43 protein-coding genes are annotated in these 49,302 nt (G+C 55.7%); 29 read left to right on the top strand and 14 right to left on the bottom strand.

Going from position 1 to position 49,302, the window contains the following annotated elements; translation table 11 throughout:
- The coding region (locus tag B2T33_RS18520) for a glutamate synthase-related protein (protein ID WP_286792845.1) at positions 1 to 1,833 on the top strand (1,833 nt) is incomplete at its 5' end.
- 177 nt (positions 1,834 to 2,010) lie between these two features.
- Here the strand turns inward: B2T33_RS18520 and B2T33_RS18525 are convergent.
- The 4 genes from B2T33_RS18525 to B2T33_RS18540 all read right to left on the bottom strand — a co-directional run bounded on the left by B2T33_RS18525 (position 2,011) and on the right by B2T33_RS18540 (position 7,160).
- On the bottom strand, positions 2,011 to 2,238 hold the full coding sequence (locus tag B2T33_RS18525; protein WP_008888353.1) for a hypothetical protein: 228 nt from the start codon (positions 2,236 to 2,238) through the stop codon (positions 2,011 to 2,013).
- Between the two features lie 157 nt (positions 2,239 to 2,395).
- Positions 2,396 to 2,620: a hypothetical protein gene (locus B2T33_RS18530; protein WP_062956730.1), complete on the bottom strand. Its 225-nt coding sequence runs from the start codon at positions 2,618 to 2,620 to the stop codon at positions 2,396 to 2,398.
- Between the two features lie 271 nt (positions 2,621 to 2,891).
- A complete protein-coding gene (locus B2T33_RS18535; protein WP_286792846.1) occupies positions 2,892 to 5,252 on the bottom strand; it encodes an ATP-binding protein in 2,361 nt (786 codons plus the stop codon).
- 45 nt (positions 5,253 to 5,297) lie between these two features.
- Complete coding sequence (locus B2T33_RS18540) at positions 5,298 to 7,160, bottom strand: ABC transporter substrate-binding protein (protein ID WP_286792940.1); 1,863 nt, start codon at positions 7,158 to 7,160, stop codon at positions 5,298 to 5,300.
- A 603-nt stretch (positions 7,161 to 7,763) separates the two neighbouring features.
- Here B2T33_RS18540 and B2T33_RS18545 point away from each other — a divergent pair.
- The 4 genes from B2T33_RS18545 (at position 7,764) to B2T33_RS18560 (ending at position 10,597) form a co-directional block, all read left to right on the top strand.
- Positions 7,764 to 7,955 (top strand): hypothetical protein, encoded by a 192-nt coding sequence (locus B2T33_RS18545; RefSeq protein ID WP_286792847.1) that lies wholly within the window; start codon positions 7,764 to 7,766, stop codon positions 7,953 to 7,955.
- 145 nt (positions 7,956 to 8,100) lie between these two features.
- Positions 8,101 to 9,315, top strand: a complete 1,215-nt coding sequence (locus B2T33_RS18550; protein ID WP_286792848.1) for a hypothetical protein — start codon at positions 8,101 to 8,103, stop codon at positions 9,313 to 9,315.
- 100 nt (positions 9,316 to 9,415) lie between these two features.
- Positions 9,416 to 9,775 carry a TraR/DksA family transcriptional regulator gene (locus B2T33_RS18555; RefSeq protein ID WP_064779891.1) on the top strand — a complete coding sequence of 120 codons (360 nt, stop codon included), beginning with the start codon at positions 9,416 to 9,418 and terminating at the stop codon, positions 9,773 to 9,775.
- A gap of 84 nt (positions 9,776 to 9,859) precedes the next feature.
- Complete coding sequence (locus B2T33_RS18560; RefSeq protein WP_286792849.1) at positions 9,860 to 10,597, top strand: hypothetical protein; 738 nt, start codon at positions 9,860 to 9,862, stop codon at positions 10,595 to 10,597.
- Positions 10,598 to 10,610: 13 nt separating this feature from the next.
- Here the strand turns inward: B2T33_RS18560 and B2T33_RS18565 are convergent, their stop codons facing one another.
- The 3 genes from B2T33_RS18565 to B2T33_RS18575 all read right to left on the bottom strand — a co-directional run bounded on the left by B2T33_RS18565 (position 10,611) and on the right by B2T33_RS18575 (position 13,644).
- Positions 10,611 to 11,342 (bottom strand): Crp/Fnr family transcriptional regulator, encoded by a 732-nt coding sequence (locus B2T33_RS18565; protein WP_286792850.1) that lies wholly within the window; start codon positions 11,340 to 11,342, stop codon positions 10,611 to 10,613.
- A gap of 168 nt (positions 11,343 to 11,510) precedes the next feature.
- Positions 11,511 to 12,191, bottom strand: a complete 681-nt coding sequence (locus B2T33_RS18570; RefSeq protein WP_286792851.1) for a response regulator transcription factor — start codon at positions 12,189 to 12,191, stop codon at positions 11,511 to 11,513.
- Positions 12,192 to 12,240: 49 nt separating this feature from the next.
- Positions 12,241 to 13,644: a cache domain-containing protein gene (locus B2T33_RS18575; RefSeq protein WP_008888343.1), complete on the bottom strand. Its 1,404-nt coding sequence runs from the start codon at positions 13,642 to 13,644 to the stop codon at positions 12,241 to 12,243.
- A gap of 433 nt (positions 13,645 to 14,077) precedes the next feature.
- Between B2T33_RS18575 and pyc the strand changes: the two genes are divergently transcribed.
- From pyc to glcF, 4 genes are all read left to right on the top strand, one after another.
- Positions 14,078 to 17,548: a pyruvate carboxylase gene (pyc, locus tag B2T33_RS18580; protein ID WP_286792852.1), complete on the top strand. Its 3,471-nt coding sequence runs from the start codon at positions 14,078 to 14,080 to the stop codon at positions 17,546 to 17,548.
- 16 nt (positions 17,549 to 17,564) lie between these two features.
- Positions 17,565 to 19,049, top strand: a complete 1,485-nt coding sequence (locus B2T33_RS18585; RefSeq protein WP_286792941.1) for an FAD-linked oxidase C-terminal domain-containing protein — start codon at positions 17,565 to 17,567, stop codon at positions 19,047 to 19,049.
- Positions 19,050 to 19,167: 118 nt separating this feature from the next.
- Complete coding sequence (glcE, locus tag B2T33_RS18590) at positions 19,168 to 20,445, top strand: glycolate oxidase subunit GlcE (protein ID WP_286792853.1); 1,278 nt, start codon at positions 19,168 to 19,170, stop codon at positions 20,443 to 20,445.
- A complete protein-coding gene (gene glcF / locus B2T33_RS18595; RefSeq protein WP_286792854.1) occupies positions 20,445 to 21,770 on the top strand; it encodes a glycolate oxidase subunit GlcF in 1,326 nt (441 codons plus the stop codon). Before glcE ends, glcF begins: the two co-directional genes overlap by 1 nt.
- Positions 21,771 to 21,863: 93 nt before the next feature.
- On the opposite strand, the gene B2T33_RS18600 is transcribed toward glcF, so the two are convergent.
- On the bottom strand, positions 21,864 to 22,163 hold the full coding sequence (locus B2T33_RS18600) for a hypothetical protein (RefSeq protein WP_008888338.1): 300 nt from the start codon (positions 22,161 to 22,163) through the stop codon (positions 21,864 to 21,866).
- Positions 22,164 to 22,834: 671 nt separating this feature from the next.
- On the opposite strand from B2T33_RS18600, the gene B2T33_RS18605 reads away from it, so the two are divergent.
- The 6 genes from B2T33_RS18605 (at position 22,835) to phoB (ending at position 28,992) form a co-directional block, all read left to right on the top strand.
- Positions 22,835 to 23,869: a PstS family phosphate ABC transporter substrate-binding protein gene (locus tag B2T33_RS18605; RefSeq protein WP_197146067.1), complete on the top strand. Its 1,035-nt coding sequence runs from the start codon at positions 22,835 to 22,837 to the stop codon at positions 23,867 to 23,869.
- Positions 23,870 to 24,004: 135 nt separating this feature from the next.
- A complete protein-coding gene (gene pstC, locus B2T33_RS18610) occupies positions 24,005 to 25,384 on the top strand; it encodes a phosphate ABC transporter permease subunit PstC (RefSeq protein ID WP_286792855.1) in 1,380 nt (459 codons plus the stop codon).
- Positions 25,377 to 26,726: a phosphate ABC transporter permease PstA gene (pstA, locus tag B2T33_RS18615; RefSeq protein WP_286792856.1), complete on the top strand. Its 1,350-nt coding sequence runs from the start codon at positions 25,377 to 25,379 to the stop codon at positions 26,724 to 26,726. Before pstC ends, pstA begins: the two co-directional genes overlap by 8 nt.
- A 1-nt stretch (position 26,727) precedes the next feature.
- Positions 26,728 to 27,531: a phosphate ABC transporter ATP-binding protein PstB gene (gene pstB / locus B2T33_RS18620; protein WP_286792857.1), complete on the top strand. Its 804-nt coding sequence runs from the start codon at positions 26,728 to 26,730 to the stop codon at positions 27,529 to 27,531.
- A 22-nt stretch (positions 27,532 to 27,553) separates the two neighbouring features.
- Positions 27,554 to 28,276: a phosphate signaling complex protein PhoU gene (gene phoU / locus B2T33_RS18625; protein WP_008888333.1), complete on the top strand. Its 723-nt coding sequence runs from the start codon at positions 27,554 to 27,556 to the stop codon at positions 28,274 to 28,276.
- 17 nt (positions 28,277 to 28,293) lie between these two features.
- The gene (gene phoB, locus B2T33_RS18630) at positions 28,294 to 28,992 is read left to right on the top strand and encodes a phosphate regulon transcriptional regulator PhoB (RefSeq protein WP_008888332.1); all 699 of its coding nucleotides are present in this window, start codon (positions 28,294 to 28,296) and stop codon (positions 28,990 to 28,992) included.
- 80 nt (positions 28,993 to 29,072) lie between these two features.
- On the opposite strand, the gene B2T33_RS18635 is transcribed toward phoB, so the two are convergent.
- Positions 29,073 to 30,821 (bottom strand): cation:proton antiporter, encoded by a 1,749-nt coding sequence (locus B2T33_RS18635; protein WP_286792858.1) that lies wholly within the window; start codon positions 30,819 to 30,821, stop codon positions 29,073 to 29,075.
- 266 nt (positions 30,822 to 31,087) lie between these two features.
- On the opposite strand from B2T33_RS18635, the gene B2T33_RS18640 reads away from it, so the two are divergent.
- The 7 genes from B2T33_RS18640 to moaE all read left to right on the top strand — a co-directional run bounded on the left by B2T33_RS18640 (position 31,088) and on the right by moaE (position 38,471).
- Positions 31,088 to 32,050 carry a calcium/sodium antiporter gene (locus tag B2T33_RS18640; protein ID WP_286792859.1) on the top strand — a complete coding sequence of 321 codons (963 nt, stop codon included), beginning with the start codon at positions 31,088 to 31,090 and terminating at the stop codon, positions 32,048 to 32,050.
- 66 nt (positions 32,051 to 32,116) lie between these two features.
- A complete protein-coding gene (locus B2T33_RS18645) occupies positions 32,117 to 32,887 on the top strand; it encodes an SDR family oxidoreductase (RefSeq protein ID WP_286792860.1) in 771 nt (256 codons plus the stop codon).
- 100 nt (positions 32,888 to 32,987) lie between these two features.
- The gene (gene folB / locus B2T33_RS18650) at positions 32,988 to 33,428 is read left to right on the top strand and encodes a dihydroneopterin aldolase (RefSeq protein ID WP_008888328.1); all 441 of its coding nucleotides are present in this window, start codon (positions 32,988 to 32,990) and stop codon (positions 33,426 to 33,428) included.
- 477 nt (positions 33,429 to 33,905) lie between these two features.
- Positions 33,906 to 35,843: an excinuclease ABC subunit UvrC gene (gene uvrC / locus B2T33_RS18655; RefSeq protein ID WP_143588672.1), complete on the top strand. Its 1,938-nt coding sequence runs from the start codon at positions 33,906 to 33,908 to the stop codon at positions 35,841 to 35,843.
- Positions 35,844 to 36,003: 160 nt separating this feature from the next.
- Entirely contained in the window at positions 36,004 to 37,272 is a 1,269-nt protein-coding gene (locus tag B2T33_RS18660; protein WP_286792861.1) for a uracil-xanthine permease family protein, read from the top strand.
- A 174-nt stretch (positions 37,273 to 37,446) separates the two neighbouring features.
- A complete protein-coding gene (pgsA, locus tag B2T33_RS18665) occupies positions 37,447 to 37,998 on the top strand; it encodes a CDP-diacylglycerol--glycerol-3-phosphate 3-phosphatidyltransferase (RefSeq protein WP_040822814.1) in 552 nt (183 codons plus the stop codon).
- Between the two features lie 17 nt (positions 37,999 to 38,015).
- Entirely contained in the window at positions 38,016 to 38,471 is a 456-nt protein-coding gene (gene moaE / locus B2T33_RS18670) for a molybdopterin synthase catalytic subunit MoaE (protein ID WP_286792862.1), read from the top strand.
- A 30-nt stretch (positions 38,472 to 38,501) separates the two neighbouring features.
- Here moaE and B2T33_RS18675 read toward each other — a convergent pair whose 3' ends face one another.
- From B2T33_RS18675 to metX, 4 genes are all read right to left on the bottom strand, one after another.
- Positions 38,502 to 38,789, bottom strand: coding sequence for a hypothetical protein (locus tag B2T33_RS18675; protein ID WP_063088529.1), 288 nt, complete (start codon positions 38,787 to 38,789; stop codon positions 38,502 to 38,504).
- A 19-nt stretch (positions 38,790 to 38,808) separates the two neighbouring features.
- Positions 38,809 to 39,654: a hypothetical protein gene (locus B2T33_RS18680; RefSeq protein ID WP_286792863.1), complete on the bottom strand. Its 846-nt coding sequence runs from the start codon at positions 39,652 to 39,654 to the stop codon at positions 38,809 to 38,811.
- A gap of 113 nt (positions 39,655 to 39,767) precedes the next feature.
- Entirely contained in the window at positions 39,768 to 40,418 is a 651-nt protein-coding gene (metW, locus tag B2T33_RS18685; RefSeq protein ID WP_064779873.1) for a methionine biosynthesis protein MetW, read from the bottom strand.
- 2 nt (positions 40,419 to 40,420) lie between these two features.
- Complete coding sequence (metX, locus tag B2T33_RS18690; RefSeq protein WP_040822680.1) at positions 40,421 to 41,581, bottom strand: homoserine O-acetyltransferase MetX; 1,161 nt, start codon at positions 41,579 to 41,581, stop codon at positions 40,421 to 40,423.
- A gap of 471 nt (positions 41,582 to 42,052) precedes the next feature.
- On the opposite strand from metX, the gene B2T33_RS18695 reads away from it, so the two are divergent.
- The 6 genes from B2T33_RS18695 (at position 42,053) to B2T33_RS18720 (ending at position 47,586) form a co-directional block, all read left to right on the top strand.
- On the top strand, positions 42,053 to 42,925 hold the full coding sequence (locus B2T33_RS18695) for a chorismate mutase (RefSeq protein WP_231959620.1): 873 nt from the start codon (positions 42,053 to 42,055) through the stop codon (positions 42,923 to 42,925).
- Between the two features lie 52 nt (positions 42,926 to 42,977).
- A complete protein-coding gene (gene hisC / locus B2T33_RS18700) occupies positions 42,978 to 44,075 on the top strand; it encodes a histidinol-phosphate transaminase (protein ID WP_008889145.1) in 1,098 nt (365 codons plus the stop codon).
- A 1-nt stretch (position 44,076) separates the two neighbouring features.
- A complete protein-coding gene (locus B2T33_RS18705; protein ID WP_008889146.1) occupies positions 44,077 to 45,042 on the top strand; it encodes a prephenate/arogenate dehydrogenase family protein in 966 nt (321 codons plus the stop codon).
- Between the two features lie 89 nt (positions 45,043 to 45,131).
- Entirely contained in the window at positions 45,132 to 46,013 is an 882-nt protein-coding gene (locus B2T33_RS18710; protein WP_008889147.1) for a DMT family transporter, read from the top strand.
- A 47-nt stretch (positions 46,014 to 46,060) separates the two neighbouring features.
- Positions 46,061 to 46,621: a gamma-glutamylcyclotransferase gene (locus tag B2T33_RS18715; protein WP_120224185.1), complete on the top strand. Its 561-nt coding sequence runs from the start codon at positions 46,061 to 46,063 to the stop codon at positions 46,619 to 46,621.
- Complete coding sequence (locus B2T33_RS18720; RefSeq protein ID WP_197146058.1) at positions 46,621 to 47,586, top strand: DMT family transporter; 966 nt, start codon at positions 46,621 to 46,623, stop codon at positions 47,584 to 47,586. The genes B2T33_RS18715 and B2T33_RS18720 overlap by 1 nt, the downstream gene beginning before the upstream one ends.
- An 18-nt stretch (positions 47,587 to 47,604) precedes the next feature.
- On the opposite strand, the gene B2T33_RS18725 is transcribed toward B2T33_RS18720, so the two are convergent.
- Positions 47,605 to 48,474 (bottom strand): SDR family oxidoreductase, encoded by an 870-nt coding sequence (locus B2T33_RS18725; RefSeq protein WP_197146057.1) that lies wholly within the window; start codon positions 48,472 to 48,474, stop codon positions 47,605 to 47,607.
- A gap of 116 nt (positions 48,475 to 48,590) precedes the next feature.
- Here B2T33_RS18725 and B2T33_RS18730 point away from each other — a divergent pair.
- The coding region (locus B2T33_RS18730) for a LysR family transcriptional regulator (RefSeq protein ID WP_286792864.1) at positions 48,591 to 49,302 on the top strand (712 nt) is incomplete at its 3' end.

A 49,302-nucleotide genomic window follows, 5' to 3' on the forward strand; every position in this document is an offset into this window, starting at 1 on the left:
CTTGCGATTGCCATGAACCGCATCGGTGCGAAATCGAACTCCGGTGAAGGTGGTGAATCGCGTGAACGTTTCCGTCCGCGTGCGAACGGTGACAATGCGCGTTCCTCGATCAAGCAGGTCGCATCGGGTCGTTTCGGTGTCACGGCCGAATACCTCAACAACTGCGAAGAAATCCAGATCAAGGTCGCCCAGGGTGCAAAACCGGGTGAAGGTGGTCAGCTGCCGGGCTTCAAGGTCACGGTCGAAATCGCCCAGCTGCGTCATGCAACGCCGGGTGTGACCCTGATTTCGCCGCCGCCGCACCATGACATCTACTCGATCGAAGATCTGGCACAGCTGATCTATGACCTCAAACAGATCAACCCGCGCTGCCGCGTCTGCGTCAAGCTGGTGTCGCGTTCGGGTGTCGGGACGATTGCCGCTGGTGTTGCCAAGGCAAAAGCCGACGTGATCCTGATTTCCGGTTATGACGGTGGTACGGGTGCAAGCCCGCAGACCTCGATCAAATATGCCGGCGTTCCATGGGAAATGGGCCTGTCGGAAGTTAACCAGGTGCTCACGCTCAACAACCTGCGTGACAAGGTCAAGCTGCGCGTTGACGGCGGCTTCAAAACCGGCCGCGACGTGGTGATCGGTGCCATGCTCGGTGCCGAGGAATTCGGTATCGGGACGGCGTCCCTGATCGCACTTGGCTGCATCATGGTCCGTCAGTGCCATTCGAACACCTGCCCGGTGGGTGTCTGTACCCAGGATCCGGCACTGCGTGCCAAGTTCGTCGGTACCGCAGACAAGCTGGTTAACCTGTTCACCTTCATGGCCGAGGAAGTCAAAGACGTTCTGGCCGAACTTGGCTATACCCGCCTCGAAGAGGTCATTGGCCGATCAGACCTGCTTCAGCAGGTTCACCGTGGTGCCAAGGACCTTGTTGACCTTGACCTTAACCCGCTTCTGGCACAGGCAGATGCTGGCGATCATGCACGCTTCTGCACCATCGAAGGCCGTAACGAAGTACCGGATACCCTTGATGCCCAGATGATCAAGGATGCCCGTCCGCTTCTGGAAGACGGCGAAAAGATGCAGCTTCAGTACAACATCCAGAACACCCAGCGTGCGATTGGGACCCGGATGTCGTCACTGATCACGCAGAAATACGGCATGACCGGCCTGAAACCGGGCCATCTCCATGTCCGTCTGCGGGGCTCGGCTGGTCAGTCGCTTGGTGCCTTTGCCGTGCAGGGGCTCAAGATCGAAGTCCAGGGCGACGCCAACGACTATGTCGGCAAGGGCCTTTCGGGCGGAACGATTGTTCTGCGTCCGCGCCCAAGCAGCTCGCTTAAGACCAACGAAAACACCATCATCGGCAACACCATTTTGTATGGTGCGACCGCCGGCAAGCTGTTTGCCGCTGGTCAGGCCGGTGAACGTTTCTGTGTGCGTAACTCCGGTGCGACCGTTGTGGTCGAAGGCTGTGGCTCGAACGGTTGTGAATACATGACCGGCGGCACGGCTGTCATCCTTGGCTCCGTTGGTGAAAACTTCGGTGCCGGCATGACCGGTGGCATGGCGTTCATCTATGACCGCGACAACACCTTTGCCGATGTCGTCAATGATGGCTCCATCCTGTATCAGCGCATTGAAACCCAGCATTGGGACGAACATTGCCGTTCTCTGATCGAAGAGCATGTGGCCGAAACCGAAAGTGGTTTTGCGCGCACCATCCTCGATAACTGGGACCGTGAACGCGGCAACTTCTGGCAGATTGTGCCAAAGGAAATCGTCGACAAGCTGGAACACCCCATTCGCTCCGAGAGCGAAAACCAGGCAACTGCGTGATCCCTCACGCTTTTGCGCAAGCTCCCTTGTCCAACACACCTGGACAAACGAACTCGCCCCGTACTTCGGTACGGGGCTTTTTTCTTTGTGGGCTAGCTTGCTGGGAGACGCAAAGTCACGCCAACACCTGCGCTCCCGCTGGGAACGTCACGACGCAACGATCTGCGATATTGCTGGTTAAAGCACGATGTTCAGGTAAGTCCCGCGCCGCGCATTATGGTCAATCTGATCGGTTGCGATCAGGTTGCGAAGGCGGGCAAGCTGGGATGCGATGAAACTGTCCGAGGACGGCTGATCGGAATTGGCGCCAACGCGACCCCGCGAAACCATACCACCTTGCGGACGCGCGCGCGCATCCTGAAGGCCTGTCTGGGAGGAGCCTGTGCCAATTCTGTTGGTGGTCATCTGATCGTCCACGATTGATGTTGGAATTACCCTAGCACGTGGTCAGACGTTTGTCATGATCGCGTGACGGGCCGTGTCAAAGCGCAATCCGTGGTCCAGACAGAAAGAAGGGTGGCCATACAAGACCACCCCGGAGGAAGCTAACGAGAGGGAAAAATCACGTTAGGATATTAACCTTGGTGCCACGATTGCCGCTGGTTTCAAGCGGCTGGTGTTCGGTGACGATCGAGCCGATCACCTTGGCAAGACCGGTTGCCTTATTGATCGCGCCTTCTGCGGCTGCGAAAGGCAAAGACGGGTCTGCACCACCTTTGGGCGTAATTGCATCATTCACGGCCTGTGCCGCTGAACCAAGTCCTGAACCTTGAACTGAGCCGATCATCCTGACCTCTTTATCTGTCCGGGTGGGCGATGCCCATCACTCTTTACCGGGTTCTTCAAATCTGTCTGAAGTTCACGGTATGGGCTTATTAGGTTGATATAAGTGATGGTTGTCACACTATCCAGTGCTGTCGCAATCCAGACCCCGCCAATTGCTTGGTTTGCAAGCATTTTAACTAATATAGGCGGGTAAGATTTTTTTAACCATTCGGCGAAAATTCCGTGATTTCGCGATGGTCAGGGTTGGGGACTCGACCTGTTGAGCAGCGATGTCAGTTCGACTGCGCCCGTTCGGATGCGAGTTTGAGCGCATCATGCACCGCTTTTTGCAGCTTGCCGGGGCGGAACGGCTTTTTGACAAACACGTAATTGCCCAAAAGATTATCCAGTTCCTTGCGCGATCGCGCCGGATAACCGGACATGAACACCACGCCATAGCGCGGGTTTTGGCGCAATGCCTCGATGATCAGTTGCGGGCCACTGCGACCGGGCAAGACGACGTCGGTCAGAATCACATCAAATGCCGCATCACCCGTGCTGGTTTGCAGGATCACCAGCGCTTCTTCGGTGCTTTTTGCGATCTCGGTGCGATAACCGGCATCATCCAGGATGATTTGGGCGGTGGTGCGCAGGGCCTGTTCATCATCGACAATCAGAACACGCTCGCCATTGCCGGGGAAGACGCCGATCTCGTCAACTTCGTCCTCGGGCTCTGCGCCGGGTTCCGAACGCGGCAGATAGATCGAGAACGTCGTGCCTTCGCCCTCGACACTTTCAATATTGATAAAGCCGTGGGCCTCTTCGACCCAGCTATGAACAATCGAAAGCCCAAGTCCGGTCCCCTTGCCCGGTTCCTTGGTCGAGAAGAAGGGCTCGAAAATATGGTCGATCACGTCCTCGGGAATCCCGGTGCCGGTATCCTGCACGGTGATGACAACAAACTGGCCTTCGAGTTCTGGCGGATAGATATCCTCGTCCTCATCGGCGTCGCGCTGTGCCAGCGGCGGAATATCGGCACTGCTGCATGAAATCTGAAGCGTACCGCCATCGGGCATCGCATCGCGCGCATTGATCGCAAGGTTAAGGATACAGGCCGACAATTGCGTCGGATCAACCCTGGTATGGAGGTCGGCCTCGTCGGCCCAGATTTGCAGATCAATCCGGTGCTCAAGCAAGGTCACCAGCAGTTTTTCCATCTCCGCAAAGATGCTTTCTACCCGGACATTCTTCGGCTGATCGATCCTGCGGCGCGAGAACATCAAAAGCTGATCGGCAACACCGGTCGCCCGCTCGCCAAGCGAGATGACGTGATCGATATATTCCTTGACCCGTTCAGGGTCATCAATCTTGGCACGCGCCACTTCGGCGAAACTCAGGATACCGGCAAGGCAATTGTTGAACTCATGGGCAACACCACCGGCCATCTGGCCAACCGCCTCAAGCTTTTGCGATGTGGCAAGCTGGCGCTGCAAGGCTTGTTGTTCCTCGGCGGCGCGATGCTGTTCGGTAATGTTGCTGCCCGTTCCGCGATAACCGTTGAAACTGCCATCCAGCGCAAAGACCGGAACGCCGTTGATCCGCCCGAACTGCTTTTCACCATCCCGTGATGTCCAGGAAAATTCGACGTTATAGAACGCGGTATGTTCATCAAGATGGCGTTGCAGATATTGCCACCCCTCCGGGTGTTCCGGATGCAGCCCAAGTTTGTCAAACGACTGCCCCTGCGGGGAGCCGTTGATTTCCTCGATCAGCTGATAAAACTTGTACGACGCAAAGGCGATTTTGAAATCGCTGCCCATCTCCCAGTACCAGTCGGCGGAAGACAGGGTAAAGTCGCGGAAACGCTCCTCGCTGTCGCGCAAGGCGTTCTGGGCGGCCTGATGTTGCTGTGTGCGGCGTTCCAGACTTTCGGCCATGGCATTGAGCCCACGCTCGAGAATGCCGATTTCGTCACGCCCCATCGGTGTCAGCCGTGAACTCAGCTTGCCGACCTGGATCTTGTTAACAAACTGTGCTGCCGTGATCAGGCGCTTAAGCACCGTGTGCTGGGTAAACAGGAAAATCAGTGCGGAGGTCAGCAACACACAAAGGATGGAGCCGATCACAAGCACCGATTGCATCTGGCGCTGGCTTTCTTCAAGGCCCTTGGTCGACACCTTGAGATAGACATACATGAAGGGCTGATTGGCATTCAGCGCAAAGATCGGCGTGATGCTGACCATGCTGGACCCGGTATCGTCATCGACCGTGAACAGGGTCGGCTCTCTCATGTCGGCGCGAAGCTGCTCGGTCGGGAAGTCGGGTAACGAGCTGATCGATGCACCGATCATCAACGGGTCGGTGGAATGATAAATGGTGCCGTCAAAACCGACAGCCAGCGCTTGCTGCAAATGCCGTCCAAGCAGAAGTTCCATCTGCTCGGCGTCGCTCAGAATAGAGACCTTGAGTTGTTCCTGCTGAATAAGCCGTCCGGGTGTGCTGATTTGTTCCGCAATCCTGCGGTCAATTTCGGCCCCGAAATAGTTCACATAATAACCGCCAAACAGACCAAAAAGGATGGTTTCCACGACAATGATCGCAAATGCGATCTTGAAAACCAGACTGCCGATCAGTCGGTCAAACAGCGTCCTCAAGTTAATTCTGCCCCCATTCAGAATGATGCGTGTTTGTCGTGGATTTTACTCGGGCTGAATAAAATACTGACTTGGATTGGTCGGTGCAGGTGTCGCATAACTCCAGGCGGCAGGCATGACCTTGGGAACGTTGTGGAAGTCCCGTGCCACCACGCCTTTTCTGTTTGGCGGTAATGCAATTCCCATAAGGTAAAACTGATTTGCACTGATGTCGAGAATATCGCGCATCAGTTGATTTTGTTTTTCCGCATTTGCTGTCGCTTTCAGCTGGTCATAAAGCGCAAGCTGATCGCGAACATCTTTGGGCGGGGTGATGGCATCGGGGCTTTCCGGGTTCAGGTACCAGTTGGCCCATCCGGTTGCATACCAGGACGATTCAGAAGACATCGGCAGGTAATTGATCGGGGTGAGCATCGCATCAAGACCGCCATCACCACCCCACGCACTGGCATTGTGTTCATTGCGTTCGCGCAAAGCGACAAATTCGTCACGCGCAAGGTTCCGGGCCCTGACATCAATGCCAAGTTCACGCCAATACCACATGACCGCATCGAGCATCTGAAAGCGTTCCGCACCCTCGGTATCAATCGTGAATGAAAGCGGCTTGCCATCCGGACGCAACAGGATGCCGTCATCATTGATGGTGGTCAGTCCCGCTTTCGCAATATAGCTCCGCGCCAGTTCGGCATTATATGCCATGAACTGTCGCGCCAGCACCGTGTGATATTGCGGGCTTTCCGGTCTTGGTGCCGCCTGATGGGGCAAGGCACCGGGAACAAAGCGATCAATGATGGTCTCGCGATCAATCGCATATGACAGGGCAACGCGAAAATCCTTGTTCTGGAAAATGTCGCGCAGCACCGGGTCCTTGTCATTGAGGTTAAGCGACAAGGTCAGGATATTCATATCGCTCTCAATCAGCGTGAAGGCCTGAAGGTCCTTGTTTTGGGCCAGAACTTCGTTGGCGCGCGTGCCGATATGGCGTTCTTGCATATTGACCTTGCCGGCAATTGCCGCATCCCCAGCCGCACTTTTTGACGGCACCAGTGTCATGGAAACCGTGTCGATATAGGGAAGTTGACGGCCGGTCGGATCAATTTTCCAGTAATAGGGATTGCGCTTGGCGATCAGTGGATCGTCCTTGCCATATACCCCGGTAAGCACCCAGGCATTCAGGGTCGGCACATCGGGATTGTTCCAGCGCGTCGGGTCATCAATCGTACCGGGCTGCCCAAATACGTCGATAAAACGCTCTTTCCAGCCGGCATAACCCATCTTCTGGGCGTCGGCATTGGCATTGGCATTATATTTCGGCAAAAGCGGCTTCAGAAAATGCGCCGGATAGCTTACCGGCTCAACACCTTCGGGGCGGGCAAGGGCGGTCGGGAAAAGGCCGTATGGCTTGCTGAAACGAAACGCAACGGTATAGGGATCGATCTCGTCGACTTGCACGGTATTGCCACCTGATGTCAACCATTCCGGCACGGCATCGGCAAAGGCCGGATTGTTCAGGATATCTTCGTACCAGAAAACGATGTCATCGGCGGTAAACGGGGTACCATCCGACCACCGCATGCCTTGTCGCAGACGGAAAAAGAACTCGGTTGCATCGCTGCTGGGCTGGAATGACAGGGCGACATTGGGGATGGTCGAAGACCATTGCGGGGTCCAGCGCAGAAGGGGCTCATATCCAATCGTCCTGATCAGCAGGGCATGGTCACGGCTGTTCCGCTGCGCCATTTTCCAGGTGCCGCCATAGGTGCCGACCCGTTCATTGGGGGTGACAATCATCGGTGCGGTCGGCAAGCGATCCTTGACCGGCGGCAGATTTCCGTCCTCAACCAGTTTGGCAAGCTCGGGGGCTTCACCAAATTCAACGGCATGCGTTTTGGCAACGCCAGTCAGCATTGTGGTCAACGCAACAATCAGGATAAGAGTATGGTGCCTCACAAAAACCTGGCCCCCCTTTTGGATTTGTGTGCTCTGGTCTAAAGTATTGCCACAACTACCCTAAAGTGGTGGTATGTTGATCCTCCCAAACTAGATAGAGTGATTGAGTTGTGGAAGTACAAAATTTGCAACCGCGTGTTTTTTTGTATCGATTCATTACGCGGTGAAATTGCTATATGTGAAATGCGTTTCGATTTTCAAACGCATTTTCATCGGTGATCAAATGATCAAACCGTCCGCTCGATTGGGAAAAATTCAGCGTCACCCACATCGCTTTCTTGTCATTTTAATTCGACCCTAGCATCCGAAACGCCCGGAAATCAAAGTTTCTTTTAAACTAATATAACGATCTGAAGTGGCTGAGACCGCCTTGCAAGATGTGATTGGATTTGCACTCTGTCGGGGCAGCCCAATATGATGACTGTGTCACAATGCGAACCGAAAGTTGTGCCAATGACGCAATCAGATAACAGCGATAAAGCAGGGAATGGACCGTCATTTTTACCCGGTCCAAAGCCCGCGGCACCGATCCCCCGTTACGAATCGGGTTCGGATTCGCGTTTGCGTGAAAGATTGCGCGCAACAACGGCGGGCGTCTCGTCTGTTTCCGGATCCGACGATGCGGACCGGTTCAATCTGGCCGGTATTGAGGGCATGATTGATCGCAAAAAGGCCAATGTCGCCGCCAGGATCGTCGATACCGACCCCGAACAGGCATTGCGCGTGATCCGCAACTGGCTGCTGGGCAACTAGTTTCCAGCACACATCCAGCCGGCCCAACATCCCATGCCATCCCTTCGGCTGTTTGACGCCGTTTGTCGATAATGCTTTGGATCTGCACGGGTATTTGTCATGGTTTTACATGATAAATATCTTTTGAAATATCGGGGGCAGGGGTTTGACGGATTTTAGTAAACTGATCACGGCGCAGTTCTGCGTTTTTGATCCCGACTATGTCGCGCAGCAAAAAACATATGCCGCAAAGCTGGCCCCGCTTCAGGATAAACTGATCGCCGCCCAGCAAACCGGCAACAGCATGGCGGCCTCCGATCAACAGATGATCGAATGCAAATGGCTGCTGCAATATACCGCCGACTGGAAAACGCTGGATCAGAAGCTGGGTGGCTTTGCCAGTTCGCTGAACAATCCCGATCAGGCCTGGGCCGAAAAACAGGTCGCAAGCGACGGCTCCTGGGGCCCCTGTTACGATCAATGGTTCCTCAAAGTCGATGCGATGATTGATGCGGTCAATACGCTGGCCGATGAAGGCAAGGCGCCTGAATACCCGTTTGCCTTTCTGGAACCGATTTCAACACCCGCCAAAATGACGGCTTGGCTTGATGGTCAAAAGACATCGCGGATTTTTGCCGATGGTCTGGATCGCCGCGATGCCCTTGGGGCGGTTACGGCAGCACTTTCACAGATGTGCTTTAAAAGCGAAATCCGCGATTATTTCAAAACCAACGTAAAGGGTTTTGATCTGACCGATGATTACATCTCGGCCTATAAGTCATGGCTTGATGACTGGCAGGATGGTGAAAGCGGTTATTGGGGCGGTTGGTTTGACACCACCGATCAGGGCGTTCTCAAAAGCTGCGATCTCAGCCTGACGTTCCACAATATCTCCTACCAGCATGGCAAGGTCGATCTGTGGACGCAGATTTTCAACACCACCCTTGCGATCCGCGACGATGCCTATCCGTTCGGCTGGAAGCACAATGGTGATTTCAACAATCACAATAATTATGACGTCACCAAGGTTTTCGATCTTGGCTGGGCCAAGGTTGATGGTGCGACACAAGATGCAGCATCCAAAGATATTGCCTTGGTGCTTGATTGGTGCCTGACCAAATCGATGACGCCCGATGGCGGCTTTATTGATGACCCGACCTTCTATAATTCGGTCGGGGCCGCCTATTACTACGGCGTCTCGTTCCTGGATCAGGCGGGATATTTCGCCACAACCGCGCCCTTCTGGACCGACAAGCCGTTCCCGAATGGGCCCGCCCTTTGCTGCAAGATCCAGAAAAAGATCAAATCCGAAGGCCTCGATGATGATGAAGCCAAGGCTGCGCTTGAAAAACTCGTCGATGCCTGCGGCAATTGTACGTGATCGGCAAAATCTTTGAATAATTTGATCTATGCATTGGCGAAAGAGGGATCACTGCACCCATATTAATAGCTAAGAACAACAACGTATAATGAGGTTTCGGATGACGGATCGAACAGACATTGATCTTGCGAAGTTGCGCACCCGGCTGGAGGAAAGACGCGCCGAGATTCTGGCACATTCAACCCACTCGGAAGATTATCGCAAGCCGGTCGAACTGGATCAGCAGGCGGTGGGTCGCTTATCAAGGATGGATGCCCTGCAAAATCAGGAAATGCATCTTGAACAGGAACGCCGCCGCGTGGTCGAGCTGGAGCAGATCGAAAAAACCCTCAAGCGCATGGATGACGACCAATACGGTCATTGCCACAATTGCGGCGAACCGATTGCTGCCAAGCGTCTCGAATTCGATCCGACCACACCGCTTTGCGTCGATTGCGCTGATCATGTGAGCCATGTCTGATCGTTGCGCGTAAAGGGAATATCGCAAACGCTGCGTGCGGGTGTTTCTGTGCGCAGCGTTTTCTTTAAAGCCAGGAGAAACGGTTTGCCGGCTTTCGGGCAACGCAATGATCAGATCGGAAAAGGCCGCGTCTTGTGCGCGCTTTTGATCATTCTGGCTGCGCTGCTGTTTCTTCCCAATTTGGCCCGTGCTCAAGGCACCTGTGCACCGATCAGCGCCCCCGAAGCCTTCCTTGAATTCAATCACATGGACCCGATGCTTGATCGGCACCGCTCGGTGCGCTGGCTTAACAGCCGTGCTGGCGGCAGTCCGCGTTTTCTGGTAACCGGCCTTACCGAATATGAAGTTCAGGCGTCGATCGATATGCGTTTTGAACCGCGCCAAGTTGGCTTTGGCCGTTATTGCCTTGATCCGGTGCGGGTCAATCCCAAGGTCGATGTGGTCAAACATCTGGTCTATATCGCGTCCGAGCTTGAACGCGGCACTTGTGAATATGATGTGGTTTATGCCCACGAAGGCGAACATGTGAAGATCAATCAGGGCATGGAGGCCGACATTCGTGCCGCCCTAGATGATCTGGTCAATGATGTCGTCAGACAGGTTGGTGCCATGTTCCCGATGCCCGCGGACAACGCACAACGCGCCATGCGGCGGCTGATTTCGGAATATGGCCGGGATTTCAAAAGACGGCTGAACGATATTCGCAGGCGGAGTGCGGAAAAACACAAACGGATCGATACGCCGCAGGAATATGAAAAGCTGTCACTGGCCTGTGGCCCGAACTCGGCCTTTCAGACCGTCTTGCAGGATGCCGCAAGATAGGATTTGTAGGGGATCAGTCGGCGTAATTGCCCTCATCCGCGGCGTCCATTCCCGCAACTTCGCGTAAGCCCACAAGATCAAGCTTGAAGACGTTGCGTGACTTGAATTCCAGCAGGTCATGACGTCTGAAATCGGCGATGATCCGGCTGGCCGTTTCGGTGGTAATGCCAAGCATCGCACCAATATCTTCGCGCCCCGGAACGGTACAGGTTTCGGTGACATCATCATGCAAAAACAGGCAAAGCCGGGCGACCCGTTCGCGTGCCGTACCAGTCGACATCTGGGTCAGCCAGTTATCGGATTCCATCACCGCCTGATGCCAGCGATTAAGCACCTGCTTGTGCAAGCGCGGGCTTTCATTATCAAGCCTTTCAATCACCGCAATCGGAATGCGGCACAGCTTGCTGTCCTGAAGGGCCTCGGCATGATGGGTGAAACACTCGCTGACCAGCGACTCAAGCCCGATGGTGCCGCCGGGTTTGACAAGGCGCACCACCCGCTGATTGCCATCTGGCAGGTAATGGACAAGTTTGATCAGGCCAGAGCGGAGGGTATAGATCGATTGCGCCTGATCACCGGCATTATAAAGCGTATTGCGTTTGGGCAGGGTGATGTCTTCAACCGGCATATGGACAAGTTTGAAATCCTCGTCCGTCAGGTTGTTGAACAGGGCAAATTTCCGCACACCGCATTCGCGGCACCGCGCAAGTTCGGGTCGGAATGTGTAGCTTGCTGTATGGTTCACGCTCTCTACCCATGACGTCGGGCTGATCTGGGTGGTCGATCAAACCCGGATACGGCCGGAATTGAAAAGTTTAATCAATCCAATCCTGAACCTAATGTACCGTACCAGAATGTGAAATCAAAGCAAAGTCATGCTGGTCGGCGCACAACTGTGATCCAGATCGTGATTTCAGCTATTGGAATCAAGGGTGACCAGACCCTTTTCAATGGCATAGCGCACCAGACCGGCCGAACTGTCGATACCAAGTTTGCGCTTGATGTTGCGGCGGTGGGTTTCAACGGTGCGGACACTGATATCCAGTTCACGGGCAACATGCTTGTTGCTCGCCCCCTTGGCCAACAGGCGCAAGACCGTGCGTTCGCGCGATGTCAACGGCACGCCGTCATTGTTGCTGTCTTCGCCGTCACTGATGCGATCGAATGTGGAACTATACGCCTCACCGCCATTGGCGATGGTTTCAATCGCACGCACCATGTCATTGGATGATACGTCTTTCAGGATAAAGCCCTTTGCACCCGCCTGCTGGGCGGTGCGCAGATATTCCGGGTTTTCATGCATCGACAGGATGACAACCTTGGTATCGGGCAGGGTTTCCCGGAACTTTTCGGCCGCTTCCAATCCGTTCATCACCGGCATCGAAATGTCCATCAGGACAATATCAGGATGCAGGTCACCGGCCATGGTCAATGCCTCGGCCCCGTTGCCGGCCTCGCCGACGATATTGATATGCTCAAAGCACTCCAGTCGCGACCGGATGCCATCCATGACAAGCGCGTGATCGTCGCAAAGCAAAATCCGCAATGGCCGATGGGTGGAATAAACTTCGTTGGCAATGGTGGCATTGGTCATGGATCAAACGAGTTCCTGTCGCGTGACTGTCGGGTTGTGCGTCATCAGATTAACCGCTGATAGCGTCATGGGGTAGGGCATTCTGGCTGTTGGCGGGAATAAATGCAGTGATTTTTGTCCCGTCGTCCGGTTCGGAGCGCACCGAAAGCCCCCCACCATGGAATTCCATGCGTTCGCGCATGTTGCGCAGACCAATGCCCGCCCGCGGATCGCGGTTGCGGATATATCGGTTGGTTTCAAACCCGACCCCGTTATCGGCAATGCGCATGATGATGCTGCTGCCTTCGCGTTTGATCGATATTTTCACTACCGTCGCATCGGCATGGCGTTCGATATTGGTCAGCGTCTCCTGCAACACACGATACAGCGTTGTTTTCTTGTCGATATCAAGCTGCCCGTCGACATTGTCGCATTTCACCTCGATCAGGATGCCGGACCGGTCCTGAAGTTCAGCACACATGCTTTCAATCGCGGGTTTCAGGCCAAGGTCATCAAGCACGGCTGGGCGCAAATCACGCGAAATCCGCCGCACTTCATGGATGGCATCCTGCAATCGATTGGCGGCCTTTTCCATGGGTTCGATCGCGTTGTCGCGTTTCTGGGTGATGCGTGCAATCGCGGTTTCGACCGCATATTTGACCGAAACCAATATCTGACTGATTCCGTCATGCAGTTCGCGCGACACGCGCAGGCGTTCCTGCTCCTGCACATCAACCACCCTATGTGTCAGTTCCTTAAGCTTTGAGTCGGCAAGTTTGCGTTCGGACAATGTGACCACCGTTCCCGATATGCCCACCAGCAACACCGCAAGGATCGTCACCCCGATGATCGACATGGTGGTTTCGCGGATATGGGTGGATACCTCGGCCTCGATCTCGGTGACCTGCTCGGCGATATCGTCGATATAAATGCCCGTGCCGATCATCCAGTCCCATTTATCCAGCATCAGGGAATAGGTGATCTTTTCGGTCGGCTCCCCGGTCGATGGCTTTTCCCAGACGTGGCGCATGAAATCGCCACCCTTTTCCGCATTGAAAATAAGACCCTGAATGACTGTGTTGCCATTGATATCGCGCAGGTTCCAATAGGTCCGGCCAAGGCGCCAGGGTTGCGGCGGATCGACAAGGGCGGTGCCATCGCGGTCATAGATAAAGAAGTATCCATCCTCGCCATAAGACAGATCTTCGATGATCGCTTTCACACGTTCTTTTGACACCGCATCCAGCGGACTTGCCACCGAATAGATGTGATCGATCGATTTCATCGCCAGTTCAAGGTAGCTTTTCAGCTCGTCCTTTCTGGCCTGAAGGATGTTGCGTTCAAAGGTCCTGATCTCCGCCTCGGCCAGTCGTTCGGCCTGGGCAAACACCAGCCAGGAGATCGCAGACGCCGCCAGAACCAGCGGCAGGATCGAGAGCAGCAAAAACTTTAGTCGAAGATTGAGCTTCGGCATGGGCGTAACCGTTTCGGGAATTTCCGTTTTTCAGATCGCGGACAATAGCATATCCGCGCCAAAAGTCGCTGAAAGATCGCGGTTTTCCCATCGCCCTGATTGAGAAAGCTTGGGCGACCTGTTCCGCATGGTGAAAAGAAACTGGTCGGGATTTCCAATAATTGGTAATACCAATTTACGAGATCATGCTTTGACAGGGAGAGGGCAATGCGGATATACCAGAACCGTCGCCTGCCCACCGGGCGCCAAAAGCTCTGGATGCATTGCACAAGATCTCAGCGTGCTGGCATCCCGTATCGCCACAATGGATATGGCGTTGCAGGCATCCCGCACCGCAACGCATTCCGGGACCATATCGTGGCGTTTCACTTGGTTTTGGCAGGCGCGCACAGGCACGTTCCTGCCAGGAAATTGTGGTAGGAGCCCGGTGTCCATGACGCGTTCAGCACCAAAGCGTATCCGTAAACTTCTGGTCGCCAACCGTGGCGAGATTGCGATTCGTGTTCTGCGAGCCGCCAACGAACTTGGCATTCGCACAGTTGCGATCTTCTCTGACGAGGACCGCTTCGCCCTTCACCGTTTCAAGGCGGATGAAAGCTACACGGTGGGGAAGGGCAACAAGCCCATTCGCGCCTATCTTGATATCGAAGACATCCTGCGTGTTGCACGCGATGCCGATGTCGATGCGATCCATCCCGGTTATGGCTTCCTGTCGGAAAATCCCGAATTCGCCGATGCCTGTGCCGAGGCCGGCATTCAGTTTATCGGCCCGGATTCAGAAGTCATGCGCACCCTTGGCAACAAGGTTTCTGCGCGTAATCTGGCCGAAAGTGCCGGTGTGCCGGTTATGCCCGCCTCAAGCGCGCTTCCCGAAGACATGGCCGAGGTCACCCGCATCGCCGAGAAAATCGGCTATCCCCTGATGCTCAAAGCCAGCTGGGGCGGCGGTGGCCGAGGCATGCGTGTCATTGAAAATGGCAAGGATTTGTCTGGTCAGGTGCTGGCAGCACGGCGCGAAGCCGAGGCCGCCTTTGGCAATGGCGAGGTTTACTTTGAAAAACTGATCCGCCGTGCGCGCCATGTCGAGGTCCAGCTGCTTGGCGATAATCACGGCACGCTTGTGCATCTTTATGAACGTGACTGTTCGGTTCAGCGCCGCAACCAGAAGGTGGTTGAACGCGCCCCGGCCCCGTATCTCGATGATGACCAGCGTGCCGAGATTTGTGACGCGGCGATCCGCCTTGGCAAGGCGGCTAATTACGTCAATGCCGGCACGGTCGAGTTCCTCATGGATGTCGACACATCCAAGTTCTACTTCATCGAGGTCAACCCGCGCATTCAGGTCGAACACACCGTCACCGAATGTGTCACCGGCTTTGATCTGGTCAAGGCACAGATCCTGATCGCCCAGGGTGGGCGCATCGGTTTCCCGTCCGAAACCGGCATCCCCTGGCAGGACAAGATCAAGCTGCGCGACCATGCGCTTCAGTGCCGCATCACCACCGAAAACCCGGAAAACAACTTTGTTCCCGATTACGGGATCATCAAGGTGTATCGCGGGGCCAACGGGTTTGGCATTCGTCTTGATGGCGGCACGGCCTATTCCGGTGCAGTGATCACGCCGTTTTATGACAGCATGCTGGAAAAGGTCACCGCATGGGGCAGCACCCCGCGCGAAGCCGTGGACCGCATGGACCGCGCACTTCGCGAATTCCGTATTCGCGGTGTTGCGACCAACCTGGCCTTCCTTGAAAACCTGATCAATCACCCGAAATTCCGCGCCGGCGAGTATACAACCCGCTTCATTGATGAAACGCCCGACCTGTTCAAGTTCGTACGCCGGCGCGACCGTGCCACCCGCCTGCTGCGCTTCATCGGCGAGGTTGCGGTTAATGGCAACCCCGAAGTCGAAGGCCGCGTGGTACCGACCAATCTGCATGACCCGGTGATGCCAAAATCAATCGATCTTGGCGAAATCCGCCCGGGGACCAAGCAAAAGCTTGATCAGTTGGGGCCCGAAGGTTTCTCGCGCTGGATGAAGGATCAGGAACGCGTCCTGATGACCGACACCACCATGCGTGATGCCCACCAATCGCTTCTGGCCACCCGCATGCGCACCTATGACATGCTCGAAATCGCACCTTATTACGCGCATGGTTTGCCGGAACTGTTTTCAATCGAATGCTGGGGCGGGGCGACGTTTGACGTTGCCATGCGCTTCCTGAAAGAAGACCCGTGGGATCGTCTGGTCAAGCTGCGCGAACGTGTGCCAAATATCTTAACCCAGATGCTTTTGCGGGCATCCAACGCGGTTGGCTATACCAACTATCCCGATAACGCGGTCGATTACTTCGTCAAGCAGGCGGCTGAACACGGCATGGATGTCTTCCGGGTGTTTGACAGCCTCAACTGGGTTGAAAACATGAAGGTCGCGATGGAATCGGTTCTTAAGACCGATAAACTCTGCGAAGCGACCATCTGTTACACCGGCGATATCTATGACAAGGACCGCCCGAAATATAACCTTGATTACTATGTGAATATGGCCCGCGAACTTGAATCTGCCGGTGCCCATATTCTCGGTCTCAAGGATATGGCGGGTGTGCTGCGTCCGGCCGCTGCGCGTGAGCTGATCACAGCACTCAAGGACACGGTCAATATCCCGATCCACTTCCATACACACGACACCAGCGGCATCTCGGCCGCCACCGTGATTGCCGCGATTGATGCCGGTGTTGATGCGGTCGATGCGGCAATGGATTCGATGTCGGGCCTGACGTCCCAGCCTAACCTGGGATCGATTGCGAACAACTATATCGGCCAGCCGCGCGATCCGGGGCTTAAGACCGAGGCGCTCAAGGAAATCTCGACCTATTGGGAACAGATCCGTCGTTATTACGCTGGTTTCGAAAGCGATATCCGAAGCGGCACCTCGGACGTCTATGTCCATGAAATGCCGGGCGGCCAGTACACCAACCTGCGCCAACAGGCCCGTGCACTCGGGATCGAGGATCGCTGGCCCGAAGTGTCCAAGGCCTATGCTGCGGTCAACAAGATGTTTGGCGATGTCGTCAAGGTGACGCCAAGCTCCAAGGTTGTCGGCGATATGGCGCTCATGATGGTGACGTCCGGTTTGTCTGAGGAAGACGTTCTTGATCCTAAAAAGGACATTACCTTCCCCGACAGCGTCATTTCCTTCTTCCGCGGTGAAATCGGTCAGCCGGTCGGTGGCTTCCCGCCCGCCCTGCAGCGCAAGGTGCTTAAGGGGGCCGAGGCCCTGACAGATCGTCCGGGCAAATCATTGCCGCCGATTGATTTCGAAGCGACCCGCAAGGAAATCGAAAAGAAAACTCATCGCAGCAATATCTCTGACGCCGAGGTTGCATCTTATGTGATGTATCCCAAGGTGTTCCTTGATTACGCCGAACACCGCAGCCACAACGCCGATGTTTCGGTTCTGCCAACCCCGGTCTTCTTCTATGGGATGAACCAGAACGATGAAATCTCGGTCGATCTTGAAAAGGGCAAAACCCTTGTCATCCGCTATCTGACCACGTCCGAGGCCGGTGACGAGGAGGGCAACCGCACCGTGTTCTTTGAACTCAACGGTCAGCCCCGCACCGTCAAGGTCGCCGACAAGACGCTGGCTGGCACGGGCAAGACAAAACCAAAGGCCGAAGATGGCAACAAGCTGCATGTCGCAGCCCCGATGCCGGGTCTGGTGGTCGAAGTCCACGTGTCCGAAGGCCAGAAGATCAAGTCGGGTGATGTGATGTGCTCGCTCGAAGCCATGAAAATGGAAACCGCGGTTCACGCCGAAAAGGATGGAACCGTGGCCAAAATCCACGCCCCGGCCGGGACACAGGTCGAAGCCAAGGACCTGCTGGTCGAATTAACGGAGTAACCCACCGATGCTTAGGATGCCTGAGCCTGATCAACACACACTTGCACGTCGCAAGGACATTATCGCCGCCATGCGCGATATCATCCCGTCACCGGGCGGGGTTATTGTCGATGATGATCAGCTCAGGCCCTATGAATGCGATGGGTTGATGGCCTATCGGCAATTGCCGATGATCGTGGTCCTGCCGGAAAATACCGCCCAGGTCGCAGCCATACTGAAATATTGTCATACCAATAAAATCCGTGTCGTTCCGCGCGGTGCCGGTACCGGTTTGTCCGGTGGCGCACTTCCGATGGCCGATGCGATCACCATTAGTATGATGAAATTCAATCGCGTGCTCGACATCGATTGGGACAACCGGGCCGCCGTCGTGCAGCCCGGTGTCACCAACCTTGGCATCACGCGCGCGGTCGAACATAAGGGGTTCTATTACGCCCCCGATCCCTCAAGCCAGATTGCGTGCTCCATCGGCGGCAACATCGCCGAAAATTCCGGCGGGGTGCATTGCCTGAAATATGGCCTTACCACCAACAATGTGTTGGGGGTTGAAATGGTCACCATCGAAGGCGAAATCCTGCGCGTTGGCGGTAAGGGCCTTGATCAGGCGGGTTATGATTTGCTTGGCATCATCACCGGGTCGGAGGGGTTGCTTGGCATCGTGACCGAGGTGACGGTGCGTATCCTGCGCAAACCCGAAACCGCCCGTGCGCTGTTGCTGGGCTTTAATTCATCCGAAGAAGGCGGCAATTGCGTTGCCGCCATCATTGCCGCCGGGATCATTCCGGGCGGCCTTGAAATGATGGATGCCCCGGCGATCAAGGCAACCGAGGAATTTGTTCAGGCCGGTTATCCGCTTGATGTCGAAGCCCTTCTTCTGGTCGAACTTGATGGCCCGCAGGTCGAAGTCGATTATCTGATCGACCGGGTTGGCAAAATCGCCAAGGATTGCGGTGCGGTCTATTCCCGCATTTCCGAGAACGAGGAAGAACGCCTGCTTTTCTGGTCAGGCCGCAAAAACGCCTTCCCGGCGATTGGCCGTATTTCACCCGATTATATGTGCATGGATGGCACCATCCCGCGCGGTCGCCTGTCCGAGGTGCTGACCGGCATGCAGGACCTGTCGAAAAAGCACGGGCTGGGCGTTGCCAACGTCTTCCATGCTGGCGATGGCAACTTGCATCCGCTGATCATGTTTGATGCCAACAAGGCAGGTGACCTTGAAAAGGCCGAGGCCTTCGGGGCTGACATCCTCAAACTCTGTGTTGCCGTCGGTGGTGTGCTGTCGGGTGAACATGGCATCGGTGTCGAAAAGCGCGACCTGATGGGCGAGATGTTCACAACCGATGACATGAAGCATCAGGAACGCATCAAGATGGCCTTTGACGAGGACCAGTTGCTGAACCCCGGCAAGGTATTCCCGACCTTGCATGGCTGTGGGGAACTTAAAACCCTGCATGCCAAGGCGGTGGCCGACAAGTTCCCGGACATCCCGCGTTTCTAGGGTCCTGCCCCCAGGGCGTGATCAAACGAAACAACAAACAAACACGATAAAACAAAGGCCGGCCAATCGGCTCCCGCAAATCCGATTGGCCCGGCTCAGGAGAGGAAAAGAGAGAGTTATGGTGGACGTACTTTCCCCCACCACGCCGGACCAGCTGCGTGATGCGGTTGGTTGGGCGCTTGGATCAGAAACCCCGCTTGAGATCATCGGATCGGGCAGCAAGCGCGCCTTTGGCCATTCGGTTCGAACCAACGCAGTGCTGGATTGCTCCAAACTGTCGGGGATCCTGTTTTATCAGCCCGAAGAACTGGTGATCTCTGCGCGTGCCGGAACGCCGCTTGCCGATATCAAGGCGGCACTGGCCGAGAAAAATCAGCAATTCCATTTCGAGCCGGGCAATTTTCCGGCCCTTCTGGATGGATCAAGTGGTCCGGATGCCGGAACCATCGGCGGGCTGGTGGCCTGCAACCTTGCCGGACCGCGCCGGATCAAGGTGGGGGCTGCACGTGATCACCTTCTGGGGTTCGAAGCTGTTTCTGGCCGGGCAGAGGATTTTAAATCCGGTGGCCGGGTGATGAAAAACGTCACCGGCTTTGATCTGTCAAAATTGATGGCGGGCTCCTTTGGCACGCTGGGCGTGATGCATACCGTAACGCTTAAGGTCATGCCAAATGACGAGACATCCGCCACCGTGATTGTCGCTTGCAGTGACCCGCGTGCGGCGGGCAAGGCGATGACCATTGCCATGGGCAGTGAAAACGAAGTCTCCGCCGCTGCCTGGATCGCCCCCGAAGACGCGCCGCACCTTGATGTGCCCCTGGCCGGTGAATATGGCAGCGGCCTTGTGGCCGTGCGGGTCGAAGGTCCCAAGCCGTCTGTCGCATGGCGGGCCGATGCCCTGTGCCGGGCGCTTGCCGGGTTTGGCGAATGCCACGAAGTCCCCGAAAGCCACAGCCACAGCATCTGGAAGGTTGTCGCCAATGTCGCGCCGTTCGTCGCATCGGAAAACACTGGCAGCGTTTTGTGGCGGGTATCGGTACCCCCGGCAAGTGGTGGTGATATCTGCGCCCAACTGATCGAAAAAACCGGTGGTCGGGCGATGATGGATTGGGCCGGTGGCCTGATCTGGTTGCAGATTGCCGCATCTGACGCGGCGAATGCGCCTGATGCACCTGATGCAATGGCGGGCACGATCCGCGATATCGTCGCGAACGTGGGCGGGCAGGCCAATCTGGTGCGCGCATCCGATGAAATCCTTCAAGCCACTTCGGTCTTCCACCCCGAAGACCCGGCACTTGCCCGGATCAATGCCCGGATCAAGGAAAACCTCGATCCGAAGGGGATTCTCAATCCGGGGCGGATTGCGCCAGTGTCACTGAACGGGGAGGGCGCGTAATGCAAACCAACTTCACCGCTGCCCAACTTGAAAACCCGGCGATTGCCGAAAGCGAACAGATCCTGCGCAAGTGCGTGCATTGCGGTTTCTGTACCGCGACTTGCCCGACATTCGTCACCCTTGGGGATGAACTCGACAGCCCGCGTGGCCGCATTTACCTGATCAAGGACATGCTGGAAAATGACAAACCGGCAACCGAAAAGGTGGTCAAACACCTTGATCGTTGCCTGTCATGTCTTTCCTGTACAACCACATGTCCCTCTGGTGTTGATTATATGCACCTGATCGACAATGCGCGCGCCCATATCGAACAAAACTATGAACGCCCGCTGGGTGATCGGTTGCTGCGCAAGTTGCTGTCGATTGTTGTGCCCAATCCGACCCTGTTCCGGCTGTCCTTGATCGGGGCAAAATTCGCCGCCCCCTTCGCGCGTCTGATGCCCGGTCGGCTTAAGGGCATGGTCAAGATGGGCGCACGCCCCATGCATCCGCCAAGCTGGGTCGATAAACCCCAGGTGATCCCGGCGGTTGGCGAACGCAAAGGCCGGGTTGCCATCCTGATCGGCTGTGCCCAGCAGGTGCTTGAAACCGAAATCAACGAATCGACGGTTCGTCTACTCACCCGTCTCGGGATCGAGGTGGTTGTTGCCAAGGGTGCTGGCTGTTGCGGATCGCTTGTCCATCACATGGGCAAGGAAGAACAATCCCATGCGCAGGCCAAGGCCAATATTGATGCCTGGACGGCCGAGGCTGCGGGTGAAGGCCTTGATGCCATTGTAATCACCGCATCGGGCTGTGGCACCACGATCAAGGATTACGGCCATATGCTCCGCCATGATCCGGCCTATGCCGATAAGGCGGCCACAGTCTCGGCTCTTGCCAAGGACATTACCGAGTATCTGGCTGGCCTTGATATCGATGCCGCCGTCTTTGCTGGCGCCAATCACGGGAATCCCCGTGTTGCCTATCATTCGGCCTGCTCGATGCAGCACGGTCAAAAGATCACCCGGCCACCCCGTGATCTTCTCAAACAGGCCGGGTATGAAGTGGCTGAAATCGCCGAAGGCCATCTGTGCTGTGGTTCTGCCGGGGTCTATAACCTGTTGCAGCCCGAAATCGCCGGTCAGCTTCAGGAACGCAAACGCGGCAATATCAGTGCAACCCAGCCTGATCTGGTGGCAACGGGGAATATCGGCTGCATGGTCCAGATCGAAACCGACGATCTTAAAGTTCTGCACACGGTGCAGCTCCTTGATTGGGCGGCGGGAGGACCGGTGCCGGAAAAACTGCGCGACCGGATAAAGCCGACCGAACTTGCGGGCTAGGCAAAGATTGCTTCAAAACCGAAAAACAAAAAGGACGGCAGGGAATAACCTCTGCCGTCCTTTTGATTTCGTAAGTCCGTGCGACTGGGCGCCTTACTCTTCCTTGCCAAGCAGGCTTTTTGTAATGCCTTCTGCGGCAGAGCTTTCGCTGCTGTCTTCGGCATAGGCCGCTGTCTTGTCACGAATCCACTTGATAGCTTCGGCCTCGTCTACCTCGACCTTCTGGGCCACCAGTGACAGAACTGCCTCGATCGCCAGAACGTGCGATGCGACGTTATTGACCGCAACATGCAGATCATCAATATGGCGCGACGCAGCCTCTGACATATCTCCAAGTTCGCCAGACAGCTTCTGAATCAGTTCCTGAATTTCGTCGAGTGCAGCGTTGCTCATCAAGTGCTCCTGTTATGGCCGCGTACTTACGCGCAGCATTTTTTGTCCCTTGGGGTCCAAACTCATTCACATAATCGTCCCGGTCCCCCGGATTTGTGCGGATATGCGGAGCAAAACCACAGGAAGATCTATATCTTTCAAGGTTTTGCGACAAAATAGCCCGTGCAAATCCGGGGGATCCAAAGGACAATTGATATGAGAGAAAGCCTCTGCGTCAAACCCCTTGACCGGAGAATACTCCGCTCTGCGGGCTTTTCCTTGCTTTTTCTCTCATATCAATTGCCGGGGCGGTCATGTGAATGAGTTTGGACCCCATGCACAACAGTTGCGTGTAAATGGGGTCATGTAAAGGGTTTGGTGGCAATTATCGTCAATTCACACCATTCCCCAGCGCCTAAGGCCACCTTTGGACGAAATGTGACAGTTTTTGTTACAGCCTTTCGCAATCAAGCGCGATTTTGCCATGTTGAAGTGAAAAACCACCGTTTTCGGATGGTTGTCGCAAAATGCTAACTTGTTGATTTTGTTGGCAATAAGTGGCTGTTTTTACTGCTCTGATACGTTGTCACATAACGTTAACAAAAGCGACACAATACCGTAAGCACCCAGCGGTAGAGTCCGCCTCGCAGATCGTTGCACCGTTCCGAAGTGGAACTACCATTGGGGAATTTATGATGAAGAAGACTCTTGCTGTTGCGGCGCTTATGAGCGTTGCCTTTGCTGGCGCTGCCGAAGCACGCGACCAGATTCGTATCGTTGGTTCGTCCACCGTCTTCCCGTTCGCAACCGCAGTTGCAGAAGAATTCGGTAAAACCACCTCCTTCAAAACGCCGGTTATCGAATCTACCGGTTCTGGCGGTGGTCTGAAGCTGTTCTGCGCCGGTGTTGGCGAACAGCATCCGGACATCACCAACGCTTCGCGTCGCATCAAGAAGTCCGAAGTTGAAACTTGCGCGAAGAACGGCATTTCGGAAGTTACCGAAGTTAAAGTTGGTTACGACGGTATCGTTCTGTCGAACTCCAACGCTGCGCCGCAGCTCGACCTGACCAAAGAGCAGATCTTCCTTGCTCTGGCAAAAACCGTTCCGTCCAAAGACGGCCAGTCGCTGATCGACAACCCGTACAGCACCTGGGCTGAAATCGATCCGAGCCTTCCGGACGTTAAAATCGAAGTTCTCGGCCCGCCGCCGACCTCCGGTACCCGTGATGCCTTCACCGAGCTGGTACTCGAAGAAGCTTGCGATGAGTTCCCGGCAATCGCCGCTCTTAAAGACACCAACAAAGACCAGCACAAAGCTGTCTGCGCTGGCGTTCGTGAAGACGGTGCCTATGTCGAAGCTGGCGAGAACGACAACCTGATCGTTCAGAAACTCGAAGCCAACCATGATGCACTTGGCATCTTCGGCTTCTCCTTCCTTGACCAGAACGGCGACAAGCTCCAGGGCTCGCTGATCGGTGGCGTTGCTCCGACCTTCGAAGCAATCTCTGCTGGTGACTATCCGGTTTCCCGTTCGCTCTTCTTCTACGTGAAGAACGCGCACGTTGGCACCATTCCGGGCATCAAGGAATATCTTGCTGAATTCACCGCTGACAAAGCTTGGGGTGATGAAGGTTACCTTGCTGACCGTGGCCTGATCCCGATGGATGCTGCTGAGCGTGAAGCTGTTCGTAACGCTGCGATGAACCTGTCGCCGCTGAGCATGTAACGCGATCTTTCAACCGGTGGCAGCAAATGCTGCCACCGGTTTCTTTATATCCTGACTTGATTTGTTTATTGTTTCTGTCCTATTGGCCTCACGAACTGATCTTTGCAGGCTCATCTGGCGAACGGATCTCAAATAATGTCCCTGTCTTTCCTGTTGCTCGCGGTTGCCGCACTTTGCGCGCTGTCCTTTTATTTCGGACGCCAGCGGGCTGTTGCCCTTTCTGGTGGCCGGCACAGCAATCTTCATTCCTTGCCGGTTCACTACGGGGCCTACACAGCAGCATGGTGCGGGCTTCCCGCGCTGTTTTTGCTTTTGATCTGGTACATGTTCCAGGGCTCGGTGATTGAAGCCCTGATCGTGTCGGACCTGCCGCAGGAAGTAATTGGTGACTCCGGTCGTCTGTCGCTGGCGCTCAACAGCATTTCCCAGATCGCCGCCGGTGGCGGTGAACATCTCACCGTGTCGCCGGAAATTGTTGATGCCGGGCGCAGACTTGCCAATTTGCAAACCATCGCCAATGCGGCGCTGGTGGTTGTCATGCTGTCGGTTGCGCTTGCCGGTCTTGTCCTGTCCTATCGACGGATTGAAGCGGATATGCGCGCGCGCAACAATGTTGAACGCATCTCGCGCGCGATCATGATTGTCTGTTCGGCGATTGCGATCCTTTCAACGGTCGGCATCGTGTTTTCACTGATGTTCGAAACCCTGCATTTCTTTAGCAAGATCAACCCGCTCGACTTCCTGTTTGGTCTGGAATGGAGCCCGCAAACCGCGATCCGTGCCGATCAGGTGGCGTCCGAGGGGGCGTTTGGCATGATTCCGCTGTTTGTCGGTACCTTGCTGATTACGCTGATTGCCATGTGTGTCGCGGTGCCGGTCGGCCTGTTTTCGGCCATTTATATGGGCGAATATGCCGCGCCTAAATTTCGCGCTGTTGCCAAACCCGCACTTGAAATTCTGGCGGGCGTGCCAACGGTTGTCTATGGCTTCTTTGCCGCGCTCACCGTGGCACCGTTCTTGCGCGACAATGGCGCGATCCTCGGCCTCGATGTCAGTTCGGAAAGTGCGCTGGCCGCCGGTCTTGTCATGGGCATCATGATCATTCCGTTTGTGTCCTCGCTGTCTGATGACGTGATGTCGCAGGTGCCGAAATCGCTGCGTGACGGGTCCTATGCATTGGGGGCGACCAAATCGGAAACCATCCGGCAGGTGATTTTCCCGGCCGCCTTGCCCGGTATTGTCGGGGCGGTTCTGTTGGCCGTTTCGCGGGCGATTGGTGAAACCATGATTGTTGTGATGGCCGCTGGTCTTGCCGCGAACATGACGGTGAACCCGCTTCAGGCTGTGACGACTGTTACCGTGCAGATCGTGACGCTTCTGGTCGGCGACCAGGAGTTCGACAGTGCAAAAACCCTCTCGGCCTTCGCGTTGGGGCTGGTTCTTTTCCTTGTCACCTTGGGGCTGAACGTATTTGCCCTTAAGGTTGTTCAGAAGTATCGCGAGAAATATGACTGATATGGCATCTCTTATGGAAGACAGAGCTGCGGCCAAAGTGATCTCTGACAATCTGCGCAAGCCGGTTGACTGGGACAGCCCAAAAATCACCCGTAACATCAAGAAACGTTACGCGGCCGAACGCCGCTTTAAAAGCTATGGTCTGGTTGCGATCTGTTTGGCGCTACTGGCGCTTTGCACGCTGGCACTCTCGATCGGCTCTAAAGGCTACAGCGCCTTTTACCAGACCTATGTCCAGCTCGAAGTGACCTTTGATCCGGCTGTGATCGATCCGGAACGGACCGGCGATCCCGACGTGATCGGGCGCGCGAACTTTGATGGTTTGATCAAACAGGCTTTGCGTGATCGGTTCCCGGATGTGACCTCGCGCAGTGACAAACGTGATCTCTATGGCATCGTTTCAGGCGGCGCATCTTATGATCTGCGCGAACGGGTTCTCGAAAATCCGAGCCTGATTGGCCAAACGCGCACCATGTGGCTGATTTCCGGTGATGATTTCGACATGCTCAACAAGGGCTATATCGATCCCACCGTTGATGAAGGCGACCGTCGCCTCAATGACAAGGAAGTCGCTTGGTATAACGAACTGGTTGCTGACGGTGCGGTGGAAAAACAGTTCCACACCCGCTTCTTTACCAGTGGCGATTCCCGCGAACCGGAACTTGCCGGTATCTGGGGCGCGGCTGTTGGCTCGTTCTATACCCTGCTTGTGACTTTGGCATTGTCCTTCCCGATTGGTGTTCTGGCGGCGATCTATCTCGAAGAATTCGCGCCCAAGAACCGCTTCACCCAGATTGTCGAGGTTAATATCAATAACCTGGCCGCGGTTCCATCCATCGTGTTTGGTCTGCTGGGGCTTGAGGTCTATCTCAATGTCATGCATTTGCCGCGCTCGGCCCCGGTTGTCGGTGGTTTGACGCTGGCGCTGATGACTTTGCCGACGATCATCATCGCATCGCGTGCGGCGATCAAGGCGGTGCCGCCATCGATCCGTCAGGCCGCCCTTGGGCTTGGCGCATCACCGGTTCAGACCGTCACCCACCATGTGTTGCCGCTTGCCATGCCGGGCATTCTGACCGGCACGATCATTGGCATGGCACAGGCGCTTGGTGAAACTGCACCGCTTCTGATGATCGGGATGGTGGCCTTTATTGTTGATATCCCGGGCGGGGCGCTTGACCCGGCAACGGTTCTGCCGGTCCAGATCTATCTGTGGGCAGACAGCCCGGAACGTGCCTTTGTCGAGAAAACCTCGGCAGCGATTATGGTGTTGCTGGCCTTCCTTGTCCTGATGAATGGACTGGCTGTGTATCTGCGCAAAAAATTTGAACGGAAGTGGTAAAATGGCTGCTGTATCCCAGAGCGCAATGACGGCGGAGCCGTCGGTCGAAAAACCGAAAATGACCGCGCGCAAGCTCGATCTTTTCTATAGCGACAATCAGGCCCTCTATGAGGTCAACCTTGATATCCCCGAACAGCAGGTAACCGCACTGATTGGTCCGTCGGGCTGTGGTAAATCCACCTTCCTGCGCTGCCTGAACCGGATGAATGACACCATTGACGGTGTGACGATCAAAGGTGACGTTACCCTGGATGGTCGCGACATCTATGACAAGCGGATCGACGTGGTTCAGCTGCGCGCGCGCATCGGCATGGTGTTCCAGAAACCGAACCCGTTCCCGAAATCGATCTATGACAACGTGGCCTATGGCCCGCGTATTCATGGTCTGGTCAATTCGCGTGACGAACTTGATGAAATCGTCATGACCTCGCTTGAACGTGCAGGCCTTCTCAAGGAAGTCAAAGATCGCCTGCAATCGCCGGCAACCGGTCTTTCCGGTGGTCAGCAGCAGCGCCTTTGCATTGCGCGTGCGGTTGCCGTCAGCCCGGAAGTCATCCTGATGGATGAGCCGTGCTCGGCCCTTGATCCGATTGCGACCGCCAAGGTCGAGGAACTGATAGACGAGTTGCGTTCGAACTACACGATCGTGATCGTGACCCACTCCATGCAGCAGGCCGCCCGTGTGTCGCAGCGCACCGCGTTCTTCCACCTTGGAAAGCTGGTTGAAGTCGGTGAAACCGATCAGATCTTTACCAACCCGAAGGACGAACGCACCAAGGGTTACATTACCGGCCGCTTCGGTTAAGCGACGCCAGGAGTACGCATAAATGGCTGATGAACATACCCATATCGTAAGTTCGTTCGACGAGGAACTGACCCGTCTGAACAACATCATTTCGCAAATGGGCGGGCTTGCTGAAAGCCAGCTTATTTCCTCGATCAGATCCATCGTCAAACGCGATTCCGAACTGGCCGAGAAAGTCATCCTGTCCGATCAGCGCATTGATGTGCTCGAACAGGAAGTCCAGGACTTTGCCGTCCGTCTTCTGGCCCTGCGTCAGCCGATGGCAGATGACCTGCGTCAGGTGGTGACGGCCCTTAAGCTGTCAAACGACCTTGAACGCATTGGCGACCTTGCCAAAAACATCGCCAAACGCGCGCAGGTGCTGAACCAGATCCCGCCGATCCGTCCGGTTCAGGCGATCCCGAACATGGCCAAGCTGGCCCAGGAAATCATCAAGGATGTCCTGGATGCCTATATCGAAAGCGACGCCGAAAAGGCCCACCGGGTCTGGGAACGCGATCAGGAAGTCGACGATATGTACAATTCGCTGTTCCGCGAATTGCTGACCTACATGATGGAAGATCCGCGCAACATTACCGCATCGACCCATCTGTTGTTCATTGCCAAGAACATCGAACGTATCGGTGATCACGCAACCAATATCGCCGAAACGATCTATTACCGGATCAAGGGCGAAGACCTGCCGGGGATTGACCGGCCAAAAAACGACGCAGCGAACTTCGCTGTTGTCGAACCGAATGACTGACACGGGAGCATAGGAAGATGGACCCAACGGTTCTTATCGTCGAGGACGAGGCAGCAATCGTAACCATGTTGCGCTACAACCTCGAACGCGAGGGGATGCAGGTTGTCGAAGCCGGTGACGGTGACGAAGCGTTGAAAATTCTGGCTGAAACCCATGTCGATCTGGTTTTGCTCGACTGGATGCTGCCGGTGATGTCGGGGATCGAGGTCTGCCGTCAGATCCGCCGCAAGCCTGAAAGCCGCGATTTGCCGGTGATCATGGTGACAGCACGTGGCGAAGAAGGCGACCGCATCCGCGGTCTTGATACCGGGGCTGATGACTATGTCACCAAGCCGTTTGCCATTGGCGAGCTGCTCGCCCGTATCCGCGCGCTTTTGCGCCGGTCCGGTCCGGCGCAACCACAAGGGCAGTTGATCTATTCCGACATCGAAATGGATCTCGCCGCCCACCGGGTCAGCCGCAATGGAAAATCGATCCATCTTGGCCCGACCGAGTTCCGTCTGCTGCGCTATTTCCTCGAACATCCGGGGCGGGTTTTCTCGCGCGAACAGTTGCTTAACGCGGTTTGGGGCCCGAATATCTATGTCGAAACCCGCACAGTCGACGTGCATATCCGCCGCCTGCGCAAGGCGCTCAATGACGTCAAGGGCACGCGCGATATCATCCGCACCGTCCGTGCGGCGGGCTATGCACTGGACTCTGAAACCGCTGCCTAAGCCGGTTTCGATACGCGATCTAATGAAAAACCCCCGCTGCAGCGTGCCGCGGGGGTTTTTGTTCTAAGGCCGTAACGTCTTCAGTTTTTTTTCTTCGCCGGTTTGTCCGCATTCTCCGAACCTGACGGTTTGCGCTGCGGGCGCGGCGCCAGTTCGTTCATCAACAGCATGTCCGCACGGCGGAATTTGGCGATTTCGGCATCAATATCTTCCTGCGGCACGTCGCACGCCGCCAAAACGTGATCGGATAACCGCAACCCGGTTTCGAGAACTTCCGGGATGGCGGCATCCGCCCCATGGCGCGACAGCGGCCCGATATGGGTGATGTCCTGCGCGCGGGCAAAGATCTTCAGATGCGGGTAATGCTGGCGCAAAAGGGCGACCGTCTTCTCGGTCGCATGCGGGTTCCCCATGGCAACAACCGCAATTTTTGCCTCATCCGTGTGTGCCGCCCGGAAAGTTTCCGGTCTGGACCCGTCGGCAAAGTAAACCGGAAGGCCTTCTGCCCGGCCGCGTGAAACCTGCTGTGCATCACTATCAAGCACCAGGAACGGAATGTTGCGCGTCTTGAGCAACCGGGCCAGAACCCGGCCAACACGGCCGCTTCCGATCACCAGAACATGCTGGTGGATGCCCTCGGACTCCTCGGCAATCTTGCCAAGCTGGTCTTCTTCCTTGGGATGAAGCTTTTCCTCGATCTTGTGACCAAGGCTGATAAGCGTCGGGGTCAGCGCCATCGAAATCGCCACCACCGGGATCAGCATGGCGGCCATTTCAAGCGGCACCGCGCCATTTTGCGCGGCCAGGGCAAACATCACAAAGGCAAATTCACCGCCGGCGGCCAAGCTCATGGCTACCCGGATGGCAAGGCCGGTTTCAAACCGGATCGCGCGTGCCAGAACGAACAAAACCGCCGTCTTGATCACCAGCAACAGCACCAGCCACATGACGATGGTGCCAAATTCGTTATAAACAACGTCGGCATCAACCGACATGCCCACCGACATAAAGAACAGCGACAGGAACACGCCGCGGAACGGCGAGATATCGGCTTCGATCTGATGACGGAATTCGGTTTCGGCCAACATCACCCCGGCGATAAACGCACCCAGCGCCATTGAAAGCCCGGAAACCTCGGTCAATGTGCTTGCGGCTAGCACAACAAAAAGCGTGCCGATGGCAAACAGTTCCGGGTTCTTGAGCGACGCGATATAGCGAAACAGACGCGGCAACACATACCGCCCGACGAGTAACAGCAACGCGACCGACCCGAAACCAAGCAGGATGCTCATCCACGGGCTGGTTTCCGTGCCGGCATCACCTGCCGCCTGCACCATGATCAGGAACGGACCAACCGCCACGTCCTGCAATAACAAAATGGCAAGGGCCGCACGGCCAAACCGGGTATTAAGCTGCTTGTCATCGGAAAGCTGTTTGAGGATGATCGCGGTCGATGAAAGCGCAAGGGCCCCTGCAATCACCAGGGCCGTCGGCAGCGGGAATTCCATGACAACCAGAAGCCCCAGAAGGGCTGCCATCGACACCAGAATTTGCAAAACGCCCAGACCGGCAAACCGCCCGCCAATCACCCGCAAACGATCCCGCGAAAGCTCCAGCCCGATCATGAACAGCAGGAAAACCACGCCCAGTTCGGCAACGGTGGAAATGTCTTCGCGTTCGGAAATCAGGCCAAAGCCGAACGGCCCGATAAAGAACCCGCCAATCAGAAAGCCGATGATCGAATTCGCACGCAGCTTGTGCGCAATCGGCACCGCAATGATTGCGGCAGTCAGAATAAGAAACAGCTCAAACAGGACGCTGTGATGCATGGCGAAATTCGTTCCGGAAGGCGGTCAAATAATCAATGGGTATCAGGACCTAAATGCCTGAAAATAACGAGATTACAACGATAACGAAAATAACCCTGCCAGTCGTGGGTAAATTTGTGGCATTTGCGAAATTCACGACCCAATCGGGCTATTAAGGGCTGTGGCGATTGTCACCGCCTGATGACTTGCCATTCGCGCTGCCAAATGCCATCTTCCGCGGGCCTGACACCGGGCCAGTTTAATCGCTTTTGAAACGAGCAGATATTTTGGAACAGCTTATCCCCTATCTTCAGATCATCGCGGGCCTTGTATTGCTGACAGCAGGTGGTGAATTCATCGTAAGGGGGGCGGTTGGTCTTGCACTTTTGCTGGGCGTTTCCAAGGTGATCGTCGGTCTGACGATTGTCGCCGCCGGAACGTCAGCACCGGAATTTGTCGTCTCGCTCAATGCATCGCTTAAGGGCACGGCCGATATCGCGATGGGCAACGTTGTTGGCTCCAACATTGCCAATATCCTGCTTATTTTGGGTGCCGTTGCCTTGCTCAAACCCGTGGCGGCCTCGCGGGTCACCGTGGTGCGTGATGGCGGCACCATGTTGCTGGGCACGGTCCTGTTTATTGCCTTTTGCATGTTTGGCGTGATCGAACGCTGGGCCGGGGCGGTGATGCTTTGTGTGTTGGCGGCCATCTGGTACTTCACCTATCAGCACGACAAAAATTCACCAAGCGAAGCCAGCCACCTGCATGAAGAAGAAGTCGACGAAGTCGGCGAAAAGCCCAAAGGCTGGACCAGGCCGATCATCGCGACTGTCGTCGGGATTGTGGCGCTGATGTTTGGTGCGGAATGGCTGGTTGAAGGCGGGGTCTCGGTCGCCCGTCAGTTTGGCGTATCCGAAGCCGTCATTGGCCTGACCCTTGTTGCCTTTGGCACGTCACTGCCGGAACTTGCCGCATCGGTGGTTGCCGCCTTCCGCGGGCATTCCGATGTGGCACTGGGCAATGTGTTTGGCTCGAACCTTCTGAACCTGCTTGTGATCATTGGTGGTGTGTCGCTGATCGCACCGATCCCGGTGCCTGAACAGATCATGAATTCCGACATCTGGATCATGCTGGCGGTAACCGTGGGCTTGCTCGGTGTTGCCTATGCCATGCGTAAGATTTCGCGCATCACCGGCATTGCATTCGTGATTGCCTATCTGGTCTATGTCTTCCAACTTGTCGTAGCATAGACAGTTCAATCAGTTCGCGCGCCGTCTCATGACGGTCCGCACACTTTGCGAAGGATCGAGGCAACAATGACAGGTCAATTCCCGAAATCCGTTCTGATCACCGGTGCGGCAAAACGCATCGGTCGTGCATTGACCCTGGATCTGGCGCGCAACGGCTATGACATCGCCCTTCATTGCAACAGCTCCAAACAAGACGCCGAAGCTGTCGCCGACGAGGTCCGCGACCTTGGCCGAAAGGCCTGCGTTGTTTCGGCCGATCTGACCAACGAAGATGCAACCCATCAATTGGTCGCCGACGCAACCAGGCAACTTGGCTCGATCGGGGTTCTGATCAATAACGCCTCGACCTTTGAATTTGATGATGTGCAAACCGCAACCCGCGAAAGCTGGGATTTGCATATGGAAACCAATTTGCGCGCGCCGTTTATCCTCTCGCAGCAATTTGCAAAGCATCTGCCAGATAACTGTCAGGGTATGATCCTCAACCTGATTGATCAGCGTGTCTGGAACCTGACCCCGCATTTCATGACCTATACCCTGTCCAAAGCCGGGCTTTGGACCCTGACCCAGACGCTGGCACTGGCCCTTGCACCAAAAATTCGCGTCAATGCCATCGGGCCGGGGCCGGCACTGCCTAGTAGCCGACAAACACAGGAAGATTTCGACGCGCAGTGCGAAAAAACACCCCTGAAAATAGGGACAAACCCGCAAGAGATTTGCGACGCGGTTCGATTTTTCCTTGCCGCGCCGGCCATCACCGGGCAAATGTTAGCGCTTGACGGCGGGCAGCACCTCGATTGGGCGCCCAGTGGCGAAGAAGATGCGCCCAACGAATGATGCCCGGCAGTGATCGTTAAATCGCTGCCAGACATCGGGCCGGAATTGCGTGGTGATTTTTAAGGCACCCGCAACAAAGCAGCACAAGGAAGACCGGAATATGACCGCAGGCCTTAAACAGGATGCCAAAATTACGACATTGCCATTTGCCGATGTGCCCCATGCAGATCGTGCAGGCAACCTGCGCCGTGTCTTTGTGCGTGACATGATCATTCACACCTCCATCGGTGTTTACGAACACGAAAAAGAAGCCCCGCAACGCGTGCGCATCAATCTCGACCTTGCCGTGCTCGAAGGCGACGGTGTCCAGAATGATGATATCACCACCGTGCTAAGCTACGAGGATCTGGTCGTCGGCACGCGTCGCATCTGCCAGGATGGTCACACCAACCTTGTGGAAACCCTTGGGGAAAAACTCGCCGACATGTGTCTTGCCGATCCGCGGGTCCGCAAGGTGATCGTCAGGGTTGAAAAGCTCGACGTTTTTGAAGACGCAGCTGCGGTTGGTGTGGAAATCGAACGCCACAATATCGCGCGCTGATCGATACGCGATTTCCCGAAAAAATTTACTTTTCCAGACGGCCAATCCAAGGGACTCTGTGATTCCTCTGGCGCGAATCGCTGTGGCGCTTATTCACAAGCATCTGGCGAATATGATTCAAAGGAAAATATTCATTTTTTACGACTCTATTACCGAATGATTTCACGTTGACAGTATTTTTATTGTTTAAAATCAATAACTTAACTGTTTTGCTCAATAATTGTGCACTTCATAGAACGTTAAGACTCTCAAGGGGTGCAGGAAGTCACCCCCCGATTACCCACATAGTTATCCACAGTCTTGGTGGACATCTTTTTTGGCATGGCGATTCCCCTCGGCGCGGTTGCGATGTTAATCTTTTCAGCTATGTTTCAATTCGCGTTTGCCAGTGACGGCTGTCACAACTTTGAATGTATTTTAGACTCTGTTGCTCTGCGCTTTAACCTCAACAAAGACTTGTGATCTCGGAGTGCCTTGATGAAGCCACCTGTTTCCCCCGAAAACCCGACCGGGGATGATGCCCCGAAACGGGAAATCGGTTTGTCGCTTGATGGTGATAAAATCGACGGCGGGGCAGCACGCGGGGTGGAGGCGATCAAAAATGCGCTGAAAACCATGCCGGGCTCGGCGGGTGTCTATCGCATGATCGATGACAAGGAACGCGTGCTTTACGTCGGCAAGGCCAAGAACCTCAAGAAACGCGTGGTCGCCTATACCCGCATCATGCAATTGCCGATCCGCATTGCCCGCATGGTGGCCCAGACGGTGCGGATGGAAATCATCACCACCCATACCGAGGCCGAGGCGCTCCTTCTTGAATCCAACCTGATCAAAAAGCTCAAACCGCGCTACAACATCCTGCTGCGCGATGACAAAAGCTTCCCCTATATCCTGATCACCGAGGATCACGACTATCCGCGCATCGTCAAACATCGTGGCGCACGCGCCAAGGATGGCAGTTGCTTTGGCCCGTTTGCCTCGGCCTGGGCGGTCAATAACACCATCAACCATTTGCAACGGGCCTTTTTGCTGCGCTCTTGCACCGACGGGGTGTTTTCCAACCGCTCGCGCCCCTGTTTGCTCTATCAAATCAAACGCTGTGCCGCCCCCTGTGTCGATCGCATTTCCAAACCGGAATATGACGAGCTTGTTGATATCTGCCGCGACTTCCTGACCGGGCGCAGCCAGAAAATCCTCAAGCAACTCGAAGCTGACATGATGGACGCGTCTGAAAAGATGGAATTCGAACAGGCCGCGATGTATCGCGACCGCATCCGCGCGCTCAGCCAGATCCGCTCGCATCAGGACATCAACCTCGAAGGCGTCGAGGAGGCCGATGTCATCGCCCTCCATCAGGAAGGCGGACAAAGCTGTGTGCAGGTGTTCTTCTTCCGCTCGGGCTCGAACTATGGCAACCGGTCCTATTTCCCGCGCCATGAACAATCGGCCGAAATCCCGGAAATCCTCTCGGCCTTTGTCGGGCAGTTCTATGCCGATAAACCGGCCCCCAAACAGATATTTCTGTCACACGAAATCGAAGGCCAGGAACTGGTCGAAAACGCGCTTGGCATCAATAACGACCGCAAGATCGAATTGCTCGTGCCCAAGCGCGGCGGCAAACGCAAACTGGTCGAACATGCCCTGACCAACGCCAAGGATGCCTTGGGACGCCGTCTGGCCGAAAGTGCGACACAGCGCAAATTGCTCGAAGACCTTGCTGACAAGCTTGATCTCGAAAGCACGCCGGAACGGATCGAGGTTTACGATAACTCCCACACCCAGGGGACCAACATGGTCGGCGGCATGATTGTCGCCGGGCCCGAAGGCTTCATGAAAAACGCCTATCGCAAATTCAACATCAAGGGCGATATCGCCCCCGGCGATGACTTTGCCATGATGCGCGAAGTCTTAACGCGCCGGTTCGCCCGGGCCCAAAAAGAAGACCCGGACCGCGAAAACGGCACTTGGCCGGACCTCTGCCTGATTGATGGTGGCTTGGGTCAGCTTGGCGTGGCACGTGAAGTTCTCGAAGACCTCGGGATCGAGGACGTCATGCTGGTCGGTGTCGCCAAGGGTGTCGATCGTAATGCCGGCAAGGAAGTCCTGCACATCCCCGGCAAGGCCCCGGTACGCCTCGATATGAAAGACCCGGTGCTCTATTTCATTCAGCGTCTGCGCGACGAGGCCCACCGCTGGGCGATTGGCACGCACCGCGCCAAACGCGGCAAACAGATGGGCAAAAGCGTGCTCGACTCAGTCCCCGGTGTCGGCGGTGCGCGTAAAAAGGCATTGCTCCACCATTTTGGCTCCGCCCGTGGGGTGGCCGACGCCGGGCTATCGGATCTCGAAGCCGTCGATGGCATCAGCGCCGCCTTGGCGCGCAAGATTTACGATCATTTCCACAGCAACGACTAAAAAAGCATCGAATGGCATCTTGCTTTTTGCCGCCCGTGGCGCGATACCCGGTACGCCCTGCTGCCCGGCGGGGCATTCTCGCGCGAAACGTCCATAAATAATCGGCTTGCCATACATGCGATATTTTCCTTCCTGGTCTGTGACCCGGTCTTCCACAGTCATGCCTGATCAACGTCTGCCTTGGGGCGGGATGTTCCCGATGGGCTTGCAGCATCTTGTTGCCATGTCGGGTGCGACCATCCTTGGCCCGCTTCTGATGGGGTTTGACCCCAATCTGGCGATCCTGTTTTCCGGGATCGGTACCCTGATCTTCTTTATTTGCACGGCGGGCCGTGTGCCGAGTTATCTGGGCTCGTCCTTTGCCTTTATCGCGGTCGTCATTGCCGCCACCGGTTATGCCGGATCGGGACCAAACCCCGATATTGGCGGGGCGCTTGGCGGGATTATTGCTGCTGGCGCGCTTTATGTCGTGATTGGCTTGATCGTCATGGCAACCGGCACCGGCTGGGTCGAAAAACTCATGCCGCCGGCGGTGACGGGTGCGGTTGGTGCGGCGATTGGCCTGAACCTCGCCCCGGTCGGGATCAATGGCATCACGGGTGACAACATGCATATGCTGGTCGCCCTTCTGACCCTGCTGTCGGTGGCCTTTGTCTCGGTCTATGCGCCGATTGCGCTGCGCCGGATTTCCATTCTGGTCGGGATCCTGGCGGGTTATGTGCTGGTGCTGGTTTTGGGCAACGGCTTTGGCCTGATGCCGGCGATTGATTTTACCGAACTTTCCGAGGCCGCGTGGTTTGGCATGCCGTCCTTTGTCGCACCGCGCTTTGAAAGTTCTGCCATGTTCCTGATCGCGCCGGTGGCCTTCATTCTGGTGGCCGAAAACCTCGGCCATATCAAGGCGATTGGCGGCATGACCAAACAGAACATGGATCGTTATATCGGCCGTGGTTTTGTCGGCGATGGTCTGGCAACCATGCTGGCCGGATCGGGCGGCGGTACCGGGGTGACCACCTATGTTGAAAATATGGGTGTTATGGCTGTAACCCGCGTGTTTTCGACCCTGATCTTTGTCATTGCGGCGGTGATTGCCATCCTGCTGGGTTTCTCGCCGAAATTCGGCGCATTGCTGCACACCATTCCGGGCCCGGTTCTGGGCGGGCTTGGCGTTGCGGTCTTTGGCCTGATTGCGGCGGCCATGATCCGTTTGTGGGTCGATAACCGCGTTGATTTCTCTGATCCGCGCAACCTGTTTACGGTGGGCATCACGCTGATCTTTGGTGCGGGTGACTTCACGGTCAATTTCGGTGGTTTCGCCATGGGCGGGATCGGCACCGCGACCCTTGCTGCCATCATCCTCTACCAGGCGCTCAGCATCGGACGCGGCAAGTCCACCCATCCGGCCGAGGCAGGGGCCGCGGCAGAATAATCGCGCAGACGCGATGAGATGATAAATCGCACGGGCCGTGTTGTGACGCTAATCCGTCATCAACACGGCCCTTGTGGTATGTGCTTCAAGTCTTTAATAATTGCGCGGCCTTGGGCGATTGCGCATCAGGGCCTTGATGTTATTGCCGTAAAATCCGTCAAACAGGCCCCGTTTATGAAGAACCAGATTCCCAATCTGCTGACCATGTCGCGCATATTCGTAATCCCGGCGCTGATCGCGTCGTTTTACATCAATGGTCCTGTCGGGAACTGGATCGGCTTTGCGCTGTTTGCCTTTGCCGGGGTGACCGATTTCTTTGACGGCTATCTGGCGCGCTCGATGAATGTGGTCTCCCCACTTGGTCGGTTCCTTGATCCGATTGCCGACAAGCTTCTGGTGGCTGCCGCATTGATGATGATGGTGGCCTTTGAACGCATTTCTGGTTTGGCGGTATTGCCCGCGGTGATCATCATGTGCCGCGAAATCATGGTGTCGGGCCTGCGCGAACATCTGGCCGAGATCAAAGTGCCCTTGCCGGTCACCGTCCTTGCCAAATGGAAAACCACGGCCCAGATTCTCGCCATCGGGTTCCTTCTGGTCGGCGATGCGTCGCCCGATCTGATCCCCTCGATCCTGATTGGCGATATCCTGCTGTGGATTGCCGGGATCGTTACGGTTCAGACCGGCTATATCTATCTGCGGACCGGTCTTAAACACCTCGATTGATTAACGGGACGGCGACCATGTCACGCGTTTCTGTTCAGCAACATGATTTTGACCCGGGCGCCGAACTTGCGGCCCTGACCGATGGTCGCACCGATATCGGGGCTGCGGTCAGTTTTGTCGGGCTGGTGCGCGATATTCATGGCGGCGAAAATGTTTCGGCCCTGACCCTTGATCACTATCCGGGCATGACCGAACGCGAATTGGAAAAGATCTCCGACGAGGCCACCAATCGCTGGCCGCTTGATGATATTCGCATCATTCATCGCTTTGGCCGCATGTTGCCCGGTGAACGCATCGTTATGGTGATTGTGCTTTCGGCCCATCGTCGTGCCGCGTTTGAGGCCTGCGACTTCATCATGGATTTCCTCAAAACCCGTGCGCCGTTCTGGAAACGCGAAGAAACCCCGGATGGTGGTGACAAGTGGGTGACGGCAAAGGCATCCGATGATGCCGATGCCGACCGCTGGAAATGATGGCGGAAATAACCGCCTGAATGCGGCCCGTCAGATAAATTTCGTCAGCACCGCAACCAGGGTCATCAGCCCGGTTTGCAGGGTCGCGGCATTGTTGACCTGCTGGCGCAATTGCTTCATCGCCGCTTCGTCTTCGGCGTCGACTTCCTTGGCTTCATCAAGCTGCTTGGCCTGAAGGGCGACCAGTTGGCTGGCGGCCTTATCAAGGGCCGGTTTGGATTTGACCTTCTGATCAATCGTCGCCCCCTGATAGGTCACCGCTGCGGTCGCATAGGCTTCCTGTGCATCGGCAATCAGGGCACCGAGTGTCTGGCTCATTGTGAAATCTCCCTCTTTTCTAGTTGGTTGCGGTTTCAAGCAGGCCGGTGCCTTGGGTGACCAGTTCGGCTGGGCTCAGCTTGCCGATCTGGCTCGAAAGTTTGATGCCGTCTTCGACCGCGGTAATCAGTGATCCGACATCAAGCTTGGCATAGTTATCGATCTGTCCCTGCAACCTGTTGCCAAGGGTTGAGGCCGTCACAAAGGCGCGCAGAGTATCGGTCTGCATCGCGCGTTCGGCCGCGATCAGGCTGTTCCATTGCGGCCACCAGGCCTCGATCAACAGGCTTTCGGCCTCGGGATTGTTATGATCCTTGGTGCGGATCAGGTTCAGTTCGGCAATCAGGGTGCTGCGCCGGGTCAGGAATTGCGGCGGGGTGCGCGCGAACTCATCGCTGATGGTGGCAAGCTGTGCGCGCAGTTTTTCCAGGATCGCACCCGATTCTGTGACCGCCGACGCACCCAATGCCGATCCGGCTTCGATATTATCGAAGATCGCAACGAACTGCTGATACTGGCTGCGCAGACCCTTCAGCGTATCCTGCCACTGACGCGCGACGTTTGGGTCGATTTTCACCGCATCGGGATCAAGCAAGGTATCGATATTGGCCGGTGTGATCGTGCCGGTGAAATCGCTGATGTTGCTGACAAACGCGCTGCGCTTTGCCGTGTCGGATTTCGGGAAGGGGGCAAATTGCGTGCTATAGGCCGCGTCATAGTGATCGAACGCCTGCTCGGTCGCGCTGCCAAACTGGGTGGCCGAAAGTTTCAGCGTCTCGGCCTTCTGCGAACAGGCCGCAAGCAGGGTGATCGCGCCGATCAGAAAACTGCGGCGAACAAATTGTATGAGGATTGAAATGGTCATATCGGCCCCGTCTGATGATTTTGCCCGATCGGGCATCAGATTTCAGACGGGGACACGATCAGTTTGTGATCGGGCAGGGGCGATTGTTCAGTGAAAACGAATAATCGATCTGATTATTTGCTTAACATGAAAAGTGCCTGGTTGCCCAAAAAGTTGGAAAACCGGGTCTGGCTGCCGAGGCTGAGCTTCGATCCCGCTTCATTCAAAACCATCGACCGTTCGATCGTCAAATCCATTTCTTTACACAGCGCAACGAAGTCCAAAACCGTGCAGAAATGGATGTTTGGCGTTTCGTACCACATGATCGGAAGGTTGGGGTTCTGCGGCATACGGCCCCGGAACATCAGATCAAACCGTGCGCGCCAATGGCCGAAATTCGGAAATGACACAATCGCCTTGGTGCCAATGCGCAGCAATTCCGACAGCACCTCTTTCGGGCGCTGGGTTGCCTGCAAGGTCTGGCTGAGGATGGCGTAATCAAACGCCCCGTCCGGGTAATCGCGAAGATCGCGATCCGCATCACCCTGCATCACCGGAAGTCCCTGTGCAACACAGTTGCGCACCCCTTCGTTGGACAGCTCAAGCCCACGGCCATCAACCTTTTTGGTGCGTGTGAGATACCCCAGAAGTTCGCCGTCACCACAGCCGATATCAAGCACGCGCGTGCCCGGCTCGATCATGTCGGCAATCAGTTGCAGGTCGACACGGATGCGGTCGCTGTGCGCAACGTTGGCTGCGCTGTTTGGGTTCAAAGTCTCATTCATGATTATTTCAGCCCCCGGCCTTCGGCGGCACCTTCGATGAAGCCACTCAGCACCATGTGGAAATCGGGTTCATCAAGCAGGAACGCATCATGGCCCTTGTCGCTTTCGATCTCGACGCAGCTGACATTGCACGACGCGGCATTGAGCGCATGGGCGACAATCCGGCTTTCGGCGGTGGTAAAGCACCAGTCGCTGGAAAACGAAATGACGCAGAACCGGGTTTTGCAGCCCTGAAATGCCTCGGCCAGTCGCCCGTCATATTCAAGCGACAGATCGAAATAATCCATCGCGCGGGTGATATAGAGATAGCTGTTGGCATCAAACCGGTCGACAAAGCTTTTGCCCTGATGGCGCAGGTAACTTTCGACCTGGAAATCCTGATCGAAGCTATAGGTGATTGCACCACGGTTTTGCAGCTTGCGCCCGAATTTGCGGTGCAGGGCCGGTTGCGACAGATAGGTGATGTGCGCGGTCATGCGCGCGACAGCCAATCCGCGTGACGGTTTCTTGCCTTCCAGCAGGTAATTGCCCCCGCACCAGTCCGGATCGGCCATGACGGCCTGACGCCCGACTTCATGGAAGGCGATATTTTGCGCCGAATGACGGAACGAGGTCGCAATCGGGGCGGCGGCATAAACCCGTTCGGGATAGCTTTTGCACCATTCCAGAACCTGCATGCCGCCCATCGATCCGCCAATGACGGCAAACAGCATGTCGATGCCAAGCGCGTCAATCAGCATGGTTTGCGCACGCACCATGTCGGCAATGGTGATCACCGGGAAATCAAGACCCCACGGCTTGCCGGTCGCCGGATTGATTTCCTTGGGCCCGGTACTGCCAAGGCAGCCGCCGATCACGTTGCTGCAGATGACGAAATACTTGTTGGTATCAATGATCTTGCCGGGGCCGACGATTTCGGACCACCAGCCTTCCTTGCCGGTGATCGGATGCACATCATCGGCAACATATTGATCCCCGGTCAGGGCATGACAGACCAGAATCGCGTTGGATTTGTCGGCATTGAGTTCGCCGTAGGTCTGATAGGCCAGGGTAAACGGACCGAATTCCACACCGCTATCAAGGCGCAGCTTTTCCGTTTCGCCAAGCACCATGTGGTGGCCTGGAAGCGGGGGGCGCTTTTCCGTGTTGGTCGCGGTGGACATGAATTGCGGTTTCCTTGGTTATTCGTTGTTTCCGTGGGCAAACCGACAACGCGCCATGCTTTCATCGTCGGTTTTACGGAAATTAGTTCTCTAGGGTCAGGACCCATTAATTTGATATCAATGGCAGACGTTATATTTGTGAAATCCAAGGAAAATGCCGTAGAGCGGGGTGGCTCCCCGCGCAAGGGATTTGACGCCGGAGTTTGCAAATATAACGTCTGTCCTTCGGATTCATCGGATTTGCACGGCCTACTTTGTCGCAAAGCCTTGAAAGATACATATCTTCCTGCGGCTTTGCTTCGCGTATCCGCACAAATCCGATGAACCATTGAAACCAAATTAATGAGTCCTGACCCTAGCTATGAAGCAGAGCCGGGGTTAGTCAATCTTTTCTTTGCATTTCTGCGGCCCTGTCCTAATACTGTGCGCCGTTCAAAAGAAGAGTAGATTATGGCGTCTGACGATAAAAATTTGGCAAATCTTGACCTGAATGAGCTGCGCGGAGAGATCGACGAGATCGATCAGGCTTTGCAGTCGCTGATCATTCGCCGGACAAAGGTTGTGCAGGCCGTCGGGGCCTACAAGGACCGGATGATCGCGGCGGGTGGCAAGGTCAAGGTGCCCTATCGCCCGGCCCGTGAAGCCCGCATCATGCGCACGCTTGTTGAACGTCATGAAGGGGCCTTTCCCAAAACCGCCCTGATCCAGATCTGGCGCGAAATGATCGCAGCCGGAACCCGCCTTGAAGCGCCGTATACGGTGGCACTTGGCCGCAATGCTGACGGGTTGGATTGCTGGGAACTGGCACGCCTGAATTTCGGGTGCCTTAACGAAATCATTGAATTTGATACCCCGCGCGAAGCGTTCAACGCCGTTGAAGACGGTCGGGCGGCGGTTGGTGTGTTTCCCAAACCGCAACTGGGCGAGGCCCAGCCATGGTGGGTCCATCTGAGCGAACAAAGCCCGGTGCGGGTGGTTTCAAAACTGCCCTTTGGCGGTCGCCCGGTTGGACGCGGCGAAGATACCGAAGGTTTCGTTCTGGCCGCGATTGAACTTGAAGACAGTGGCGATGACCGGACTCTGTTTGTGGTCAGCCTGTCCAAAGAGATTTCGATGGATACCGTGCGCAAAAAAATTGCGGATGGCATCGACGGATCGGTAATCCTTGGCTTTTCTGACGATGAGGCGACGGATCGGCGTTTTGTGCTTGTTGATGTGCCGGGATTCTTTTGTAATCGCACCAATGCGTTTCAGAGCACACTGGACGCGCAAGGCCTTCGCCCCGAAAGTTTGCGGGTTGTTGGGGCCTATGCCGTGCCGCTTGCCGAAGACGCACTGAGTTAAACATGCTTGGCAGCCGCGACTGGCTGCAATTTCCCCAGGGAGAATATACCTGATGTCTGCGCCCACCCCACGCCCCGGAATTCTCGATATCGCGCCGTACAAAGGCGGTAAATCCAGTGCTGACAGTGCTCAGCGCGTGATCAAATTGTCTTCGAACGAAGGCGCACTCGGCCCGAGCCCCAAGGCCATGGAAGCCCTGCGTAACACGGCAACCCGTTTGCATCGTTATCCGGATGGCGGTTGCGACGTTCTGCGTCACAAGCTGGCCGAAAAATACGGTCTGGAATTTGATCAGCTTATTTGCGGTAACGGTTCTGATGAACTTCTGACCCTGTTGATCCGCGCCTATGCCGGTCCGGGTGATGAAGTGCTGTATTCGCAGCACGGCTTTTTGATGTATCCGATTGCGACCATGGGCGTTGGTGCAACGCCGGTAACCGCGCCTGAAACCAACATGACGACCGATGTTGATGCACTGTTGGCGGCGGTGACGGACAAAACAAAGATCGTGTTTGTTGCCAACCCGAACAACCCGACCGGCACCTATATTTCGGATGCCGAAATGAAGCGCCTGCGCGATGGCCTGCGTGAAGACATCGTTCTGGTGGTTGATGCGGCCTATGCCGAGTTCATGACCGGTCAGGAAGATTATTCGGCCGGTGAGGAGCTTGTGAAAGCAGGCAACAACACCGTGATGACCCGCACATTTTCCAAGATCTATGGTCTTGGTGGTATTCGTCTGGGTTGGTGCTATGCGCCGCCGGCGATTGCCGATGTGCTGCAACGCCTGCGCAACCCGTTCAACGTGCCGCTGCCGACCCAGGAAGCCGGTGCCGCCGCCCTTGATGACGATGATTTCGTCAATGAATGCGTGCGCCACAATGCGGAAACGCTTTCGTGGTTCCGCGACGAGGTGAACGCGATTTCGGGCCTTAAGGCACATCCGAGCTATGGCAACTTCGTTCTCGTTGAATTCCCGGCAGAAGAAGGCAAGAACGCCGATGCTGCCAATGATTTCATGATGGCCCGTGGCGTGATCCCGCGCAAAATCGGTGCCTATGGCCTGCCGCAGATGCTTCGTATTTCCATCGGTACGAAGGAAGAAATGGAAATCTGCCTGCAGACCATCAAAGACTTTGTGAACGCATAAAATGACCAATACTGCATCCCAACCGCTGTTTGAAACTGTCGCCTTTATCGGCATGGGCCTGATCGGCTCGTCAATGGCCCGTCGCATCAAGCGTGACGGCCTTGCCAACAAAATCACCTGCGCGGTCCGATCAGAAGCGACCCGTGACCGGGTACTTGAACTTGGCATTGCCGATGAGGCCTATTGCGACATCAAGCAGGCGGTTGGCGATGCGGATTTGGTTATGGTGTGTGCTCCGGTCGGTGCCAATGAAGCCATTGGGGCACAATTGACTGGTGCATTGAAAAAAGGTGCGATTGTTTCCGACGTTGGTTCGGTCAAACAATCGGTCATCCGCGATATTGCCCCGCATCTGGATGAGGGTGTGCATTTCGTGCCCGGTCACCCGTTGGCCGGGACCGAACATTCCGGCCCGGATTCCGGTTTTCCGGAACTGTTTGAGGAACGCTGGTGCATCCTGACCCCGATCCCGGGCGAAAACGAAGCTGCGATTGCCAAGGTCAAAGCCCTTTGGGAAGCCTGCGGGATGTATGTTGAATGCATGGATGCCGATCATCATGACCGTATCCTTGGCATTACATCGCATCTGCCGCACCTGATTGCCTACACGATTGTCGGAACGGCAACCGATCTTGAAGATGCGCTGCGTCAGGAAGTGATCAAGTTTTCCGCAACCGGTTTCCGTGACTTTACCCGTATTGCTGCGTCTGATCCGACCATGTGGCGGGATGTGTTCCTGAATAACCGTGAAGCGGTGCTTGATGTGCTGGGACGTTTTCAGGAAGACCTGATGGCCTTGCAACGCGCCATTCGCTGGGGCGAGGGCGACAAGCTGTTTGAGCTGTTTTCGCGCACCCGTGAAATTCGCCGCGGCATTGTTGATGCCGGTCAGTATTTCGCCAATTTCTCGGCCGAAGGCGAAGACCGAAAAAGCGACGAAAAGAGCAAGAAAAAGCCTGCTGAGTAATTTGGGAGTGACCGGCATTCTGTCGGTCATCCTGTGCGGTCCACCAAGCAGCCCCACCAAGCTTTACGGACCGACCTTAGGGGAATGAAATGTCTGCCACCAATCATCCGGCGTTCGCCCGGATCATGCCATTTGTGTTCGTGTTCCTGTGGAGCACGGGCTTTGTGGGTGCCAAGTTTGGCCTGCCCTATGCAGATCCGTTCGTTTTCCTTTTTGTCCGATTTGTCATCGTCCTGATCCTGATGATCCCGGTGATCTTCCTGATGGGCGCGAAATGGCCAAAAACCTGGCGTGAGGCCGCCCATATCGGCACCACCGGGGTGCTGGTGCATGGTGTTTATCTGGGCGGGGTGTTCTGGGCGATTGATACCGGGTTGCCCGCCGGGCTTGCCGCATTGATCGTTGGTTTGCAGCCGGTTGTGACCGCATCGGTCGTGGGTTCCATTTTGGGCGAACGGGTTTCGATGCGCCAATGGGGCGGGTTGATCCTGGGTCTGATCGGGGTGGCGCTGGTTTTGCTGCCCAAGATTGGCGATGGTGTTGGCATTACGCCGTTTGGCATCGGGCTTGCGGTTTTTGCGCTGTTTGGCATGACTGCGGGCACCCTTTATCAGAAACGTTTTTGCACGGGCATGGAACTGATGAGCGGCACAGTCGTTCAATATGTTGCTGCCAGTGTGTTTGTCGGCGTTGTCGCGCTGTTCAAGGAGCCGCTGCATGTTGAATGGAGCATGGACTTCATTCTGGCGATGGCGTGGCTGGTGCTGGTTTTATCCATCGGGGCGATCATGCTGTTGATGGTTCTGATCAAGCAGGGCGAAGCCACACGTGTGGCCAGCATGTTCTACCTTGTGCCGCCGACAGCCGCGTTCTTTGCGTGGCTTCTGTTTGACGAGCAACTTGGCGTGCTTGGCTTCGCCGGGTTTGCAATTGCCGCCCTTGGGGTGGCATTGGTGATCATGAAGCGTTAGTTTCGCGTAATTCTAAGAGATCAGAAAGCTAGTTAGCGGAGGAATGCGTGAGCGACGCGCGCGAAAAATGGGTGTTTGGATACGGGTCGCTGTTGTGGCGGCCGGGCTTTGAATTTGTCGAGTGCGCACGTGCGTTGCTGCCCGGCTATCACCGGTCGTTTTGTATCTATTCCCATCATTATCGCGGCACGCCGGAAAATCCGGGGCTGGTTCTTGGCCTGAACAAGGGCGGGGAATGTGTTGGCAACGCGTTTCTCATTGCTGAGGAAAACTGGTCAAAGGTGAAGGCCTATCTTGATGAGCGCGAACTTGTGACCAACACCTATATCCCCGCCGATGTCGAGGTTGAGCTTGCAGACGGGCGCACGGTGATTGCGCACACCTATGTCGCCGATCCGACACATGAACAATATGCCGGTAACCTGCCGGTCCGCACCGCGGTTGAAATCATTGTTGCGGCCCATGGCAATGTCGGGCCGAACCTTGAATATCTGGAAAACACGGTGCGCCATCTTGATGAAATGGGCATCATTGATCCGCCCCTGCACGATCTGATGGATCTGGTGCGGCGCGAATATGGCGAGATCAATATGGGGGCGGGAATCTGATGAGCCAGTCAAACGGAACGACTGTTTCTGCCACCCAGAGCGGGTCGCAGACGCCACTGACGATGGCCTATCTGATGTTGGTGGCCTGTTCGTTGATGTGGGGGTCAAACCACGTGGTGGCGCGCGGCATCAATGAAACGGTCCCGTTCGAGGCACTTTCATTCTGGCGCTGGATCGTTGCGATCTGTTTGCTGTTGCCGTTCTGCTTTAAATATCTGCGTCGCGATCTGAAAATCATGGCGGACCACAAATTGTCGATGTTCCTGATCGGCTTTACCGGTGTGTTCCTGTTTTCGGTGGTGATTTATCTGGCGGCCTATAACACCACGGCGGTCAATACCGGCCTTCTGAACGCGACGACACCGATCTGGGTGTTGTTGTTTGCAGCCCTTTTGACGGCAGACAAACCACGACTTGGCCAATGGCTGGGCGTGCTGGTGGCCGGGGCCGGAACCGCGACGATTATCGCCAAGGGCGACCCGTCAGTCTTTGCCAGAATGGATTTTGTTCTGGGCGATGTGCTGGCGATGATGTCGGCCATGGTCTGGGCGGCCTATTCGATGTTTTTGAAACGCGCGCCCAAGGGTGTGCATCCGCTAAGCCTTGTATTTGTATCGGCCCTGATCGGTTTGTGTTTCTTAACGCCGCTTTATATCTGGGCGCTGGTGGTCGATGGAAAGCCGTTCTTTACCAGCCTTGATCCGGTTTGGCCCGATATGCTCAAGATTTTCTATATCGGGGCGGGTCCGGCGTTTCTGGGATACATGTTCTGGAACAGGGGTGTGTCGTTGGTCGGCCCGGCCAAGGCGGGGGTGTTCATGTATCTGATCCCGGTCTGTTCAAGCGGCCTTGCCATCGCGTTTCTGGGTGAGGCGCTGCATCTTTATCATCTGGCGGGGATTGTTTTGATCGTGTCGGGTATCTGGCTTGTGACACGTAAAAGGCGGGTGGCAAAGCCGACCTGAATGCGAACATTTGTGGGATCAGGTGCGCGGCATTTTTTCGCTAAGGAAATCGGGTATCTGGCGCGGATCACGCCCCAGTATGCGACTAAGTGTTGGGTCGACGGTTTCGAATTCACCAGCCTTGGCCGCACGGTAGTAACCGATAATGATTTCAAGCACGTTTCCTGAGAGTCCTGCGCGGTGCAGGCTTTCGAGCATCATATCTTCACCGATAATCTGACGTTCGATGGTTCTGCCTGTGACCGCGCTTGCCATCTGTGCCAGATCTGCAAGGTCAAGGGCGTGATTTCCGGTGAGGGGCGGTGTGATGCCTTCGATGGTTTCATGCCCGCTTAGCAGCCGTGCATCAGCCTCTGCCAGATCTTCGTGGGTTACCCAGGCAACCTTGCCATCCTCGGGGCCAGTCAGCGTGCCAGTGGCAAAACCATGTTCATGCATGCTCAGAATACTGTCGGCGTAAAAGCCGTGGCGCATTGAAGTCCATGCCAGGCCGGAGTCCGCTAGCATCGCCTCAGTCGCGGCGTGATCACGGCCCGGCGGGAAATGAGAGAGTGGGTTGCTTGATACCTGACTGGTATAGAACACACGTTCGATGCCGATTTCCTTTGCCACTGAAATTGCTTTTTCATGCTGATCGAGCGGATTGTCGCCACTTGCCCCGGCATTGGATGATACCAGCAATAGTCGTTTGGCCCCCGCCCAAGCATGGCGAAGACTGTCGGCATCGTTGTAGTCGCCCCGCCTGACACGAACGCCCGCGGCTAGCCGTTCAGGAAGCTTTTCGGGGTTGCGGACGCTCAAACTGATTTGATGGGCTGGAACGAGGCGCTTTAGCGCTTCGACGATAAGGCTGCCGAGTTTTCCCGAGGCCCCTGTTACGATGAACATTGGTTGATCTCCAATTACCTTGGCGCGCCACTGGACGCTTCTTGGATTTGTCGTCGACAGGATGACTGTTCTGGATTATCGAATTAAGTGGGTAAATTCTGAACAGGTTGTTCTCTATGAAGAACGGTGTTTCTGCGGATGATCTGACTGTCCTGGTCGCGGTTGTGCGCGAAGGTGGCTTTCGTGCTGCTGGCCGACGGCTTGGTATGGCCGCCTCGAATGTCAGTACGACGGTCTCGCGGATTGAGGAGCAATTGGGCATTCCTGTTTTGCGCCGAACGACACGCAGCCTGCATCTGACCGATGCGGGCAAAGTGCTTGTGGATCGTGTCGATCCATTGCTTTCGGGACTGGATGCGGCCTGTAACGAGGTGAAGGCCCTCTGTGGTCAGGTTCAGGGACGGTTGAAGCTGAACGTACCCGGTGCGGTCATGCGCGACATTCTTCCTGCGCTGATTGCCGAATATCGTGTGCGCCATCCAGCCGTAGAGGTTGAAATCGTCGTGGAGAGCGATCTTGTCGATATCGTTGCAGAGGGCTGTGACGCCGGGATTCGTTATGGCAGCGTTCTGGAACAGGATATGATTTCTATTCCGATTGGTCCGCGTCGCCAGCAGATGGCGTTGGCCGCGGCCCCGGCGTATCTGGAAGCGCGCGGGATGCCTGACACAGCGGAAGACTTGATACATCATGATGCGATCCGCTATCGCCTTGATGGGGGCCCACTATTACCGTGGGATATTATGAGCGCACAAGGATCGGTTCGGGTGGAGCCATCCAATGTTCTGGTACTAAGCGTTGCTGCAGTTGATACGGGTCTTCGTTTTG

This window comes from Thalassospira sp. UBA4513, from assembly GCF_002388495.1.
In the GTDB taxonomy this organism is placed as follows: domain Bacteria; phylum Pseudomonadota; class Alphaproteobacteria; order Rhodospirillales; family Thalassospiraceae; genus Thalassospira; species Thalassospira tepidiphila.

Excerpts from the sequence above, each read along its gene's own strand:
- B2T33_RS18525 (WP_008888353.1), bottom strand. The coding sequence starts at position 2,238 with ATGACCACCAACAGAATTGGCACAGGCTCCTCCCAGACAGGCCTTCAG.
- B2T33_RS18530 (WP_062956730.1), bottom strand. The coding sequence starts at position 2,620 with ATGATCGGCTCAGTTCAAGGTTCAGGACTTGGTTCAGCGGCACAGGCC.
- B2T33_RS18540 (WP_286792940.1), bottom strand. The coding sequence starts at position 7,160 with ATGCTGACTGGCGTTGCCAAAACGCATGCCGTTGAATTTGGTGAAGCC.
- B2T33_RS18555 (WP_064779891.1), top strand. The coding sequence starts at position 9,416 with ATGACGGATCGAACAGACATTGATCTTGCGAAGTTGCGCACCCGGCTG.
- B2T33_RS18570 (WP_286792851.1), bottom strand. The coding sequence starts at position 12,191 with ATGACCAATGCCACCATTGCCAACGAAGTTTATTCCACCCATCGGCCA.
- B2T33_RS18575 (WP_008888343.1), bottom strand. The coding sequence starts at position 13,644 with ATGCCGAAGCTCAATCTTCGACTAAAGTTTTTGCTGCTCTCGATCCTG.
- pyc (WP_286792852.1), top strand. The coding sequence starts at position 14,078 with ATGACGCGTTCAGCACCAAAGCGTATCCGTAAACTTCTGGTCGCCAAC.
- B2T33_RS18585 (WP_286792941.1), top strand. The coding sequence starts at position 17,565 with ATGCCTGAGCCTGATCAACACACACTTGCACGTCGCAAGGACATTATC.
- glcE (WP_286792853.1), top strand. The coding sequence starts at position 19,168 with ATGGTGGACGTACTTTCCCCCACCACGCCGGACCAGCTGCGTGATGCG.
- glcF (WP_286792854.1), top strand. The coding sequence starts at position 20,445 with ATGCAAACCAACTTCACCGCTGCCCAACTTGAAAACCCGGCGATTGCC.
- B2T33_RS18600 (WP_008888338.1), bottom strand. The coding sequence starts at position 22,163 with ATGAGCAACGCTGCACTCGACGAAATTCAGGAACTGATTCAGAAGCTG.
- B2T33_RS18605 (WP_197146067.1), top strand. The coding sequence starts at position 22,835 with ATGATGAAGAAGACTCTTGCTGTTGCGGCGCTTATGAGCGTTGCCTTT.
- pstC (WP_286792855.1), top strand. The coding sequence starts at position 24,005 with ATGTCCCTGTCTTTCCTGTTGCTCGCGGTTGCCGCACTTTGCGCGCTG.
- pstA (WP_286792856.1), top strand. The coding sequence starts at position 25,377 with ATGACTGATATGGCATCTCTTATGGAAGACAGAGCTGCGGCCAAAGTG.
- pstB (WP_286792857.1), top strand. The coding sequence starts at position 26,728 with ATGGCTGCTGTATCCCAGAGCGCAATGACGGCGGAGCCGTCGGTCGAA.
- phoU (WP_008888333.1), top strand. The coding sequence starts at position 27,554 with ATGGCTGATGAACATACCCATATCGTAAGTTCGTTCGACGAGGAACTG.
- phoB (WP_008888332.1), top strand. The coding sequence starts at position 28,294 with ATGGACCCAACGGTTCTTATCGTCGAGGACGAGGCAGCAATCGTAACC.
- B2T33_RS18635 (WP_286792858.1), bottom strand. The coding sequence starts at position 30,821 with ATGCATCACAGCGTCCTGTTTGAGCTGTTTCTTATTCTGACTGCCGCA.
- B2T33_RS18645 (WP_286792860.1), top strand. The coding sequence starts at position 32,117 with ATGACAGGTCAATTCCCGAAATCCGTTCTGATCACCGGTGCGGCAAAA.
- folB (WP_008888328.1), top strand. The coding sequence starts at position 32,988 with ATGACCGCAGGCCTTAAACAGGATGCCAAAATTACGACATTGCCATTT.
- uvrC (WP_143588672.1), top strand. The coding sequence starts at position 33,906 with ATGAAGCCACCTGTTTCCCCCGAAAACCCGACCGGGGATGATGCCCCG.
- B2T33_RS18660 (WP_286792861.1), top strand. The coding sequence starts at position 36,004 with ATGCCTGATCAACGTCTGCCTTGGGGCGGGATGTTCCCGATGGGCTTG.
- pgsA (WP_040822814.1), top strand. The coding sequence starts at position 37,447 with ATGAAGAACCAGATTCCCAATCTGCTGACCATGTCGCGCATATTCGTA.
- moaE (WP_286792862.1), top strand. The coding sequence starts at position 38,016 with ATGTCACGCGTTTCTGTTCAGCAACATGATTTTGACCCGGGCGCCGAA.
- B2T33_RS18675 (WP_063088529.1), bottom strand. The coding sequence starts at position 38,789 with ATGAGCCAGACACTCGGTGCCCTGATTGCCGATGCACAGGAAGCCTAT.
- B2T33_RS18680 (WP_286792863.1), bottom strand. The coding sequence starts at position 39,654 with ATGACCATTTCAATCCTCATACAATTTGTTCGCCGCAGTTTTCTGATC.
- metW (WP_064779873.1), bottom strand. The coding sequence starts at position 40,418 with ATGAATGAGACTTTGAACCCAAACAGCGCAGCCAACGTTGCGCACAGC.
- metX (WP_040822680.1), bottom strand. The coding sequence starts at position 41,581 with ATGTCCACCGCGACCAACACGGAAAAGCGCCCCCCGCTTCCAGGCCAC.
- hisC (WP_008889145.1), top strand. The coding sequence starts at position 42,978 with ATGTCTGCGCCCACCCCACGCCCCGGAATTCTCGATATCGCGCCGTAC.
- B2T33_RS18705 (WP_008889146.1), top strand. The coding sequence starts at position 44,077 with ATGACCAATACTGCATCCCAACCGCTGTTTGAAACTGTCGCCTTTATC.
- B2T33_RS18710 (WP_008889147.1), top strand. The coding sequence starts at position 45,132 with ATGTCTGCCACCAATCATCCGGCGTTCGCCCGGATCATGCCATTTGTG.
- B2T33_RS18720 (WP_197146058.1), top strand. The coding sequence starts at position 46,621 with ATGAGCCAGTCAAACGGAACGACTGTTTCTGCCACCCAGAGCGGGTCG.
- B2T33_RS18725 (WP_197146057.1), bottom strand. The coding sequence starts at position 48,474 with ATGTTCATCGTAACAGGGGCCTCGGGAAAACTCGGCAGCCTTATCGTC.